The sequence below is a fragment of the Streptomyces sp. NPDC044984 genome, assembly GCF_040646935.1.
GTDB lineage: Bacteria > Actinomycetota > Actinomycetes > Streptomycetales > Streptomycetaceae > Streptomyces.
On the sequence record NZ_JBEZBE010000018.1, the window covers coordinates 115,344 to 169,886 of the forward strand.

The window sequence follows — 54,543 nt, forward strand, 5'->3', positions numbered from 1 at the left end:
GACGCGGGACGCTTCCCCCGCGAGCTGTTCACCCTGCTCTCCGAGTCCGGCCTGCTCGGCCTGCCCTACGACGCCGAGTACGGCGGCGGTGACCAGCCGTACGAGGTCTACCTCCAGGTCCTCGAAGAGCTCGCCGCGGCCCGCCTCACCGTCGGCCTCGGCGTCAGCGTGCACACCCTGGCCTCCTACGCGCTCGCCGCCTACGGCGCCAAGGAGCAGCGGGCCGGGCATCTGCCCGCGATGCTCGGCGGCGGCCTGCTCGGCGCCTACTGCCTCTCCGAGCCCGCCTCGGGCTCCGACGCGGCCTCCCTGCGCACCAAGGCGGTGCGCGACGGGGACGACTGGGTGATCACCGGCACCAAGGCGTGGATCACCCACGGTGGCATCGCCGACTTCTACACCGTCATGGCCCGTACCGGCGAGGAGGGCCCGCGCGGCATCACCGCGTTCCTGGTGCCCGGTGACGCCGAGGGGCTGAGCGCCGCCGTGCCGGAGAAGAAGATGGGGATGAAGGGCTCGCCGACCGCCCAGGTCCATCTCGACGGCGTCCGGGTCCCCGACGCGCGGCGGGTCGGTGAGGAGGGGCAGGGCTTCGCGATCGCCCTGTCCGCGCTGGACGGCGGCCGGCTCGGCATCGCCGCCTGTGCGATCGGCCTGGCCCAGGCGGCGCTGGACGAGGCGCTCGGCTACGCGGCCGAGCGGCGGCAGTTCGGCAGGCCGATCGCCGACTTCCAGGGACTGCGCTTCATGCTCGCCGACATGGCCACGCAGATCGAGGCGGGGCGCGCGCTGTACCTGGCGGCGGCCCGGCTGCGCGACGCGGGGCGGCCGTTCGCCAAGCAGGCCGCCATGGCCAAGCTGCACTGCACCGACACGGCGATGCGGGTCACCACCGACGCCGTGCAGATCCTCGGCGGCTACGGCTACACCGCGGACTTCCCCGCCGAGCGCTACATGCGTGAGGCCAAGGTCCTGCAGATCGTCGAGGGCACCAACCAGATCCAGCGCATGGTCATCGCCCGCCATCTCGTGGGCCCGGAGACCCGCTGAGCCGGCCGGGCCCCCACCAGGGCGCGACGAGCCGGGTCCACTCCGGATCCTGCCGCCCGGGCACCGTGCGGCCCCGGTCGGCCCAGGTCCGCACGAGATCGCGGTAGATCGGCGGATCCGGGAGCCGGGGCGGCGCGGGCGCGACCGCCTCCGCGGGCGGCGGCACGAAGACACGGCGTTGACGCCCGGTCGTCGAGTACGTGGGGGTCGTCATACCCGGGCAACGTGGAAGCGGCCCGACGGGTCACCGGCCCCCGGAACAGGACGTGCGTTCGCGGCCGTCCGGCGTGGACGGGGGGCGGCGGACCGCGCCGCCCCCGCACCGGTGTGCGCTCAGGCGGCGTGCCGCCGCATCGCCGGGACCCGGATCGGACGCGAGCCCGGACCGCCGACGTGCGAGAAGGGCTGGGTGCGCCAGTCGAGTCCCTGAGGGAGCGTCAACAGCAGGGCGGTGTCCTGCTCCTGGGGAGTGACGGACTCGTCGGCCGGCCGTGCCTCGGCGGCCCGGCGGCCGGTGCCGGCGCAGACCGTGAGCCCGAACGGGTTCCACGGCGAGGCGCACAGCGCGTGCTCCGGCAGGACGTCCTCGTCCGCGAGCAGGGCGATGGGCTGCGCGCAGTCCGGGCAGACGACCCGGTACATCTCGAAGGTGTCGTAGGCGTCGAGTTCCTCGTCCGGGGCGTCGGGTTCGACGTACTCCGGATCGAGCTCGACGACCGGCTGCTGCCGCTTGGACGTGGTACGACCAAGGCGCTTAAGACTCTGCATTGGGTTCTCCCCCTCGGGCTGGGCCGTGAAGGCACTGCGGCCTCGACCACAGCAAGCACTTCCCGTCCCCCCTCCGGGGTAATCACGGGAACATCACGGAGACCGCTCGAAAGGTGTGGTGTTCGTCACACGCCATGTGCGGATGCCCCGTGCGGGGGCTTTGTCCCCCCGGATCGCGCGCGGCGGTCCCCGGCGCGTCACGAACCGGGCATGACCTGGGCGGCTCAGGTATCCGAGGAGATCAAGCGCACTGTAGGTTCTTGCGCCATGGAGGAGCTGGACCGACAGATCGTGCAGCTGCTCGTCAAGGACGGGCGGATGAGCTACACAGACCTGGGCAAGGCCACGGGCCTGTCCACGTCGGCCGTGCACCAGCGGGTGCGCCGGCTGGAACAGCGTGGCGTCATCCGCGGCTATGCCGCGGTCGTCGACCCGGAGGCCGTCGGCCTGCCCATGACCGCCTTCATCTCGGTCAAACCCTTCGACCCCAGCGCCCCCGACGACATCGCGGACCGCCTCGCCGGCGTCCCCGAGATCGAGGCCTGCCACAGCGTCGCGGGCGACGAGAACTACATCCTGAAGGTGCGCGTCTCCACACCGCACGAACTGGAGGAACTGCTCGCCCGCGTGCGCTCACTGGCGGGCGTCTCCACCCGTACGACGGTGGTCCTCTCCACACCGTACGAAGCCCGCCCGCCGCGCATCTGACTCACAGCCCCTCCGGCGTTCGAGGAGCGGGAGTCCGGGGGCGGAGCCTCAGGGGGCGATGGGGGCCCCGCTCGAGCGAAGCCTGGAGTGGGGGAGGGAAGGGGCGGCGGGGTGATCACAGCGGGGCGGTGGAACGCACTGGGCCAGTGGCCCCCACGGTCCGTCTCCGCCGCGGTGGGACGGCCCTGCGTGCGGAGCACCCCGCGCGACGCGCGAAACTGTGGGGCATGAGTGAACGCACCGTCCCGTCCCGCACCGTCCTGCTCCGCCGCGGGGAGGTCCACAGCCCCGCCGACCCCTTCGCGACCGCGATGGTCGTCGAGCGCGGTCAGGTCGCCTGGGTCGGCTCCGAGGGTGCCGCCGACGCCTTCGCGGACGGGGTCGACGAGGTGATCGACCTCGACGGTGCGCTGGTCACCCCCGCCTTCACCGACGCGCACGTCCACACCACGGCCACCGGCCTCGCCCTCACCGGCCTCGACCTGTCCACCGCCCCTTCCCTCGAGGCCGCGCTGGCCCGCGTACGGGAGTTCGCCGCCGCCCGCCCGGACGACCGGGTCCTCCTCGGCCACGGCTGGGACGCCGCCCGCTGGCCCGGCGGCCGGCCCCCGACCCGCGCGGAACTCGACGAGGCCACCGGCGGCCGCCCCCTCTACCTCAGCCGGATCGACGTCCACTCCGCGGTCGTCACCACCGCGCTGCTCGACCTCCTCCCGGGCGCCGTCACCCGTGAGGACCGCCCGCTCACCGGGGACGCCCATCACGCCGTCCGCGCCGCCGCCCTGGCCGCCGTCACACCGGCCCAGCGCACCGAGGCCCAGCGCGCCGCCCTCGGCCACGCCGCCTCCCTCGGCATCGGCACGGTCCACGAGTGCGGCGGACCGGAGATCTCCTCCGAGGACGACTTCACCGGACTGCTGCGGCTCGCCGCCGAGGAGGACGGCCCGCGCGTCGTCGGCTACTGGGCCGAACAGGACGTCGCCAAGGCCCGCGAACTGGGCGCGATCGGCGCCGCGGGCGACCTGTTCGCCGACGGCGCCCTCGGCTCGCACACCGCGTGCCTGCACGAGCCGTACGCCGACGCCGCCCACACCGGCACCGCCCACCTGGACGCCGCCGCCGTCGCGGCCCACGTCGTCGCCTGCACCGAGGCCGGTCTCCAGGCCGGCTTCCACGCCATCGGCGACGCCGCCGTGAGCACCGTCGTCGACGGCGTGCGGGCCGCCGCCGGCACGCTCGGCCTCGCCCGCGTCCGCGCCGCCCGGCACCGCGTCGAGCACGCCGAGATGCTCACCCCCGAGACCGTCGCCGCCTTCGCCGAACTGGGCCTGACCGCCTCCGTCCAGCCCGCCTTCGACGCCCTGTGGGGCGGCGCGGACGGCATGTACGCGCGGCGCCTGGGAGCGGAGCGGGCCCGCTCCCTGAACCCCTTCGCGGCGCTGCTGCGGGCCGGCGTCCCGCTCGCCTTCGGCTCCGACAGCCCGGTCACCCCCCTCGACCCCTGGGGCACGGTCCGGGCCGCCGCCTTCCACCACACACCGGAGCACCGCGTCTCCGTGCGCGCCGCGTTCACCGCGCACACGCGCGGCGGCTGGCGGGCGGTCGGACGCGACGACGCGGGCGTCCTGGTGCCCGGCGCCCCCGCCGACTACGCCCTCTGGCGCACCGGTGAACTCGTCGTCCAGGCCCCCGACGACCGGGTGGCGCGCTGGTCCACCGACCCGCGCTCCGGCACCCCCGGCCTGCCCGACCTCGCCCCCGGCCGTGACCTGCCGGTCTGCCTGCGGACCGTGGTCGGCGGGCGCACGGTGTTCGTACGGCCGGGCGAGTGATCTACGGGGGTGGCACGGTGGCGATCATGCGCCGCGCCCCCGTCTCACGACCTGCGCATCCTCGCCTCTGACCAGGCGTTTGAACCACATTACGCAGGTCAAACGACTGTTGACAGGCAGCGGCGGAGGGCCGATAGGTTCGGCCGGGTCCACCACCGGACGCCCGGCCGGAGAACGTCCGGCCACTCGGGTCAGCGCCGCTGGGTCAGGGACGGCGCGCCGCACCGGAGCACCGTCACTGGGAGCCAGGCTCAGCGGCGGCGCGGTACCGAGGGACGTTCCAGCCGGCCGGGGAGGTGCGACCCAGGGTGGGGCCCGGGTGCTCAGTAGACAACGGCTTCAGGGCGATCCGCAGCCGGCGGGTCCCGGGCCGGCCCGAAGGGCGCCGGGCCCCCATCCGCTGCCCCTCTTCAAGCACGCCCAAAAAGTGTGTTCCTACCCGATCTTCGGTAAACGACACCACCATATGAACGTCCTGTCACGTCGGCGCAGGCCGTGCCCACTATGGTGGGATCCTCCGCACAGGACATGAAGGGGCAGCAGTGAACGACGGCGACGGGATCCTCGCGGCAGGATCCCAGGGGAGGAACTTCGGCCCGCTCGGCACGGCTTTGGTGATCATCCCGACCTACAACGAGGCGGAGAACATCAAGGCGATCGTCGGCCGGGTGCGCGAGGCCGTTCCCGAGGCGCACGTTCTCGTGGCCGACGACAACAGCCCCGACGGCACGGGCAAGCTCGCCGATGAACTGGCCGCCGGGGACGAACGCGTCCAGGTGCTGCACCGCAAGGGCAAGGAGGGCCTGGGCGCGGCCTATCTCGCGGGCTTCCGCTGGGGCATGGAGCACGGCTACGGCGTGCTCGTCGAGATGGACGCCGACGGTTCCCACCAGCCCGAGGAATTGCCTCGCCTGCTGACCGCCCTCAAGGGCGCCGACCTGGTGCTCGGTTCGCGCTGGGTACCCGGCGGCCGGGTGGTGAACTGGCCCAAGTCCCGTGAGTTCATCTCGCGCGGGGGCAGTCTCTACTCGCGCGTGGCGCTCGATCTGCCGCTGCGCGACATCACCGGCGGCTTCCGCGCCTTCCGCCGCGAGACGCTGGAGGGCCTCGGCCTCGAGGAAGTGGCCTCCCAGGGGTACTGCTTCCAGGTCGACCTGGCCCGCCGCGCGGTGAAGGCCGGTTACCACGTCGTCGAGGTCCCCATCACCTTCGTCGAGCGCGAACTCGGCGACTCCAAGATGAGCCGCGACATCCTCGTCGAAGCACTGTGGCGGGTCACGGCGTGGGGCGTGGGGGAGCGGGTCGGCAAGGTCCTCGGACGCGGTGACGACAAGCAGCAAGCGGAGCCGGACGTCAAGCAGTCCGAGCCGGACGCCAAGCAGCAAGTCGAGCCGGACGTCAAGCAGTCCGAGCCGGACGCCAAGCGGTCCGAACCGTAGGCGTACGACCGCCCGTTCGTCCCGGTGATCCCGCTTATCCCGTGCTGAGCCGGGCCCAGGCACACTGGGAGCATGACGACTGGCGCTCAGACCCCGTATCCCGCCCGGCCCCGGCGCTCCCGGCTGCGCACCTTCCTGCCGCTGGGTGTCGCCGCATGGCTCGTGCTGGAGATCTGGCTGCTCACCATGGTCGCCGGGGCGTCGAACGGACTGGTGGTCTTCCTGATCCTGGTGGCCGGCCTCGTCCTCGGCTCGGCCGTCATCAAGCGGGCCGGCCGGCGGGCCTTCAAGAACCTGACCGAGACGCTGCAACAGCAGCAGGGCGGGGTGCTGTCCGAAGCCCGGCCGAACAGCGAGGGCAACGGCCTGACGATGCTGGGCGGCCTGCTGCTGATCATCCCCGGTGTGATCTCGGACGCGGTGGGGCTGCTCCTGCTGGTGCCGCCGGTGCAGAAGGCCGTGAGCCGTCACGCCGAGCGCACCTTCGAGCGCAAGCTCCGCGAGGCCGCGCAGGGCTCCCTCGGGGACGCCTTCCAGCAGGCCCGTATGCGCAGGCCCGACGGCAAGGTCGTCCAGGGCGAGGTCGTCCGGGACGAACCCGGAGGCGCTCCGGGGGACACCCCGCAGGGGCCGCGCCCGCCGCTCACCCGCTGAGGGCGGGCCGGGTCCCCACGGCCGGTCCCCACACGCACACAGGACCGCGGGCGCCGTACGTCACGTACGGCGCCCGCGGTCCTGTGCCGCTGTGCGGGTGCGGCTTCGCTCAAGCCCCCGACGGGATCAAGCCGACTTTCGGCTGTCCCTGGGGTGAACCGCGATGTTCATCGCACCGGAGCGCAGAACGGCGAGACGCTCCTCGAGGACCTCTTCGAGTTCCTCTCGGGTACGCCGCTCCATCAGCATGTCCCAATGCGTACGCGCGGGCTTGGCCTTCTTCTCCTCAGGGCCGTCGCCGTCCACCAGGAGTGCCTGGGCACCGCAGACCTTGCACTCCCACTCCGGCGGGATCTCCGCCTCGACCGAGAAGGGCATCTCGAAGCGGTGCCCCTTCTCGCATGCGTACTCCACGGCCTGGCGCGGGGCCAGGTCGATGCCGCGGTCCGTCTCGTAGCTGGTCACCACGAGGCGCGTGCCGCGAAGAGCTCGCTCACTCATGAATCGTGCCTCCCGGGCTTGTCGCCCACAGGACAGGTGTCGCTGTCGTCGTCATCCGGTCAACGTCCGGGCGGCGGTAAAGATTCCCGTCCGGAGTCCCGATCCGGGTCATGTGTCGCCGTCGTAGCCGCAGCCTTGTCAACCAGTGCAGTACCCCCCGACGTCCGGTTTGTCACACCTATAAGGAGATGCGACTCAGCGTTCGGCATCTTTGACGCGCAGTAACGGTACGCCTGGCAGGCCAAACGCGTACACTACAGCCCTTTCGCGCCCAGCGCTAAATCCTTTTGGGAACCGGGTTGCCCGCTTCGGTGATCGCACGCCGCACCGGCACCCGCGCGAGCAGTACGAATCCCAGGACGAAGAAGCCCACCAGGGAGATGATGGCGTCCCGGTAGCTGCCCGTCAGCTGGTAGGTGAGACCGAACAGCAGCGGCCCGAGCCAGCTCGTCCCGCGGTCGCTCACCTCGTACGCGGAGAAGTACTCGGCCTCCTTGCCGGGCGGCACGAGGTGGGAGAAGAGCGAGCGGGACAGCGCCTGGCTGCCGCCGAGGACCAGACCGATACCGGCCGCCAGCACGAAGAACCACGCGGGGGCGCCTGCGGGCAGGAAGTACCCCGCGGCCAGGGTCAGGGTCCAGGCGACCAGGGAGCCGAGGATCGCGCGCTTCGCGCCGTACCGCCGGGCCAGCCGGCCCAGCGCCAGGGCGCCCGCCACCGCCAGCACCTGGACCAGCAGCACGGCCACGATGAGCGTCGACTGTCCGAGCCCCAGTTCCTTCGAGCCGTACACCGAGGCCTGGGTGATCACCGTCTGGATGCCGTCGTTGTAGACGAGGTACGCCAGCAGGAACGCCAGCGTCAGCGGGTGCCGGCGCATGTCGCGGACGGTCGCCGCCAGCTGCCGGAAGCCCGGCAGGGCCGCCTCCCGCGCGGGAGCACGACGGTCGCGCAGCCGGCGCAGCGGCACCAGCGCGAAGGCGCCCCACCACAGACCGGCCGACGCCAGGCAGATGCGCACCGCCATGCCCTCGGATATACCGAAGCCCTCGTGACCGGTGTAGAGGACGAGGTTCAGGACGAGGACCAGGGCCCCGGCCGCGTATCCGAAGGCCCACCCGCGCGAGGAGACCGCGTCGCGCTCCTCGGGCGTGGCGATCTGCGGGAGGTAGGAGTTGTAGAGCATCATCGCGACGGACTGTGCGGCGTTCGCCACCACCAGCAGCACGCCGCCGAGGAGATAGCGCTCGCCGCCGAGGAAGAACATGCCGGCGGTGGCCGCGGCCCCGGTGTAGGCGGCGGCCGCGAGCAGCGGCTTCTTGCGTCCGGTGCGGTCGGCGGCGGCCCCCACCAGTGGCATCACCAGCACGGCCACGATCACCGACAGGGAGACCGAGTAGGCGAAGAAGGACCCCGCGCGCACCGGTATGCCCAATGGGTGGACGAATCCGTCCGCGTCCGCCGCGGCCTCGGCGACCGACGTCAGATAGGGGCCGAGGAACACGGTGAGCACGCTCGTGGAGTACACGGAGCAGGCCCAGTCGTAGAAGTACCAGCCACGCTGCTCGCGCCGCCGGCCGGCGGCCTCGTCCGGCGCCGGTGACCGCACGGTGTCGGTGCCCACCCGTGCCCTCGCTTCCCCGTGAGCGCGCGGAGGCGGCCGGGCGCGGGGTCTCAGACCCAGATGCCGCGGTCCTCCATCACCTTGCGCAGTGTGTCGATGTGATCGGTCATGATGCCATCCACCCCGAGGTCCAGGAGCCGGTGCATCCGTTCCTCCTCGTTGATGGTCCACACGTGCACCTGCAGACCGTGCGCGTGGGCGGTCCGCACGAACCGGCGGTCGACCACCTGGATGCCCGACTGCTGTTCGGGGACCTGGGCGGCGACGGCCGACCGGCGCACCGCGGCCGGCAGTCCCCAGGACCGCAGCCGCAGGTTCAGCACGCCCCGGGTGCCGTACGAGGTGGCCAGCCGCGGGCCGGCCAGCCGCTGGGCGCGCACCACCCGGGCCTCGGAGAACGATCCGAGGCAGACCCGGTCCCAGGAGTCGGTGCGCCCGATCAGGTCCAGGATGGGCAGGAGGGCCGGTTCGGCCTTCACGTCGACGTTCCAGCGCACCTCGGGGAAGGTCTCCAGGAGCTCCTCGAACAGGGGGACCGGTTCCTCGCCCGCCACGCGCGCGTGCGCCACGTCCCGCCACGGCAGATCGGCGATCCGGCCCGCGCCGTCCGTCACCCGGTCGAGGGTCGCGTCGTGGAAGGCGACGAGCCGGCCGTCGCGCGTGGCGTGGACGTCGGTCTCGATGTACCGGTAACCCGCCTCGGCGGCGCGCCGGAACTGCCGGACGGTGTTCTCCAGGCCGTCCGCCGCACCACCCCGGTGGGCGAAGGCGATCGGGCCGGGATGGTCGAGGTAGGGGTGGCGTATCCGCGGGGTCACGGACGCAGTATCACGCGCCGTGGTGGACCTGCGGCAACGACCGTGCTGCCGCCGGATGCCGGGGGGACGGCGAAGACCCGCAGGAACAGCTGGGCGAGCGGACCGATCGTCACCGCGTACAGCAGGGTGCCGACGCCCACCGTGCCGCCGAGGAGGAAGCCGGTGACGACGACCGTGATCTCGATGGCCGTGCGGACCAGGCGGACCGACACCCCGGTGCGCCGGTTCAGTCCCGTCATCAGTCCGTCGCGCGGGCCCGGGCCGAAGCGCGCCGCGATGTACAGTCCGGTCGCCGCGCCGTTGAGCACGATGCCCGCCGCCATCAGCGGCACCCGTACGGCCATGGTGTGCGCGTCGGGGACCACGGCCAGGGCCGCGTCCATCGCCGCGCCGATCACCAGCACGTTGGAGACGGTGCCGAGGCCCGGCCGCTGGCGCAGCGGGATCCACAGCAGCAGCACCGCCGCGCCCACGAGTGTCAGCACCACGCCCATGGACAGCCCCGTCCGCTCGGACAGGCCCTGGTGCAGCACGTTCCACGGTTCGAGGCCGAGCCCCGACCGCACCAGCAGCGCCGAACTCGCGCCGTACAGCGCCAGACCCGCGTACAGCTGGAACAGCCGCCGCGCGAGATGCCCGCGACGGGACGAGTACCTGGCCAAAACGTGCCCCCTGTGGTGGAAGTGGACCGATGCGTGACACCATGTGGCTTGGTCGATGGCGTCATCCAGGGCCAATCCAGGGAAGGTGGACTGATTCTCGTGGTGCAGTGGACCTCCGCAGTGGGTGCGGCGCAGCTCGCCCGGCTGCTCAACTCCCAGCAGGACCGCCCAGCCGGTCCCGGGACCCGCCGCCCGCCCGCCTACCGCGCGCTCGCCGACGGCATCCGCCTGCTGGTGCTGGAAGGGCGCGTACCGGTGGCCGCGCGGCTGCCCGCCGAGCGGGAGCTGGCCCTCGCCCTCTCCGTCAGCCGTACCACCGTGGCCGCCGCCTACGAGGCGCTGCGCACCGAGGGGTTCCTGGAGTCACGGCGCGGCGCGGGCAGCTGGACCGCGGTCCCGGCCGGCAATCCGGTGCCCGCGCGGGGACTGGAACCGCTGCCGCCCGAGGCCCTCGGCTCGATGATCGACCTCGGCTGTGCCGCGCTGCCCGCGCCCGAGCCCTGGCTCACCCGGGCCGTCCAGGGCGCGTTGGAGGAGCTTCCGCCGTACGCGCACACCCATGGCGACTATCCCGCCGGGCTGCCCGCGCTGCGCTCGATGATCGCGGACCGCTACACCGCGCGGGGCATCCCGACCATGCCCGAGCAGATCATGGTGACGACCGGCGCCATGGGCGCCATCGACGCCATCTGTCACCTCTTCGGGGGGCGCGGCGAGCGCATCGCGGTCGAGTCGCCGTCCTACGCCAACATCCTCCAGCTGATGCGGGAGGCCGGCGCCCGGCTCGTCCCCGTCGCCATGGCCGAGGGACTGACCGGCTGGGACCTGGACCGCTGGCGCCAGGTGCTGCGCGAGGCGGCGCCCCGGATCGCGTACGTCGTCGCCGACTTCCACAATCCGACCGGCGCGCTCGCCGACGAGGACCAGCGGCGCCGCCTGGTCGACGCGGCGCGTTCCGCGGGCACGGTGCTGGTCGCCGACGAGACGATGAGCGAGCTGTGGCTCGACGCGGACGTGGAGATGCCGCGCCCGGTGTGCGCCTTCGACCCCGCCGGGTCCACGGTGATCACGGTTGGCTCGGCGAGCAAGGCCTTCTGGGCCGGCATGCGCATCGGCTGGGTGCGCGCGGCCCCCGACGTCGTCCGCAGCCTCGTCGCCGCACGCGCGTACGCCGATCTGGGCACGCCCGTACTGGAACAGCTGGCCGTGAACTGGCTGTTCGGCACCGGTGGCTGGGAACAGGCGGTGGAGGTACGGCGCGCCCAGGCCCGGCAGAACCGGGACGAGCTGGTGACCGCGGTACGGCGGGAGCTGCCCGGCTGGGAGTTCGAGGTGCCGCGCGGCGGGCTCACGCTGTGGGTGCGCACCGGCGGCCTCTCCGGCTCACGCCTGGCCGAGGCGGGCGAACGGGTCGGCGTACGGGTGCCGTCCGGCCCCCGCTTCGGCGTCGACGGAGCGTTCGAGGGCTACGTACGGCTGCCCTTCACGGTGGGCGGCGCGGTGGCGGAGGAGGCGGCGGCCCGCCTGTCCGCGGCGGCCCGCATCGTCGAAACGGGCGGCACCACCGGCACGGAACCCCCCCGCACGTTCGTGGCGTAGCCGGGGCACCGGTGCCCGTGGAACTGCGGGCAGTCGTGCCTCCCCAGTGCCTTGAAGGCCTGGGAGGCGCCCCCGGGGCGGCACGGGTGGGCGCGGCGGCACGTGCCACGAGGCACCCCTCCGACGGCGGAACCCGTGGGCACCGACGGTCGGCTAGGTGGTGGGCTCCGCCACCGCCGCCTCGGCGCCGACAGCCTCGGAGGGCGCCTCCGCCGGTCCCTCGGTCTCGGCGGAGGCCGCCGCGGCCACCTTCTCCACCCTCACCTTGTCGAGGCGCACAGCCCCCGCCACCCCCGCCTCCAGCCGCTCCGGCTCCTCGTCCGCGGGCGTCGTCCGCGGCGGCAGCAGATCCAGCACCGCCTGCCGCTCCGCGTCGCTGGTCGCGTCGTCGTACGGGTCCGGCGTCGCCGGAACCTGAAGGCGGTGGACCGGCCCCGAGCCCAGCCGGGCGTACCCGCGCCCCGGCGGGACCTGGTCGACCGGCGTGGTGTGCGGCGGCGCTCCCAGGACGGCCTCCAGCTGCTCCGCCGTCGCGGGCCCGAGGACGACCCGCGCGCGCGTGTGCTGCCGTACCGGGTCGCTGAGGCCCTCCAGGCCGTCGAGCTGCTCGGCGACGACCACGGTGACGTTCGCCGGGCGGCCGTGCCGCAGCGGAACCTGGAGCAGCGACTGGGGGTCCTTGTGACCGTCCGCGGCGGCCAGGTGCGTGAAGACGCTCGGCCGGTCCAGCAGCAGCCACAGGGGACGCCTGGTGTCCTCGGGCGGCGGATCACCCGCCTGATGCGCGCGGTTGGCCGCGATCAGCCGGCGCTCCGTCTCGTGCGCGGCCCACTCCAGGCTCGTCAGCGCCCCCGGCAGCCCGCACTCCACGGAGAGCACGCCGTCCCGGCCGGTCAGACAGGCGTACTCGCCGGTGCCGCCCCCGTCGACGATCACCACGTCGCCGTGGTGGAGGGCCTGCAGGGCGATGGAGCGCAGCAGCGTCGAGGTGCCGCTGCCCGGCTGGCCGGCCACGAGCAGATGGGGCTCGGTGGAACGGATGCCGGTGCGCCAGACGACGGGCGGGACGTCGCGCCGCTCCTCGCCGTGGACGCCGTGGGTGAGCGGCAGCGTCCGCTGCACCCCGGTGGGGTCGGTGAAGCCGAGCACCGTCTCGCCGGGGGCCGTGACGAAGGGCTGGGCGGCGATGTCGGTGGGCAGGGGGGCGAGGACACGGACCGTGAGCTGGTTGGCCTCCTCGTCCCACGCGAAGTGGTACTCGCGGCCGCGCCCCGACTTCGCGCCGAGCAGGTGCTCGATCCGCGCCCGTGACTCCGGCTCGCCGTCGGTGAAGTAGGCGGGGTAGCCGATCACCAGGTGCGCGATCCGGCCGGTGGCGTCGAACTCGTACTCGGAGAAGACCTTCTCCCAGTCGCCGCCGTGGGCGTAGAGCGGTTCGGGGTTCTCGGCGGCGGAGAAGTACGGCACCAGGGCCTCGTAGAGCGCCTTCAGGCGCTGGACCTGTGACGCGTCGGGCCCGGCGGGCGCCGACGGGGCGCGGTCCCGGCCCTGCCAGGCCGCCGCCGCCATCAGGGTGATGACGGCGAGCAGGGGACCGTACGGCGCGAGCGCCAGGACCAGCAGGACCGACGCCACCAGGAAGAGCAGCGCGCCGCGCCGGTCCTTGGGGGTGTCGGCCCACCTGCGCCGCCCGGCCGAGGCCAGTCGGCGCAGACCGCGCGTGATGGTGATCAGCGGGTGGAGGACGTCCGTGGCGCTGTCGGCCGCCGTCCTGGCCAGCTCCCGGCTCCGGGCGAGCTGCGCGCCGCCGTTGCTCAGGATGCGGGGGAGGGGGCGCCGGGCCACTGCTGTCTCCAGAGGGTGTGTACGGGCGGGCGGTGCGTGGTCGGGCGGATCAGAACTTGAATCCCCCCAGGAGGCCGGCCAGGCTCTCGCCGCCCGCCTTGATGCTGGGTGCGATGGCCGTACTGGCCAGGTAGAAGCCGAAGAGCATCGCCACCAGGGCGTGCGAGACCTTCAGTCCGTCCTTGCGGAGGAAGATGAAGACGACGATGCCGAGCAGCACTACGCATGAGATCGAGATGATCATGTGAGTTCTCCTGGTTCGCGGGGACAGTCACCATGAGTGCGTCCAGGATCACAGAATGTATCTATAGGATAAAAGGTGCAACTGGGTCGATTCTCGGCTTTTACCCCGGACGGGCCTGCCGTGATCATTGTCTCGGGCGCGACAGGTCATGTGCCCGGCGAGCCAGTACCCTGGCGATTCACCCGTACGGCTCTGCACCGCTCGCAGACGTACGTCCTGTCCCCGATGCGTGAAGCACGTGCAGTGAGAGGCGGTCCTGCGATGACTGAAGCCCCCGACCCCGAGGTCGTGGAGCTGGCGACCAAGATCTTCGATCTGGCCCGGCGCGGCCGGACCGAGGAGCTCGTGGCCTACGTCGACGCGGGCGTGCCGGCCGACCTGACCAACGATCGGGGCGACTCCCTCGTGATGCTCGCCGCGTACCACGGTCACGCCGGGGCGGTGCGCGCCCTGCTGGAGCGCGGCGCCGACGCCGACCGCGTCAACGACCGGGGCCAGACGCCACTCGCGGGAGCGGTCTTCAAGGGCGAGACCGAGGTGATCCAGGCCCTTCTGAAGGGTGGCGCGGACCCGTCCGCGGGCACCCCCTCGGCCGTCGACACGGCCCGGATGTTCGGCCGTACGGAGCTGCTCGAGCTGTTCGGCGAGCACTGAGCGACACGCTCTGACCAGCGACGACACGGAAAACGGGGGAGGCGGTACAGGGCCGCCGAAATTTCGGTCGCGGTAGATGTGACCGCCGGGTCATCATGACGACGTGATTCACGGACGCGATGGCTGGGCAGGTGTTGCCGCACCGCGCGGGCCGTGATGCGGTCCGCATGGGCCACCGACGAGAGGCAGAGAGATGGTCTACAGCGAGCAGGAAACGGCGGGCGCCCCGACGTGTTGTCACGCGGCCAGGTAATGCACGTCCCCGGTTGCGTCGACGCTTGATGTGAGGCTGTTTCCCATGTTCGATCCGGTCATAGCGCCCAGCGGTACGCTGCTCGGCCTGCTCCAGCGGGGCCGTGGCGACGGCACGCTGCACGCGCTCACCGCCCCGCGCTCCGAAGCGCTCACGGCGCTGAACCACTGTGTGCTGCACGACCCGCGCCACGACTGGCAGGTGGAGAACCGCTCCCTCTACTACGCCCGCCTCTACCTCGATCTGCACGGCGAACTGGACGCGATCGAGGCCCACCTCTTCGACCCCGAGGACGTCCTCGACACCGACGAGTCCCGCACCGGACTCGCCCTCGCGGTCCTCGGGCACCTCGCCTCCTACGGCAGGCGGGACGCCCTCGACCTGTTGCGCAGGTACGCCGCCCACGGCACCAACTGGGCCTGGGCCCTGGACGAGCTGGCGCTGAGGGACGACGACGCGGGCCTGCGCGCCCTCGCCGCCCCGGTCCTCGCGCGGTTCGCCACCGACGCCGAGGGCGAGGCGGAACTCGCCGCCACCGTCCGTGACGCCTTCGAACCACGGCCCTGGCGGCTGTGGGCCGACGATCCCCGCGAGGCCGTCGCCACGCGTGTGCGCGCCGCCCAGGAGGCCGGGTCCTTCGACCGCTGGCAGCGGCAGATGCGCCCCACCGGGCCCCGTCCCGGCTGGAGCGTGCGGGCCGTGTTCGAGTGGGCCCAGCAAGGCGTCGAGCGCGGCGCCGCGCTCCATGTCCCGGCCGCCCGCTGCCTCACCGCCGTGGCGGGCCCCGAGGACCGGCCCGAGATCGTCCGGGCCGCCCAGGACGGCACCGAGGGAGCCCGGTGCACCGCCCTGCGGTACCTCGCCGACAGCAACGATCCCGACGCCCTCGGCCTGATCGAGGGCGCCGTGGCCACCGGCTCGACGGCCGTCGTGGAAGCCGCCGTCGACGCCTTCGAACGCATGCGCAGTCTCGCCGCCGTCGACCGGGCGCGCGGCTGGGCCCGCCGGCCCGACCCGCTCGGCGCCGCCGCCAGCCGTGTCCTCGCCTGCCGGGGCGGTGTCCAGGACCGTGACCTGGTCCTCGCGGCGCTGCGGGAGGCGGTACGGGGCGAGGGCCCCGACGCGCCCACCCTGTGGACCCTCGTCGACGGCGCCGGACGCCTCGGCATCGCCTGCGCGGCCCCCGTGCTCCGCCACGTCTACCGCGAGACCGCCTCGTCCCATCTGCGGGGCCGCGCCGCCCGCGCCCTCGCCGCGACCGACCCCTCCTACGGCACCGGCTTCGCCGTCGAGTGCCTGTGGGACTGCGAGGAGTCCACCCGCGAGATCGCCGCCCGGCACGCCGAGACCGGGGACACCCGGGTCGTGGAGCGCCTGCGCAGGCTCGCCGCGGACCCGGCCGAGGAGGCCGAGGTGCAGACCGCCGTACGCAGCCGGATCGGTCCCGGGGAGCCCGCCGTGTGACCGCCTTCCGCGCGGCGGTGAACGGTGGATGGCCCGTGGGTCAGGCGCACGTGGATGCCGCCTGACCTGCACGGGGAAGGGAGGCAACGCTCACGGCGCGTTCCCCGCCAGGAAAGATCCACGTTGACGTGACCACGTCCGGCGCGGCGACAACACCGGTATGCGTGTCGTCATCGTGACCGAGTCCTTTCCCCCCGATGTGAACGGCGTGGCCCACTGCGCGCTCCAGACCGCCCGACACCTCGTCGACCGCGGCCACGCCCCCCTCGTCGTCGCCCCCGCCATCGCGGACGACGACCCCGACGGCGGGGCGCCCTGCCCCGTCGTCCGCGTCCCCTCCCTTCCGCTCCCCGGCTACCCCCAGGTCCGCGTCGCCCTCCCCAGCCGGCGCCTGGCCGCCGCGATCGCCGAACACCGGGCCGACGTCGTCCACCTGGCCAGCCCCTTCGTCCTCGGCGTGCGCGGCATGGCGGCCGCCGCCCGCCTGGGCCTGCCCGCCGTCGCCGTCTACCAGACCGACCTCGCCGGATACGCCCGTACGTACGTGGGCGCCGGAGAGGCGGCGGCCTGGCGGCGCATCCGCTCCGTGCACACGGCCGCGGACCTCACCCTGGCCCCGTCCGGCGCCGCCCTGCGCGACCTGGAAGCACACGGCGTGCCCCGGGTCCGGCTGTGGCCGCGCGGCGTGGACACCGCCCGCTTCCGGCCCGGCCTCCGCGACGAGGCACTGCGCCGCACCCTCGCCCCGGACGGCGAGCTCGTCGTCGGCTACGTGGGCCGGCTCGCCCCGGAGAAGCAGGTCGAACTGCTGTCGGGGGCCTGCGAGCTGCCCGGCGTGCGGGTCGTGGTCGTCGGCGACGGGCCCAGCCGGCCGGCGCTGGAACAGGCACTGCCCGGCGCGGCCTTCCTCGGCCGCCGCACCGGCGAGGACCTCGCGCGGATCTTCGCCTCGCTGGACGTCTTCGTGCACACCGGACCGTTCGAGACCTTCTGCCAGACCGTGCAGGAGGCGATGGCGAGCGGGGTGCCCGTGGTCGCGCCCGCCGCGGGCGGCCCGCTGGACCTGGTCGCGCACGGCCGCACCGGGCTGCTCGTCCCGCCGCGCGACGCCGCCGCCGTACGCGACGCGGTGTGGTCCATGGCCGCCGATCCCGTCCTGCGGGCCGCGTACGGGGCGGCCGGGCGCGCGACGGTCGAGGGACGCACCTGGGCGGCCGTCGGCGACCGGCTCATCGGGTACTACGCCGATGTGCTCGCCGGGCGCAGGACGGCGGTGGCGGCGTGAACGGGTCGCTGCGCATCGTGCGGCTGGCGAACTTCGTGGCACCCGCGTCCGGCGGGCTGCGCACCGCGCTGCGGGAACTCGGCAAGGGCTACCTGGGGGCGGGGCACCGGCCCGTGCTCGTCGTCCCCGGCGAGCGGGAGAGCGACCGCGAGACCGAGCAGGGGCGGGTGATCACCCTGCCGGGCCCGCTGCTGCCCGGCACCGGCGGCTACCGCGTCCTCACCGACAGACAGCGGGTCGCCGGCCTGCTCCAGGACCTGGCCCCCGACCGGCTCGAGGTGTCCGACCGTACGACCCTGCGCTGGACCGGCCGATGGGCCCGGCGGGCCCGCATTCCGGCGGTCATGGTCTCCCACGAGACCGCCGACGGGGTGCTGCGCACCTGGGGACTGCCGGAGCGGGTCGCCCGGCGCACCGCCGACGCCCTCAACACGCGTACCGCGCACACGTACGCGCGCGTGGTGTGCACCACCGAGTTCGCCGAGCGGGAGTTCGTGCGCATCGGGGCCCGCAACGTCGTACGGGCCCCGCTGGGCGTCGACCTGGTGGAACGGCACCCCGCGCTGCGCGACCCGGGACTGCGCGCCCGGTACGCGCGCGTGCCGGAGACGTTGCTCGTGATGTGCTCCAGGCTGTCCCTGGAGAAACGGCCGGGGACCGCGCTGGACGCGCTGGAGGCACTGCTGCGGCGCGGGCGGCGGACGGTGCTGGTCGTCGCCGGGGACGGCCCGCTGCGGGCGCGGCTCGAACAGCGCGCGCGGGAGCGCGGGCTGCCGGTCGTCTTCCTCGGGCACGTGCGCGACCGGAGGCTGCTGGGCGCGCTCCAGGCGTCCGCCGACGTGTGTCTGGCACCGGGGCCCGCCGAGACCTTCGGGCTCGCCGCGCTGGAGGCGATGGCGTGCGGCACGCCCGTGGTGGCGAGCGCGTCGTCGGCGCTCCCGGAGGTGATCGGCGCGGCCGGCGCGGTCGCCGAGGACCGCGGGGAGGCCTTCGCGGACGCCGTCGAGCTGCTGCTGGAGCGCGCGGAGACGGACCGGCGCGAGGCGGCACGCGCGCGTGCGGAGCGTTTCGGCTGGGGGACGGCGGTGGCGGCGTTCCTCGCGGCGCACGACGCGCCGGTGACGGTGCCGGAGGCGGCGGCCGAGGACGCCGCCCCGGTACGGCCGGTCGTGTCCCGGGGGCTCTCGTGAGACCGCTGCGGTTCGTGGCCCTCGGGGACTCGCTGACCGAGGGGGTCGGGGACCGGACCGGCGGCGGATGGCGCGGCTGGGCCGCACTGCTCGCGCCGTCGCTGGGCGTTGGGCCCGTGCGGTTCACCAACCTCGCGGTGAGCGGGGCACAGACGCGCGACGTGCTCGAGCGGCAGCTGCCCGCCGCGCTGGAGCAGCGGCCCGACCTCGTCTCCGTCGTCGTCGGCGTCAACGACACCCTGCGCCGCACCTTCGACATCCGTGACGTGGTGGCCCGGCTGGACCGGGTGTACGCGGCCTGCGTCGGCCAGGGCGCCGTGCTGCTGACCGCGTGCCTGCCCGATCCCGGCGGGATGCTGGGACTGCCGGGGGCGTTGGCGCGCCCGCTCGCCCGGCGGCAACGGGCGGTGAACACCGTGGTCCACGCCCTGTCCGACCGGTACGGCGCGGTGCACCTGCACGCCTGCGAGGGCGACTGGATCACCGACCGCGCGATGTGGAGCGCGGACCGGCTGCACCCCGGTGAGCCGGGACACCGCCAACTGGCCCTGCGCTTCCACGCGCTGCTGACGGAACGCGGTCTCGCGACCGGGCCCGCTCCGTCACCGGAGCCGGACTCCCCGGCTCCCACCAGGTGGGCGAGCCTGCGGTGGCTGGCCACGGCCGGCACCGGCTGGGTGGCCCGCCGGTGCACCGACCTGCTGCCGCAACTGCTCTCCCTGGCCGCCGACGACCTGCGCCACCACGCGCGGGGCACCGGCGTCCGCCTGGACCTGCGCACCTCCGCCGCCGTCTCGGCGGCCCTGGCCGCGTTGTCGACGGGGGAACAACGCCCCGGCGCCGCCTAGGAGCACCGGCGGCGTACGGCGACGAAGCGGACCGGCGTGCCGGGGCGTGCCTGTGCGGCGGCCGGGAGGTCGGCGGGGCGGACGACCGCGATCACCGGGTAGCCCCCGGTGGTCGGATGGTCGGCGAGGAAGACCACCGGCGCGCCGTCGGGCGGCACCTGGACCGCGCCCAGCGCCATGCCCTCGCTGGGGAGTTCGTCCCGCCGGGCCCGTTCCAGGGCCGGGCCGGCCGTGCGCAGCCCGATGCGGTTGCTCGCCGGCGACACGTGGTACGTGCGGGACGTGAGGAGCCGTACGGCGGCCGGGGTGAACCAGTCGTCGCGCGGGCCCGGTGTCACCCGCAGCACGAGCTCGTCCGGGGGCGCCGGCTGCGGGGCGACGTCCACGCGCGCGTGGACCTCCCGGGGGGCGCCGAGGGGGAGCACGGCGCCGTCCGTGAGGGGGGCCGGGCCGAGACCGGAGAGCAGGTCCGTGGAGCGGCTGCCGAGCACCGGTTCGACGGCGATCCCGCCGGAGACGGCCACATAGGCGCGTACTCCGGAGACCGCCGCGCCGACGTCCAGCACGGATCCGGCACGCACGCGCACCGGCGCGCCCCAGGCGGCCGGCCGGCCGTCCACGGTGATCGGGCAGGGAGCCCCGGTGACCGCCACGGTGACCGTCGAGCGGGGCCGCAGGGAGCAGCCGTCGAGGGTCGTCTCCAGGACGGCCGCGTCCGGCGGGTTGCCGGTCAGCCGGTTGGCGAGCGCCGCCGCGGGCCCGTCCAGCGCCCCGGAGCGGGGCACCCCGAGGTGGGCGTGCCCCGGGCGGCCCCGGTCCTGCACGGTGGTGAGGGCTCCCGCGCGCACGACGGCGAGCGCACGGTCCGTCATGTCGCGGACCCCGCCGCGGCCACCGGGACGAAGCGCACCCGCGTACCGGGGGAGAGCAGCGCCGCGGGCACGCGCGCGTGGTCCCACAGCACGAGGTCGGTCGTACCGATCAGCTGCCAGCCGCCCGGCGAGGACCGCGGGTACACGCCCGTGTAGGGACCCGCCAGCGCCACCGAACCGGCCGGGACGGCGGTGCGCGGAGTGGTCCGGCGGGGCACGTCGTAACGGGTCGGCAGACCGGTGAGGTAGCCGAAGCCGGGCGCGAACCCGCAGAAGGCGACACGGAACTCGGTGCCCGCGTGGACGCGGGCCACCTCCCGCGCGGGGACACCCCAGTGCGCGGCGACGTCCGCGAGGTCCGGGCCGTCGTAGCGCACCGGGATCTCGACCGTCTCCCGCGCACGAGGGGGCACGGGCGGCAGACGGAGGGCGGTCAGCTCGGCGGCCAGCCGGGCCGGATCGGACAGGCCGTCGAGCAGCACCGTGCGCGCCGCCGGGACGATCTCGCCGACCGGCAGCGAGCCCTCCGCGCGGCGCCGCAGCAGCTCCGCGTGGAGCGCCTGGGCCTCGTCGCCCGAGGAGACCTCGACGAGCAGGGCGTCCTCGCCGACGGGCAGCACCCTCATACGAAGGCCTCCACCCGCACCCCGGACGCCTCCAGCGCGTCACGCACCCGTCGCGCCAGGTCCACCGCGCCGGGCGTGTCACCGTGCAGGCACAGGGAGCGCGCCCGCACCTCGATGCGCCGTCCCGAGTGCGCGTCGACCTCCCCGTGGCGGGCCAGGTCCACCGAGCGGGCCACCACCGACTCCGGGTCGGTGACCACGGCACCCTCCTGCCGGCGCGGCACCAGCGTGCCCCCGTCGGTGTACGCCCGGTCGGCGAACGCCTCCGTGACCACCGGCAGCCCCGCCTTCCGGGCCAGTTCCAGCAGCCGGGAGCCGGGCAGGCCGAGCACGGGCAGCGTGGCGTCCGCCAGGAGCACCCCGTCGACGACCGCGCCGGCCTGCTCCTCGTCGCGCACCACCCGGTTGTACAGCGCCCCGTGCGGTTTGACGTACGCCACGCGGGCGCCCGCCGCGCGGGCGAACACCTCCAGGGCGCCGATCTGGTAGGCGACCTCGGCCGCCAGTTCGGCGGGTGGCACGTCCATCGCGCGCCGCCCGAACCCGGCGAGGTCCCGGTAGGAGACCTGGGCGCCGATCCGCACCCCGCGCCCGGCCGCGAGCTCGCACACCCGGCGCATGGTGGGCGCGTCCCCGGCGTGGAAACCGCACGCCACGTTGGCGCTGGTCACCACGGACAGCAGCCGCTCGTCGTCGGTGAGCCGCCAGCGGCCGAACCCCTCACCGAGGTCGGCGTTCAGATCGATCGACGTCATGGGTCCTTCGTCTCTCCTGCCTCGTGCCGCGCAGGTCGGTCAGGCCACGCGGAACTGCTCGTCGCGGGCGTCGCTGAGGAACATCTGTCCCGGTGCGTGGGTGAGGGCGAACGGCGGGCGGGAGGCCATGACCGCGGCCTGCGGGGTCACCCCGCAGGCCCAGAACACCGGGATGTCGTCCGGCTCGAGGTCCACCGGGTCGCCGAAGTCCGGGCGGCCGAGGTCGTCGACGCCCAGCCCGGAGGGGTCGCCGCAGTGCACGGGCCCGCCGTGCACCGCCGGCAGCAGACTGCTCTCCCGGATCGCCGCGGAGAGGTGCGCCGGCGGCACCGGCCGCATGGACACCACCATCGGCCCGCGCAGCCGCCCCGCCGGACGGCACTGCCAACTCGTCACGTACATGGGAACGTTGCGGCCCTGCTCGACGTGCCGGACCGGAACGCCCGCCGCCGTAAGCGCCCACTCGAACGTGAAGCTGCAGCCGATCAGGAACGACACCAGGTCACCGCGCCAGTGCGCCCGCACGTCCGTCGGCTCGTCCACCAGCTCGCCGTGTTCCCACACGCGGTAGCGCGGCAGATCGGTGCGCAGGTCCGCGTCCGGGGCGAGGACGGTGGTCGTGGACCCGGCGTCGGTGACGTCCAGGACCGGACAGGGCTTGGGGTTGCGCTGGCAGAACAGCAGCATGTCGTACGCCCAGTCGGCGGGCACCGAGATCAGGTTGGCCTGCGTGTGCCCCGCGGCCACGCCGGCCGTGGGGCCCGCCAGCCCCTCCCGGAAGCGGGCGCGCGCCGATCGCGGGCTCCACGCGTGTGCCTGCCCGTCGACCAGCGCCACGGGGCGGTCGTCCACGGCGGTCGGCGTGCGGTCGTCGGTGTGGCTCACTCCAGTTCCTTCCCGCGGGTCTCCGGCAGCCCCAGCAGCGCCAGCGCCGCGATGCCGTAACCGATCGCGCCGAAGACCAGCGCCCCGCCCACGCCCCAGCTGTCGGCGAGGAAGCCGACCGTCGTGGGGAAGACGGCGCCCACGGCGCGTCCGGTGTTGTACGTGAAGCCCTGCCCCGTACCGCGCACCGCCGTCGGGTACAGCTCGCTCAGGTAGGAGCCGAAGCCGCTGAAGATCGCCGACATGCAGAACCCGAGCGGGAAACCGAGCACGAGGATCACGGTGTTGGCGCCGTTCGGGATGTTCGTGTACGCCAGGATGCAGATCGCGGACAGCAGCGCGAACAGCCAGATGTTGCGCCGCCGGCCCAGCCGGTCGGTGAGGTAGCCGCCGGTGAGGTAGCCGACGAAGGCACCCGAGATCAGGAACGTCAGATAGCCGCCGGTGCCGACGACCGACAGGTCGCGCTCGGTCTTCAGATAGGTCGGCACCCAGGTGGCGAGGGTGTAGTAGCCGCCCTGGACGCCCGTGGAGAGCAGCACGGCGAAGAGCGTGGTGCGCAGCAGGCCCGGCGATCCCGGCCGGTCCGGCCGGAAGATCGCCGCGAACGAGCCCTTCTGCGCGCTCTTCTCCCGCGCGGCGGCCGCCCCGGGCGCGTCCCGCACGCTGCGCCGCACCCACACCACGAGCAGCGCCGGCAGCGCGCCGGTCCAGAACATCACGCGCCAGGCCAGGTCGTCGTCGGCCAGCGAGAAGATCATCGTGTACACGATCACCGCCAGCGCCCAGCCCACGGCCCAGGAGCTCTGGACCGCGCCGAGGGTGCGGCCGCGGTGCCGGGCGCTCGCGTACTCGGCGACCAGGATCGCGCCGACCGCCCACTCACCGCCGAAGCCGAGGCCCTGCAGCGCGCGGAACACCAGCAGCGTCTCGTAGTTGGGCGCGAAGCCGCAGGCCACGGTGAACACCGCGTACGTGATCACGGTCAGCAGCAGCGCCCTGACCCGGCCGACGCGGTCCGCCAGCACGCCGGCGAGGGCGCCGCCGACCGCGGAGACCACCAGGGTGACGGTCGTGAGCAGGCCGGTCTGACCGCTGTTCAGACCGAAGTACGCCGACAGCGCGACCATCGTCAGCGGCAGCGTGAAGTAGTCGTACGAGTCCAGGGCATAGCCGCCGAACGCGCCGCCGAAGGCGCGTCGGCCGCGCGGTCCCAGCGTGTGCAGCCAGCCGAACGCCCCGTCGTCGGGGGCGCGTTCGGGCGGTGCGGGGCGTGGGGTGTCGGTCAGGGTCCGCGGTGGAGGGGGCGTGCTCATGGGCACCTCGCAGAAGGAGGACGAAGGGTGCGGGAAGGAGTGAGCCGTGCCACTGCCCAGCAAGGTAGGGGATCGTTGAACGATCCTTCAATACCCGTGTTGTCTCGTTCTTCCGCGTGCGATTGAATTCCGGCATGGCAGAGCAGATGGGCGGACTGGCCGGCGACCGTGCCCTGTTGGGCCGTACCAGCACCGCCGAGCGAGTCGCGGACATCCTCAGGAGCCGTATCGCCGAGGGCTACTTCCCGCCCGGGACGCGGCTGTCGGAGGACAGCATCGGCGGTGCGCTCGGCGTCTCCCGCAACACGCTGCGCGAGGCGTTCCGGCTGCTCACGCACGAACGGCTGCTCGTCCACGAGCTGAACCGGGGCGTGTTCGTCCGGGTGCTGACCGTCGAGGACGTCGAGGACATCTACCGCACCCGCCGGCTCGTCGAGTGCGCCGTCGTGCGCGGGCTCGGCGACCCGCCCTACGCGCTCGACGCGCTCGCCGAGGTGGTGGAACAGGGGCGCGCGGCGGCGCGCGAAGGTGACTGGAAAGGAGTGGGTACGGCCAATATCCACTTCCACCGGGAGCTGGTGGCCCTCGCCGCCAGCGAGCGCACGGACGAGCTGATGCGCAGCGTCTTCGCCGAACTGCGGCTCGCCTTCCACGTCGTGGACGAGCCGCAACGACTGCATGAACCGTACATCGCCCGTAATGTCGGGATTCTTCAGGCGCTTCAGGACGGGGATCGCGACAAGGCCGAGACACTGCTGGCGGCCTACCTCGAGGTCTCGCTGGAGCGGGTCGTCGAGGTGTACCGGCGGCGCGTCGGCGAGGACGGCCAGGAGGGCCGGCCGGTGGTGTGACGACCGTCGCGCCGGGGCGCAACACGGTCGTTTGGGTCGTTGTCAGACCGAGGACCTAGTCTGTGCACCGTGACTTCGCCTGCATCGACGGACAGCGTTCCGCCCCAGCTCAGCGCGGGGCCGCGGCCCGCGCCGGGCCCGGCCGCCGACGAGGGCCTGGCGCGGCGGCTGCGCGCGCTCGCGTGCACCGCGCCGCTGCACGACCTCGACGCGCGCAAGGCCAACCTCGCCGGTGAGTACTCGGTGTACGGCATGGCGGAGATCGCCCTCGCGGCCATCGACCTCGTCACCCTGAACATGGACTTCGACACGGGCGCCGACCACGACCAGATAGTCGCCCGGATCGTCCCGCGCATCGCCGCCCAGGCCCCGCGCCGCCCCGCCGCCGAGCACGAGCGGGTGGCCCGCTGGGTCCTGGAGAACCTGATCAACGTCGGCAGCGTCGACCGCGGCTTCCGCGCGGTGTACGGCGTGTTCGGCGCGGACGGCACCTATGTGCGCCGCGACTACGACTTCAAGCTGATCGAGGAGGTCCCCGGCCCCGGCGGCACGGTGTACCTGCGAACCACCGACGAGGCCGTCAACGTCCTGGTCGGCGCCCTGGACACCGACGTCACCAGCGCGCAGATCGCCGCCGAGGTCAAGCTGGAGGTGCTGATCAGCCGGGGCAGGCTCGCCGACGCCCAGCTCGCCGCCGAGCAGGCCCGCTACCGGACCGTGCAGTACTCCGAGACCCTGCGCCGGGCCCTGGACGCCACCCGCCGCAACGTCCGCGCGGTGGACTGGCTGAGGGCCGTGCCCGACATGATCGCCGAGGCCCTCGACCACGTGGCGGACCGCTACCGCCACGAGAACGCGATCCTCACCAACATCCGCAAGGCCCGCGACGAGTCCGAGGACCCCGAGCACAAGCGCCGGGCGGCCGAGCTGGTGGACATCGTCAAGGACTGCATCCGGCGCCACACGCAGCTGCAGTCCCGGCTGCTGGAGGCCGGCCCGCTGTTCCGCGCCGAACAGGACCGGCAGGCCTTCGCCACCCCCACGTCGGCCTCGGGCACCGACCTCTACGGCCACCTCCTCGCGCCCCTGCTGCCGCTGCCCGTGGAGCGGGCGGCCCGGGTCACCGACGCCTTCTTCGCCCACGGCACCGGACTGCGCACCCCGGTCTCCGTCCGGGTCGCCGACCTCGTCGAGATCCTGCTGACACCACCCGTGGAGCGGGAACACCTCGGCGCCGAGATGCCCGAGCCCGACCTGATCGCCACGCCCGACGACAGCCGCTTCAGCGAGGAGCAGCTGGCGGCCGCCACGGAACTGCTGGACCTGCCGGCCGACGCACCGCGCCGGCTGTCGGGGCTGCTCGCCGAGGCCCGCCGCAAGGACCCCGAACTGCCCTACCTGGTCGCCCTGCTGGCCATCCACGCCGCCAGCCCCCCGGTCGGCACCGCCTACCGCCAGGGCGAGCGGAAGCTGCTGTTCGCCGTGGACGACGGAACCGACCTCGACGACCCCGAGTTCGGCGGCGCCGACCTCATCGTCGGCACGGCCCTGCTGGACGCGGCGGGGATGGCCGCGGACCGGTCGGAGGCGGCATGACGGAGCAAGCAGTCCGTACCGAGGTGTCCCAGAACAAGGAGTCCCGACCGTGACCGAGCACGTCGAGTGGAGTGAGCCGGAGGCCGTGGCCGCACCGGCGGGCGCCCCCGTCACACCCGCCGACGCCGCCGACGCCGCGCGGCTCGTCGCCTTCGGCCTCCAGCCCAAGCTCCAGCCCGCCCGCGACCAGGAGTACGCCGACCTGCTGCGCCGCTACCGCGAGGACCCGCCGTTCGCGCGGCTCGCCGACGCCGTGGCCACCGGCCTCGGACTGATCGTGCTGGAGGTCTCCCCGCGCGCCGGCATGGCCGTCACCGCCGCCGAGGACTCCGTCTTCGCCGTCCGCATGGGCGACTACGCGCGCCGCACCTCCGCCGACGGCGGCGACCGGTTCCTGCACGGACTCGCCCACCTCGCCGTCGCCGCCATGGCCTTCCCGCGCCCCGAGGACCTCGCCGACGACGGCTACATCGGGCGCGTCACGGTCAACGGCGTCGACGCCTTCGTCCGCCAGGCCTGCCACCGGCTGGAGGAGCGGGCCGCGGAGCAGGGCGAGAACACCGACCCGGCCAGCGACGCCCCCGGCCTGGAGGCCGCGTGGCGGATCTGGGCCAGGCGCAGCTCGACCGGCGCCACCAAGGACGCACGCCGGCTCGCGGGCTCCACCACGGGCATCGTCGCCAAGGCCGTCGGCTTCCTCACCGACTCCGGCTTCCTGCAGCGCACCGGTGACGACAACGGCGGCACGTACCGCACCACGGCCCGCTACCAGCTCCAGGTCCGCGACATGGCGGGTGCCGCCGCCATGGCCGAGCTGCTGGAGCTGGGCGTCGTCCCGGTCACCGACGGCACGCCCACCCTGCTGCCGCCCGAGGACGGCGACGACCTGGAGCTGGTCGCCGATGCCGGCCTGCCGTTCCACTCCGCCTGAACCCCCGTTTCACGAAGCCTCACGAGAGTCCGCCATGTACGAGCTGTCCCGGGTCCGCCTCTACTCCATCGGGCCGGCCGGTGCGCGCTACGCCGACACCGTGCTCGACCTGCGCGGTGTCGGCGGGGTCGTGCCGGACCCCGCTCCGACGCAGGCGGAGTTCTTCGAGGAGGAGCCCGTCGGCCCGCCGCGCAGGCCCGCCCCCGCCGGGGTGCTCTTCCTGGAGAACGGCGGCGGCAAGTCGGTCCTGCTGAAGCTGATCTTCTCCGTGATGCTCCCGGGCCACCGCAACACCCTCGGCGGCGCCAGCTCCGGCGTGCTGCGCAAGTTCCTGCTCGCCGACGACTGCGGCCACGTGGCTCTGGAGTGGCAGCACGTGCAGACCGGCGAGTGCGTCGTCGTCGGCAAGGTCAGCGAGTGGCGGGGCCGCCAGGTCTCCAACGACCCGAGGAAGTTCGCCGAGGCCTGGTACTCCTTCCGTCCCGGCCCCGGCCTCAGCCTGGACAACCTCCCCGTCGCCGAGTCCACGGCCGTACGGCCGCCCGTCGAGGGCCAGTCGGGCGCGCGGGGACGCCGCCGCACCATGAAGGGCTTCCGGGACGCCCTCACGGAGGCCGGCAAGAACTACCCGCACCTGGAAGTGCACTGGGAGGAGATCCACGAGCGCTGGACCGAACACCTCGGCGACCTGGGACTCGACCCCGAACTCTTCCGCTACCAGCGGGAGATGAACGCCGACGAGGGCGAGGCCGCCGGTCTCTTCGCGGTCAAGAAGGACTCCGACTTCACCGACCTGCTGCTGCGCGCCGTCACCGACACCCGGGACACCGACGGACTCGCCGACCTGGTCGGCGGCTTCGGCAACAAGCTGGGCCGGCGCGCCGAGCTGATCGCCGAACGGGACTTCACCGCCGGGTCCGTCGACCTGCTGGGCCGGATCGTCGAGGCCGCCGAGGCCCGCACCCGCGCGCGGGAGATCCACACCGCCGCCGAGCGCCGCACCCGCACCCTGGCCCGCCGGCTCTCCGCGCGCGGCGCCCGGGAACGCGTCCGCGCGGCCGACCTGGCCGGGCGGGTCACCGCCGCCGCGTACGCCGTCACCCACGCCGAGACGGCACGCGAGCACAGCGCGCTGATCTCCGCCGAACTCGCCTACCGGCACGCCTCCCTGGCGCTCGCCGCCGCCGAGAAGTCCGCCGCCGCCCAGAAACGCGAGCTCGCCGACGCGCGTACCCTGTACTCCGCCTGGCAGGCCGCCGAGGCCGTACTGCGCCACCGCGCCGCAGCCGACCGCGTCGCCCGTGTCTCCGCCGCGATCCAGGAGGCCGAGCGGGACGCCGCCCCCGCGCTGGCCGCGCGCGCCAAGGCCGCCGTCGACCTGGTACGCGCCCTGCACGCGGCCGCGCAGAACGCCGAGGACCTCGCCAACGAGGAGGAGGAGCGGTCCGCCGCCCTCCAGGAGGTCAGCGACGGCGCCTACCGCGACTCCACCGCCGCCGCCACCGAGGCGCAGCGGGCCCGCAGCGAGGTCGGGCACCTGCGGCAGCGGCTCACCGAGGTCGAGCAGGAGACCGCCGAGGCCGTGCGGGCGGGCTGGCTCGACGACAGCGCCCCGGACGCCGACCCCGCCAGGGCCGCCCTCGCGGCCAGTGACGCCGAGAAGACGGCGGTCGCCGCCTGGGACACCGCCCGCGAGGCGGCCCGCCGGGCCACCGAGCACGCGCGGGAGGCGGCCGCCGCCGAGAGCCGCGCGGAACTCACCGCGGCCCGCGCGGCGGACGCGGCCACGGCGGCCGAGCGCGCCCACGAGGGCGAGCGCCGCACGGCCGAAGCCCTCGCCGCCGAACAACGGCTGGCGGAACTGCTGAGCCTGCCGGGAGCCGCCGGCCGGCGGCGGGCCGGTGTGCCGGGACAGCGCACGGACACGGACCGCGCCGCGGGCGCTTCCGAGGCCGGGCCTTCCTCCGGCGAAGGCGCCCTGACCGCCGAGGAACTCGACCGGTTCGCCGACGAGCTGCGCGAACTGCTCGACGACGCCGTCTCCTCCGCCGAACGGCAGCTGTTCGACCTGCGGACCGCCGCCGCGGACGACGCCCGCATCCTCGGTGCCCTCGGCGACGGCGGGCTGCTGCCGCCCGGCCCGGACGTGCTGGCGACGGTCGAGTTCCTCGGCGAGCACGGCATCCCGGCACTCCCGGGGTGGCGCTACCTCGCCCAGGCCGTCGACCCCGCCGACCACGCGCGCGTGCTGGCCGCCCGCCCCGAGCTGGTCGACGGCGTCATCATCACCGACCCGGACTCCCACCTCCGCGCCCGCGAGGCGCTGAGCGACGCCGCCCTGCTGCCCCGCTCCACCGTCGCCGTCGGCACCGCCGCCGCCCTGCTCGCCCCCACCCCCGCGCCGGACGCGGACACCGGGGACGTCTTCCTCGTACCGCCGAACCCGGCCATGCACGACGAGCACGCCGCCGACGAGGAACGGCAGGCACTGCGCGCGCGGGCGACCGAGCGGGACGAGGAGATCCGCGCGCTCGCCGCCCGGCTCGGCAAGGACCGGGAGCTGGCCGCGCGGCTCGCCTCCTGGCGCACCGGTTGCCCCGCCGGGCGGCTCACGGAGCTGGCCGGTACGGCCCACGAGGCGCGGGCGTTCGCCGAGGAGTCCGAGGCCGAGCTGACCGAGGCGCGCACCGTGCGGGCGGAGGCCGAGGAGGCCGCCGCCGAAGCCGTCGGTGTCCGTGACGAGCGGCAGGAAGCCGCGCAGAAGGCCCGGCGCGCGGCCGACGCCCTCGCCGGACTCGCCTTCCGGCTGCGTGAACGGGCCGGCTGGCAGGTCAAGCTGCGCGAACTCGCCGACGACGCGACCGAGGCGGAGGCCCGCGCCCAGACCTGCCTGGAACGGGCGCGCGCCGCCGACGAGGACCGGCGCGGCGCCCAGCGGGCCGCCGACGACGCCCGGCGCACCGCACGTGCGCTGCGCGCCGAGCGCGCCGAGATCGCGGGCGCCCCCGACGACGTGCCCGAGGACGGCACCGGAGCGCCGCAGGCGTCCCTGCCCGCCCTGCGCGAGGCCTACCGCGCCGCGTCCCAGGTGTACGAGAAGGTCGGCGTCGGCGCCGATCTGCGCGCCGAACAGGCCCGCGCGGAGAGCGACGAGAGCGCCGCCCGGGCCGAACTGGACCGGCTCAGCAACAAGGTCCGCACCCGCGCCGAGCAGCTGCTCCAGTCGCCCGACGGCTCCGACGGACCCAGCCGGCAGGCCGCCGCCGCCCGTGCGGAGGAGCTGGTGCAGCTCCTGGAGACCCGCATGTCCAGCGCGAGCGAGCAGCTCGGACGACTGCGCGGCGAGGCCGAACGGCTCGCGCCCGAGGACGGCGAGGCGCACACCGAACTCCCCGAGGAACTGGTGCCGCGCGACGCCGAGCACGCACAGACCCTCCTGCGCACCGCGACCACCGAACTCGCCTCCCGCAGCGAGGCCTTGAGCCAGGCACGGGAGGCCCACGCCGAACTGCTCGACGCACACCGCGCCGCCGAGGACGCGGCCGGCGGCTTCGACGAGATCTCCGCCATGCTCCGCGACCTGCTCCGCGAACACGCCCCCGAGGAGGAGCAGGAGCAGCCCGAGCCCTACCCGGGCGGTCTGGACGAGGCCCGGCAGTCCGCCGCCGAGTCCCGCCGCTCGCTGCGCGGCTGCGCCGCCGACCTGTCCGCCGCCGAGTCCGCCGTGCGCGAAGCGAGTGACATCCTCGTCCGGCACGCCAACTCCACGCGCTACGAGCAGGTCCGCACGCCCGCGCGCCAGCAGATCCGCGAGCTGCCCGCCTCCGCGCTGCCCGAGCACGCCCAGAAGTGGGCGGACGCCTTCGCGCCCCGGCTGCGGGTCCTCACCGACGAGCTGGAGCAGCTGGAACGCAACCGCGATTCGATCGTGGACCGGCTGCGGGGCCTGGTCGAGTCCGCCCTCGCCACCCTCCGCTCCGCCCAGCGGCTGTCCCGGCTGCCGGAAGGCCTCGGCGAGTGGTCCGGACAGGAGTTCCTGCGCATCCGCTTCGAGGAACCCGACCAGGCCACCCTCACCGAGCGGCTCGGCGAGGTCGTCGACGAGGCGACCCGGGCGGCCGTGAAGAAGAACTCCGACCTGCGGCGCGACGGCATGTCCCTGCTGTTGCGCGGGGTCGCCGCCGCGCTCCAGCCGAAGGGGGTCGCCGTCGAGATCCTCAAGCCCGACGCGGTACTGCGCGCCGAACGCGTACCCGTCGGTCAGATGGGTGACGTGTTCTCCGGCGGCCAGTTGCTCACCGCGGCCATCGCCCTGTACTGCACGATGGCCGCGCTGCGCTCCAACGACCGCGGCCGGGACAAGCACCGCCACGCCGGCACGCTGTTCCTGGACAACCCCATCGGCCGCGCCAACGCGACCTACCTCTTGGAGCTCCAGCGCGCGGTCGCCGACGCGCTCGGCGTCCAGCTCCTGTACACCACCGGTCTGTTCGACACGACGGCGCTCGCGGAGTTCCCGCTGGTCATCCGGCTGCGGAACGACGCCGACCTGCGGGCCGGCCTGAAGTACATCAGTGTGGAGGAACACCTCCGGCCGGGACTTCCCCAGCAGGACCCGGCCGAGGAGGCGCACAGCGAGATCACGGCGACCCGCATGTTCAAGCGGCCGGCGACGACGAGCGGCTGATCAGGCGTCACCCCGGACGAGGCTCAGAAGCCGTAGCCCATGCGCCGGGACAGCCCGGCCGCCGCCGTCGCGGTCCGGCTGCCCAGCTCGGGCAGCAGGTCCGCACGCAGCCGGTACACCGGCCCCGAGACGCTGATCGCCGCGATCACCGTGCCGTCGTGCGAGCGGACCGGTGCCGCGACGGCCGCGAGTCCCAGCTCCAGCTCCTCGAGCGTGGCGGCGTATCCGTGCTCGACCACCGTCTCCAGCTCACCGCGCAGCTCCGCCGCCGTGGTGATCGTCCGCTCCGTGAACCGGCGCAGCGGGCGTGCGAGGTGGCCCTCACGGACCGCGGGTGGCAGGTGGGCCAGGAACACCTTGCCACCGGCGGTGGCGTGCAGCGGGGTGCGCCTGCCGAGCCAGTTCTGCGCGGTGACCGACGCCGTGCCCCGGGCCTGCATGATGTTGACGGCGGCGTCGTCGTCCAGCACCGCTACGTTCACCGTCTCGCCCAGCTCGTCGGCGAGCTCCCGGCACACCGGAACGCCCTCCTGCGAGATGTCCAACCGCACGGCGGCCGCCCCCGCGAGGCGCAGCACGCCGGCACCCAGGTGGTACTTGCCGCGGTCCTTCGTCTGGGTCACAAGACCGCGGTTCTCCAGGACGCCGAGCAGCCGGAAGGCTGTGGACTTGTGCACGCCCAGTTCGTCGGCGATCTCCGTGACACCCGCCTCGCCGTGCCGCGCCAGGATCTCCAGCACGCTCACCGCACGGTCCACCGACTGCACGGCACTCGTCGTGCCCCTTCCGTGCCCCCCGGGCTGTTTCCGCTCGCCGGTCATGGCTCGGCTCTCACCATCTGTCGGCCCGGTGCGGGCCGATGCCGGCCGCCCTCGCTGCGATGGTCACCCGCCCGGGAACTGTTGCGCGTAGCGCCTGCACATGTGGCACACGCAACATCAGCCTACCGAGAGTCCGTGTTCCGGTGGGTGTGCCGTCAGGGGTGCGACAGCTGCCCGGCTCCCCGCCGGCGTATTCGAGCCTGCGCCCGCTGGGCGGTCCGCTGCTGACGGCGAGCGCGGCGCCGCTCGCGCCGCAGGGCCCGCGCGGTGCTGCTGGGCGCGGACACCACGCCATTGCGCTGATTCCAGACCTGGCGGGTCACCCAGACGTCCAGGACCCCCCAGGTCGCGAGGATCGTGCTGACGACGCTGCTGATGACCATGGGGAATGCCAGCCAGGACCCGGCCAGCGTGCACAGGAAGGCCACCATGGCCTGAATCAACGTCACCGCGATGACGAGCACTGCCCGCACGGCCGACGTCCGTACCGGGTCCGGCAACCGGCGCCGCCGGGCCGGCTCCTCGACCCACAGCGGCCGGTAGGAGGTCCTACCGCTGAAGCCGCCGGACTCGCCGTTCCCCCCTCCGGTCTCCCGCGCCGCAGCGCCGTCGCGGCCCTCGTGCGCCGCTCCGCGCACGGTCGACGCGGCGCCGCGTCCGCCGGCCGTCCCGTGCCCGGACGCGGCTGTACCGGGTCCGGGAGCCCCGGCCTCCGGCCGCGTCGTCACCTGCGCCGCCGCGCCCTCCTCGGGCGCCTCGCGCCGCTCCGCCGTGCCCATCAACGTGTCACTCCCCACCGCCAGCAGACCGCTCAGCCATGTTCGAAGACCTGGTTCTCCAGTGGCTGCCCGGCTTGCGCTGTTCTACGCCGCCCAGGTGCGGGACACGGCTCTTGCGGCCGATTCCGCCCCCATTTCCCACAGAGAAGGACGAACGGCACGTCGCGAAGATTCCCGACCGGGAAAGAAATCGGCCAACCATCCCCGCGCGTCCGGGGGATCGGTCCGGGGGCCGCACCCCCGATTCCGGGAGGCAATCTCCCCCAATGCCCGGACAACTCGCCATCTCCCGCCCCCGGCGCGGAACTACAGCTTCCGGACGGCTCTTCGAGTTCACCCCGGGGCGGTAGTAGGCTCGCGCCGTTTGTTGACGCACATGTGTACCCCCGGCCGACCGGGGGGCCGAGCTGGGGGAGGCCATGCGCTTTCGCGGGAAGTCCGTCCGCCGGAAGATCGTGGCGCTGCTTCTCGTGCCGCTGTTGTCCCTGACGACGATCTGGGCCTTCACCACGGTGCTCACGGGCCGCGAGGCAAGCCATCTGTTCGACGTGTCGTCGGTGATGGAGGAGGTCGGCTACCCCGTCGAGGACACCGTCCGCGTCCTCCAGCAGGAGCGCCGGCAGACCCTCGTCCACCTCGCGGACCCCCGCGCCGCCGAAGGGCTTGCCGCACTCCGGCGCAGTCGCGCCGCCACCGACGAGGCCATCGACAGCGTCCGCAGGAACGCGGCGAACACCGATGTGCGCGAGGCCATGCACGGGGACTCCGGTGAACTGAGCGCGGTCCTGGACTCCTTCGAAGGCATCGAGTCCCTGCGCCGCAGCGTCGAGGACGGCACCGTCGACCGCTCCCAGGCCCTCGACCTCTACAACCGGCTGATCGACCCGTGCTACGTCCTGCTGGCCAATCTGCACGTGGTCGAAGACGTCGAACTCGACAAGCAGTACCGCGCCCTCGTCAGCCTCGCCCGCGCCCGCGAACTCCTCTCCCGCGAGGACGCCCTGCTCGGCTCCGCCCTGATCGTCGGCGAACTGTCCCGTGCCGAAGTGCGGCAGATCTCCGACCTCGTGGCCCAGCGCACGCTGATGTACGACGCCGGCCTGCCGCAGCTGCCCGCGTCCGAGCGCGACCGCTACGAGACCTTCTGGAAGAACGCGGCGTCCGCCCCGCTGCGCGTGGGCGAGGAGGCGGCCGTCTCCTCCGGCAGCGGGGAGCCCCGCGGGATCACGGCCAAGAGCTGGGACATCGCCGCCGGCAACGTGCTCTCCGAACTCGGCACCCTCAACGACCAGGCCGCCGACCGCTACCAGGACCGCGTCCGCCCCGTCGCCGTGGGCGTCATCACCCAGGCCGTCATCGCCGGTGTCCTCGGACTGGTCGCCCTCCTGGTCTCCCTCGTCCTCTCCGTACGCGTGGGCCGCGGACTCATCCGGGACCTCCGGCAGCTGCGCCTGGAGGCCCACGAGGCGTCCGGTGTACGGCTGCCCAGCGTGATGCGCCGCCTCTCGGCGGGCGAACAGGTCGACGTCGAGACCGAGGTCCCGCACCTGGAATACGACAAGAACGAGATGGGAGAGGTCGGCCAGGCCCTCAACACCCTCCAGCGCGCCGCCGTGGAGGCCGCCGTCAAGCAGGCCGAACTGCGCGCCGGTGTCTCCGAGGTGTTCGTCAACCTCGCCCGCCGCAGCCAGGTCCTGCTGCACAAACAGCTCACCCTGCTGGACACCATGGAACGCCGGACCGAGGACACCGAGGAACTCGCCGACCTGTTCCGGCTGGACCACCTCACCACCCGTATGCGCCGGCACGCCGAGGGCCTGGTGATCCTCTCCGGCGCCGCGCCCTCCCGGCAATGGCGCAAGCCCGTCCAGCTCATGGACGTCGTACGCGCCTCCGTCGCCGAGGTCGAGGACTACGAGCGCATCGAGGTCCGCCGGCTGCCCAGGGTCGCCGTCACCGGTCCGGCCGTCGCCGACCTCACCCACCTCGTGGCCGAACTGCTGGAGAACGCCACGGTGTTCTCCCCGCCGCACACCGCCGTCCAGGTCCTCGGCGAGCGGGTGGCCAACGGATTCACCCTGGAGATCCACGACCGCGGGCTCGGCATGGCGGCCGACGCCCTGCTGGACGCCAACCTCAGACTCGCCGAGACCCCCGAGTTCGAGCTCTCCGACACCGACCGGCTCGGACTGTTCGTGGTCAGCCGCCTCGCCCAGCGACAGAACGTCCGGGTCTCCCTGCAGCCCTCCCCGTACGGCGGCACCACGGCGGTCGTCTTCATCCCCGACGCACTGCTGACGGACGACGTTCCGGACACCAACGGCGTCGGCTTCCGCCTCGACCGCCCCCAGCGCGCCAAGGACCGCGAACCGGAGGAGACCCGCCGCGCCGCGCTCTCCCAGGTGCCCGTACAACTGCCCAGGCTCCCCGCCTCGCTGCTGGACGGACCGGTCGAACTGGAAGCCCCCGTCGACCTGGACGCACTCGACGGCTTCCCCGGCGCCCTGGAGGACGAGGACAGCCGGCGCGGCGGCCTCTTCCGCCCCCGCCGCTCCCTCACCGGCCCCCAGGAGGAGCGGCCCGGCCGCGCACACCATCAGCAGACCCCCGACACGCCCGGAAGCGCGGACCCGGGCGGGGACGACCGGAGCGCCCCGGTACCGCCGGCCCGCAGGGGAGCACCCAAGCTGGTCAGCTCCCACGGACGCCCGGTCCGCGACGCCCGCGCCCGTGCGGAGCGCACGGACGAGGAGGGCACGCCCGCCGCGTCCACCCGGCCCGAGCTGGAAGCAGCGCCTCCGCTGCCCGCCCGCCGCCGCGGTGAGAATCCCGCGGGACGCCGGGGTACCGGCCGCCCGGATGCGGATGCACTGTCCCCGCTCCCCGCACGCCGCCGCACCGAACGGCTCCCCTCCGACGTCGAGCGCGCACAACCGGGCGCGGAGTCACTGCCCCCGCTGCCTGCCCGCCGACGGGGCCCCGCCCCCTCCCGCCCCAGGACCGGAACCGGGGACCAGAGCGACACTCCGGAGCCCTCCGGCCCCGTGCGCCAGGACCGGCCGGAGCCCTCTGCCGGCCATCCCCGGCGCACCCGCCCCGCCGTCGCGGTGAGCGGTCCCGACGACTCCGTGCCGGGCGCGGGCGGCACGGACGCCGACGCCGCACGACCCGGCGGCGGAGCGCTGCCCCGGCGCATACGGCAGGCCAGCCTCGCCCCGCAGCTCAAGCACAGTGCCGAACCGCGGAACGAGGACAGGGCACGGCCCGTTGAACGGGATGCCGACGAAGTCCGCAGCCGCATGGCCTCGCTCCAGCGGGGCTGGCAGCGCGGCCGCGAGGAGAACGCCGCCGGCGACGAAGCCGACAGCGGCACAGCACCACGACGAACGACAAAGGGGGACGGTCGATGACCGCACCGAGGGCCACCGGCCACACCACGACCGACAAGGGGGAGCTGAACTGGCTCCTCGACGACCTGGTGGACCGAGTCGCCAGCATCCGCAAGGCGATCGTGCTCTCCGGCGACGGCCTGCCGACAGGCGCGTCGAAGGACCTCACCCGGGAGGACAGCGAGCACCTGGCAGCCGTCGCCTCCGGCTTCCACAGCCTCGCCAAGGGCGTGGGCCGTCACTTCGAGGCCGGAGACGTCCGTCAGACCGTCGTCGAACTCGACGAGGCGTTCCTCTTCGTCACCGCCGCCGGCGACGGCAGCTGCCTCGCCGTCCTCGCGGACGCGGATTCGGACGTCGGACAGGTCGCCTACGAGATGACGCTCCTCGTGAAGCGGGTCGGTGTGCATCTGGGCGCCGCACCGCGCACCGATCTGCCCTCGGGCGGGTAGTGGGATGACATGAGCGCTGACGGTCAGGGTAGGAGCCACTGGTTCGACGACGAGGCCGGACCGGTCGTCCGTCCGTACGCCATGACGCGGGGCCGCACCACCAGTGCGGTCCAGCACCGCCTCGACCTGATCGCGGTGGTCGTCACGGAGCCGCACGCGGACGATCCGGAGGCTGATCCCACGCTCTCCCCGGAACACGTGGACATCGTCGAACTGTGCCGCGACAGCTCGCAGACGGTCGCCGAACTCTCCGCCGAGCTCGATCTGCCGATCGGGGTGGTCCGGGTCCTCGTCGGAGATCTCGTGGAATCCGAATGGGTCCATGTGAACCGGCCGGTACCCCCGGCCGAGCTGCCGGACGAGAGTATTCTGCGCGACGTGATCAACGGCCTCCGGGCGCTGTGACCGGCGCGGAAGCGGGATACTGACGTGACAGGCTGGCAGTTCTGGGTCGACCGAGGCGGCACCTTCACCGACATCGTCGCGAGGCGCCCCGACGGCCGACTGCTGACGCACAAGGTGCTGTCCGACAACCCGGCTCCGGAACACACCCGGAACCGCGGGAGCCGGGGGACACGCGGCACCGACGCGGCGGTCGTGGGCGTCCGCGAACTGCTGGCCGGATCCGACGGCCCCGTCGACGCCGTGCGCATGGGGACCACCGTCGCCACCAACGCCCTCCTCGAGCGCAAGGGCGAACGGACCCTGCTGGTCGTCACCCGCGGCTTCCGCGACGCGCTGCGCATCGCCTACCAGAACCGCCCGCACATCTTCGCCCGCCGTATCGACCTGCCCGAGCTGCTGCACGAACGGGTCGTCGAGGTGGACGAACGCATCGCCGCCGACGGCACCGTCCTGCGCACCCCCGACCTGGACGCCCTCACCGGACCGCTGCGACGGGCGTACGACGACGGCATCCGGGCCGTCGCCGTGGTCTGCGTGCACAGCCACCTCCACCCCGCCCACGAACAAGCGGTCGGGGAACTCGCCGCCCGGATCGGCTTCCCGCAGATCTCGCTGTCCAGCGAGGTCAGCCCCCTGATGAAACTCGTCCCACGCGGGGACACCGCCGTCGTGGACGCCTACCTCTCGCCCGTGCTGCGCCGCTACGTCCGCCATGTCGCCGACGAACTCGACGGCGTACGGCTGATGTTCATGCAGTCCAACGGCGGCCTCACCGAAGCCGGCCGGTTCCGGGGCAAGGACGCCGTCCTCTCCGGGCCCGCCGGCGGCATCGTCGGCATGGCCCGCATGTCGCAGCTCGCCGGCTTCGACCGCGTCATCGGCTTCGACATGGGCGGCACCTCCACCGACGTCTCGCACTTCGCGGGCGAGTACGAACGCGTCTTCACCACGCAGATCGCCGGGGTCCGGCTGCGCGCGCCCATGCTGGACATCCACACCGTCGCCGCCGGCGGCGGCTCGGTCCTCCACTTCGACGGCTCCCGCTACCGCGTGGGGCCGGACTCGGCGGGCGCCGACCCGGGCCCCGCCTGTTACCGGCGCGGCGGCCCGCTCACGGTCACCGACGCCAACGTCATGCTCGGCCGTATCCAGCCCGCCCACTTCCCCACGGTGTTCGGCCCGGACGGCGACCAGCCCCTCGACGACGCGCTCGTCCGTGACCGCTTCACCGCCCTCGCCGGCGAGATCCGCGAGCAGACCGGCGACGACCGCACCCCCGAGCAGGTCGCCGAGGGCTACCTGCGGATCGCCGTCGCCAACATCGCCAGCGCGGTGAAGCGGATCTCCGTGCAAAAGGGCCACGACATCACCCGGTACGCCCTCACCACCTTCGGCGGAGCGGGCGGACAGCACGCTTGCATGGTCGCCGACTCCCTCGGTATCCGCACCGTCCTCGTCCCGCCCATGGCCGGCGTCCTGTCGGCGCTCGGCATCGGCCTCGCCGACACCACGGCCATGCGGGAACGGTCCGTCGAGGCCCCCCTGGAACCGGCCGCCATGCCCGGCGTCCGCAAGACCGCCGACGACCTCGAATCGGCGGCCCGCGCCGAACTCCTCGCCGAGGGCGTCCCCGAGGAGCGGATCGAGGTCACCCGCCGCGCCCAGCTCCGCTACGACGGCACCGACACCACCCTGACCGTGAAGCTGACCGACCCCGGCACGATGCGGCACACCTTCGAAGAACGTCATCGCGCCACGTACTCCTTCACGCTCGACCGCCCGATCGTCGTCGAAGCCCTCTCCGTCGAAGCCACCGGCATCACCGAACCCCCCGATCTCTCCGCCCTCGCTCCCTACGAAGGCACCCCGCGACACCCCGCCGTCCCCCCGCGGACCGTCCGCCTCCACACCGGCGGCACCTGGTGCGACGTACTCCTTCACCGCCGTGAGGACCTTCCTCCCGGCGAAGCCGTCACCGGCCCGGCGATCATCACCGAGTCCGGGGCGACGACCGTCGTCGACGACGGCTGGCGGGCCGCGGCGACCCACGACGGGCATCTGGTCATGGAACGCGTCGCGGTTACGCAGAGTTCCCAAGCCGACACAAAAGCCGATCCTGTGCTGCTCGAGGTCTTCAACAACCTCTTCATGTCCATCGCCGAACAGATGGGCGCCCGCCTCGAGTCCACCGCCCAGTCCGTCAACATCAAGGAACGCCTGGACTTCTCCTGCGCCCTCTTCGACCCCGACGGGAACCTGGTGGCCAACGCCCCCCACATCCCCGTCCACCTGGGCTCGATGGGCACCAGCGTCAAGGAGGTCATCCGGCGGCGCGGCCCGGCCATGCGCCCCGGCGACACCTACGCCGTCAACGACCCGTCCCACGGCGGCACCCACCTTCCCGACGTCACCGTCATCACCCCGGTCTTCGGCACCGGGCCCACCGACGGCACGGAGAGTGACCGGAAGGTCCTCTTCTACGTCGCCTCACGCGGCCACCACGCCGAGATCGGCGGCATCGCCCCGGGCTCCATGCCGGCCGACAGCCGCACCATCGACGAGGAGGGCGTCCTCTTCGACAACTGGCTGCTCACCGAGAACGGCCGCTTCCGCGAGGAGGAGACCCTCCGCCTCCTCACCGAGGCACCCCACCCCTCCCGCAACCCGAAGACCAACCTCGCCGACCTGCGCGCCCAGATCGCCGCCAACCACAAGGGCGTCGACGAGGTCGGCCGCATGATCGGGAACTTCGGCCTCGACGTCGTCCAGGCCTACATGAAGCACGTCCAGGACAATGCCGAAGAGGCCGTGCGCCGCGTCATCGACGCCCTCGACGACGGCGCGTACGCCTACGAGACCGACTCGGGCGCCGTCATCCGCGTACGCGTCCGCGTGGACCGCGAGAACCGCCGCGCGACCATCGACTTCACCGGTACGTCCGCCCAGCTGCCCACCAACTTCAACGCCCCCTTCTCCGTCGTCAACGCGGCCGTCCTGTACGTCTTCCGCACCCTGGTCGCCGACGACATCCCGCTCAACGACGGCTGTCTGCGCCCGCTGGACATCATCGTGCCGCCGGGCTGCATGCTGGCCCCCGAGCCGCCGGCCGCCGTCGTCGCGGGCAACGTGGAGACCTCCCAGGCCGTCACCGGCGCCCTGTACGCGGCCCTCGGCGTCCAGGCGGAGGGCTCCGGCACCATGAACAACGTCACCTTCGGCAACGCCCGCCACCAGTACTACGAAACCGTCGCCTCCGGCTCGGGCGCCGGAGACGGCTTCCCCGGGGCATCCGTCGTACAGACGCACATGACCAACTCCCGGCTCACCGACCCCGAGATCCTGGAATGGCGACTGCCCGTCCGCCTCGAGGAGTTCGCGGTGCGCCGCGGCAGCGGCGGCGCCGGACGGTGGCGCGGCGGGGACGGAGCCGTGCGCCGTATCCGCTTCCTGGAGCCCATGACGGTCTCCACGCTGTCCCAGCACCGCAGGGTCCCCCCGTACGGCATGGCCGGAGGCGAACCCGGCGCACCGGGCGCCCACCGGATCGAACGGGCGGACGGCACGGTCACCCGGCTCGCCGGAAGCGACTCGGCGGACGTCGGCCCCGGCGACGTACTCGTCGTCGAAACCCCCGGCGGCGGAGGATACGGCCCGCCGCCCGACCCCCATCAAGCAGGAGAAGAGAACGATGATCTTCGGGCGCTCTGAGCGCGGCAAGCCCCCGGTCGAGCCCGTCACGCTCAAGATCCTGGTGGCCGGCGGCTTCGGCGTGGGCAAGACCACGCTCGTCGGCGCGGTCAGCGAGATCAGGCCGCTGCGCACCGAGGAACTCCTCACCGAGGCCGGGCGCCCGGTCGACGACACCTCCGGTGTGGAAACCAAGAACACCACCACCGTGGCCATGGACTTCGGCCGCATCACCCTCCGCGAGGACTTGGTGCTGTACCTCTTCGGCACGCCCGGTCAGGAGCGGTTCTGGTTCATGTGGGACGAACTGTCCGAGGGCGCCCTCGGCGCCGTGGTCCTCGCCGACACCCGGCGCCTGGAGGACTGTTTCGCGGCCATCGACTACTTCGAGCGGCGCGCCATCCCGTTCCTCGTCGGCGTCAACTGCTTCGACGGAGCGGCGCGCTACCCGGCCGACGACGTCCGCCGCGCCCTCGACCTCGACGACCACGTGCCGCTGCTGATGTGCGACGCGCGGGACCGCGAGTCGGTCAAGGAGACCCTCATCGGCGTCGTCCAGCACGCCATGGCCCAGGCCGCACAGCGACGCCAGACGGTCGGCACCTGAGACGTCGGCAGGACCGCGGCCCGTGCTCCCCCCGACCGGAGCCCGGGCCGCGAACCCGGAGAACGACACACCACGCGCGCGTGGTCAGCCGTCACCCTCCGCCACCCAGCCGAAGATTCTCTCCATCGCCTTGCGCCAGTCGCGGTGCTTCCGGTCCCGTGCCGGCGCCTCCATGGCCGGCGTCCACTCGGCGTCCTTCTGCCAGGGGGACCTCAGCTCGTCCAGGCCGTTCCACACCCCCGTGGCGAGCCCCGCCGCACAGGCGACGCCCGGGCAGGTCGTCTCGGAGACCCCGGGCCGGATCACCGGCATCCCGAGCACATCCGCCCGGTGCCGCATCAGCAGGTGGTTCTTCGTCGTGCCTCCGTCGACCTTCAGGGTGGTGATCCGCACCCCGGAGTCCTGGTGCACGGCGTCCACGACCTCGCGCGTCTGCCGGCTGGTCGCCTCGAGCACCGCCCGCGCGAGAGGTGCCTTCGTCACGTAGCGGGTGAGCCCGGTGACCACGCCGCGCGTCGGAGCGCTGGTACGGCGCGAACAGGCCGGAGAAGGCGGGCACGGCATAGGCGCTGCCGCCGGTGAGGTTCCGGATCAGCCAGGAGTCGATGGTGCCGTCCGCGATCTCGCCGTTCTCCGCGCGGGTCCTGAGCCCGGACACGTCGTCGAGCAGCCAGGCCGCCTTCGGCCCGGAGAAGCAGCCGGCCGGCGGCAGTCCGGTCTGCCCGCGGAAACGGTCCTGCCCGTCCGGTCCGCACAGCTGACCACAGAGCGCGGCGGTCCGGGTGCCCTGATCGATCCCGCGATGTGCCGAGATGTACGGCGATGTCGACCGGCACCGGGAAGTGTTCACCGACACCCAGGGGGCGCCAAGGTCGCCGACCGCAACGGCTGTCGGCCACCCGGCCGGAAGCACGCCCTTCCTGGCGGTACGGGCGCTGGGCCGCCCGCCTCACCCGTCAGCCCGCGGGCGCCGGTGTCCGCTCGCTTCCCCGCCGGATCTCGTGCCCGCCCGCTCCCGCCCGGCCCAGCACCCAGCTCGTCCCCTGCAACGCCTTCGCCGCCTTCTTGAGCGGTGCCAGACAGGCGGCGGCCTGCCGGTGGTCCGTCACGCTGCCGGGCGGGCACAGGACCGTGGCCAGCGACAGCGTGACCGGGCGGCCGCCGGCCGACCAGAGCGCGTCGAGCACCAGGGACGCCAGCGGATCCAGCGCCTCCTGATCGGCGAGCACCAGGAAGTCGTCCCCGCCGATGTGGCCCACGCGTGCGGTGTCCGGCGACGCCTCGTGCAGTGCCCGCCCCACCGCGCGGATGAGCTCGTCGCCCGCCGCGAAGCCGGCCCCGTCGTTCACCTGCTTGAAGTGGTCGACGTCCAGCCAGCTGAGCGTGAACGCGCGGCCGCCCGCGATCCGCCGGTCCACCTCGGCGGTGATCGCGTCCGAACCGGGCAACCGGGTCAGCGGATTGAGCCCTGCCGCCTCCTCCACCCGGTTCTCGGCCAGCGCGCACCAGATCCGCCAGCCGTACCACCCCCACGCACCGGCCGTGCGCGTCGACCACGGCCACGTCGTCCGACGTACGGCCCCGGTCCCCGACCGCCACCACCTCCAGCACCTCCCAGGCCGTGGCGTCGGCGCCCACCGTCCGCGGCGGGTCCCCGAGCTTGGCGGCGGGCCGGTCGGCGTACAGGGCGTGCCCGTAGCGGCCGGACATCGACAGCAGGAAGCGGGAGCGGTGCACCGACCGCACCGGCACCCCGGCCCGGTCCACGAGCAGCACCCCGGACACGTCGGGGGACCCGGTCAGCAGGGCCCGCACCTGACCGGCCGACGCTGTGGCGGGCAGCAGTGCGGCCGGCCGTACGAACTCCCGCACCGACGGCCCGGTCCGGGGCACCGACACCACGCCGGGGGAGTGCGGCGGAACGTACACGTCCGCGACCGGCAGCCGGGCCGGCGGGGCGAACAGTTCGCCCTGGGCCAACTGGGCCCCGGCCGCCAGTGCCGTCGCGCACTGTCCCTCGGTCTCGACGCCCTCGACGCACAGCAGCGCCCCGAGCTCCTCGCACAGGGTCCGCATCGCCCGTACGGCCGCGGGCCGCGCCAGCAGCGACGCGTCCAGCTTGACCAGGTCGGGCGCGAGATCCACGAGCAGCCGCAGCGGGATGTCCCCGTCCCCGACACCGTCCGCGCAGACACGGAAGCCCTGCCCGCGCAGCTCGGCGACCGCGCCCAGCAGCGCCCGCCACGGCACGTGCGTGCAGGGAGGGCCGATGTCGATCGTCACTTCCCACGGCAGCCGTCCCGCCTCACGCACGGCGTCGTGCAGCGTCGCGAGGTCGCCGAGATCGGCGAGGGTGCCCGCGAACACGTTGACGTACAGCGGGAGCAGCGTCTCCTTGCGGACCGCGGCCCGTACCGCCGACACGGCCAGCCGCAGGTCCACCTCAGGATCCCGACGGGCTTCGGCCAGGATGTCGCCGGCCTCGGGGCGGGCCAGTATCTCCAGACCCGTCACCCCGCCGGTCGTCAGGTTGATCACCGGTTGGAAGGCGAAGCGGAGACTGTCCGACCAGGAGCTCACGGGAGCATGATGGCGCCGCCCGAGGCCGCCCGAGCGCAGTTCACGAGACGTTCACGCAGGATTTCCGAGCGCTCACTCCGCGTATGCGGGGGCATCGGAGGCGCGCCCCGCGCGGCCCGGGGAGGGCCGGGGCTTCCCCGGCGGAGCCCCCTCCTGATAAATGCAGGGGACATGACACGACTCTCCACCGCGGTACGCGGTCTCGTCACCGCCGTCGCCGCCCTGCTCGCCGCGACCACCGCCTCCGCCACCGCCCAGGCGAGGCCCGAACCCAAGGCGCCCCGCGACTTCGTGGCACTGAACAGCGTGGACCCGACGATCCTCCAGGAGATCCGTTACTTCACCCCGCACAACTTCGTCGGCGAGCCCATCGACGGCTACCGGCAGCCGTTGTGCATCCTCACCCGCCCCGCCGCCGAGGCCCTCCACGCGGCGCAGCGGAAACTGCTGCGCCAGGGCTACTCCCTGAAGGTGTACGACTGCTACCGGCCGCAGCGCGCGGTGGACCACTTCGTGCGCTGGGCCGAGGACCTCGACGACCAGAGGATGAAGGCCGAGTTCTATCCGAACGTCGACAAGACCCGGTTGTTCGCCGACGGCTACATCGCGGAGAAATCCGGCCACAGCCGTGGCTCGACCGTGGACCTCACCCTCGTGGAACTCCCCACGAAGCCGACGACGCCCTACCGTCCCGGACAGCCCCTCACCCCCTGCTTCGCCCCCGAGGACGAGCGGTTCCCCGACACCTCCGTCGACATGGGCACCGGCTACGACTGCTTCGACACCCTCAGCCACACCCTCGACCCGCGTGTCCAGGGCGACCAGCGCGCCAACCGGCTGCTCCTCAAGAGCACCCTGGAGGACCTCGGCTTCGTGAACCTCGCCGAGGAGTGGTGGCACTACACCTTCAAGCCGGAGGCCCACCCGGACACCTACTTCGACTTCCCGGTGTCCCGGAGGTCACTCACCGGCCACAACTGACCGGCCCCCGGAGACGCCCCACCGTGATCGGATACAGTCCGCGCGTGTCCGAAACTCATGCCATGACCCCCAACTCCGCGCACGGATCACACTGTTCGAGCTGCGGCACGCCCTTCGGAGAGGGCGTCTCCGGATGGCCCCGGACCTGCCCGGCCTGCGGCACCGTCGCCTACCGCAACCCGCTGCCGGTCGCGGTCGCCCTCCAGCCCGTGTACGACACGCAGGGCACCGGCCTCGTCGTCATCACCCGCACCATCGCGCCCGCGCGCGGGCGTACGGCCCTGCCCGGCGGCTACATCGACGACCGGGAGGACTGGCGCCAGGCCGTCGTCCGTGAACTCGAGGAGGAGACCGGCATCGTCGCGGCGAGCCGAGACGTAAGGCTCGCCGACGCCATGAGCTCGCCCGACGGACACCTGCTGCTGTTCGGGCTCCTCCCCGAACGTCCCGCGGAAGACCTGCCGCCCTTCACCGCCACCGACGAGACCGAGGAGCGCGACCTGCTGCGCCGTCCGGAGGAACTCGCGTTCCCCCTGCACACCCTGGCCGCACGGGCCTGGTTCGAGGGCCGCTACATCTGACCCCCGCCGGTGCCCGTCCCACGGACGCGCACCGGGCAGGACGGCTCCACGCCGCCGTCCCCGCCCTCCCGCTCGACGACGACCCGCGGACCCGACCACCGCACCGTGTAACGCTCGGTCTCCGGCTCCTCCCACCCCTCGCCGGCGTCCGGTACGACCAGCCCGCCCCCGGTCCGCCCCCGGGCCGGTGCCCACACCTCCAGCTCCAGACCGCCGTCCTCCCCCAGCACCGGAAGAACGGCGCCCCCGCGCGCGAACACCGGGATCCGCCCCAGCGGCGCGTCGGCCCACACCCGGACCGGCCCGTCGTACGCCCGTTCCGTCGCCGTGTCGTACCATCGCCCGCGCGGCAGCTGCACGGCCCGCCGGTCCATCCCCGGAGCGAGCACCGGCGCCACCAGCAGACAGTCGCCGAGCAGGAAGGCGTCCTCGCAGTCGCGCAACGCGCGGTCCTCGGGCGCCGACCACCACAACGGCCGCACATACGGCGCCCCGGTACGCCGGGCCAGATGCGCCAGCGTCATGAAGTACGGCAGCAGCCGCCGGCGTTCGACGAGCGCCACGCGCGCGTGCCCGAGGACGTCCGCGCCGAACCCCCACGGCCCGCCCCGGCCCGCACGCGCACCGTCACGGGTGCGGAAGAACGGAAGATAGGCCCCCAACTGGAGCCCGCGCAGATACAGCTCGGGCGACACCTCCCCGGCGGAGCCTCCGACGTCCGGACCCGCGTAGGGAACACCGCACAGGCCCAGCCCCAGCACCAGCGACAACGCCGCCCGCAACCCGGGCCACCCCGCCGTCACCCCGCCCGACCACACCCCGCCGTGACGCTGCATACCGGCCCACCCGGCACGCGAGAACACGAACGGCCGCTCCCGGGGAGCCTGCTCCCGCAGCCCCTCGTACGCCGCCCGGGCCATGCACAGCCCGTACACGTTGTGCGCCTCGCGATGGTCACCCCCGCGCCCGTCCAGCGCGTGGCGCGCCGACCGCGGCAGCGTCGGCTCGCCGAAGGCCGTGAAGGACGTCGGCTCGTCCAGGCTGTGCCAGAAACCCGCGAACCCCTGTGCCAGCCGCTCCGTGTACAAACCGCCCCACCATGCACGCACGCGCGTGTGCGTGAAGTCCGGAAAGACCACCTCTCCGACGCTCCCGGCCCCTTCCACGACCTCCCCGGAGGCGTTCCGCACGAACGCGTCCCGCTCCACCCCCTCGTCGTACACGGTGGTGCCGGGTGCCGCGCCGACCGCCGGACCGACGACCGACACCAGCCTGACCCCCTCGCGCCGCAGCTCGTCCGCGAGAACCGGCAGCCCGGGGAACCGCTCCCGGTCCACGGTGAACACCTGACGGGCATCGAAGTGATCGATGCCGAGGTGCACGGCGTCGAGCGGCAGCCCGTGCTCCCGGTGCCCCGCGACGGTCCGCCGCACCTCCTCCTCACCGCCGGAAGCCCTTCGCGCGTGATGGTGACCGAGCGCCCACGCGGGCGGTAGCGCCGGCGCACCGGTGAGCGAGACCCAGGCGAGCAGCACCCGCGCGGGAGCACCCACCATCACCCAACAGCGCAGCGGACCACCGTCCACGCACACCTCACTCGTCCCGGCCCGGTCGTGTCCGGAACCGGCACCCTCCTCGCCCTCCCGCAGCGTCACGGTGCCGTCCCACGAGTTGTCGTAGAACATCAGATGCGTGCCCGCGTCGGCCACCACCATCTGCACCGGCATCGTGACGGACAGCGGATCGTCACCGGGACCGACAGCACGGCCGGGCGCGGCGTTCCACAGCCGGTACGTGCCGTCCCGCAGCCGGGGACCCGACGCACGCCCCCCGAGCCCGAAGAAACGCGCGTCGGCCGGCACCTCGGACCGCTGCATCCAGCGCGCGGCACCACCGCCCACCGGCTCCCACCACCGCGGCGGCAGATCGCGCCGCAGCATCACACCCCCCGGGGTGAGCACCTCCACCGCGCCGTGCCGCGAGACCACCACCGTCACCCGCTCGGCCACCACCCGCCAGCCACCGTCCTTGTCCGGCTCCAGCGCGGCCCGCGGATCCGGATCGGGACAGCGGCCCGCCAGCGCGTACGACGGTTCCGGAGCAGCCCCGTCCCAGCCCCAGAAGACCGCCCCGTTCACCGCCACGAAGATCCGCAACTCCGAGCGGCCGAACCTGACCAGCCCACCACCGAGCCCCGGCTCCACCTCCCGCACGGTCCCGGGCACCCGCGCACGCACCGGCCCCCGCGGCGGCAGCCCGGTGGCGTCGGCCCGCCGCCTGCGCCACGCTGCTCGTACGGTACGCAACCCCTGAGCCGCCCCCACCGAACCGACCGACTTCACCGAACGCACCAGGTCACGACCGTCCATGCTGCTCACCCTGCCATTGACCGGGTCCACCATGAGGGTCGTTCAACTGCCGTTCACCTGTGATCGGACCACATCTTCACGACACGGACTATGTAGGAGACGCCCTGGTGCGGAAGTCGATCACATGGCATCGTCCCTGTCAGCCGTGTCACGCGCACACCCCAGCCCGTGCGCGGAGGACGCACACGACGCGCACAGTCCGGGAGCCGCCCCATGTCGACCGTGAACCCCCAGCCGCTCTGGCAGCCGAGCCGGGACCAGATCGCCCAGGCACGGATCACCACGTTCCAGGCGTGGGCCGCCGAACACCACGGCGCCCCCGCCGAGGGCGGCTACGCGGCGCTCCACCGCTGGTCCGTGGACGAGCTGGACACCTTCTGGAAAGCGGTCACGGAGTGGTTCGACGTCCGCTTCACGACTCCCTACACGCGCGTGCTGGGCGACCGCTCGATGCCCGGCGCCCAGTGGTTCCCCGGAGCCACGCTGAACTACGCCGAACACGCACTGCGCGCGACCGCCTCCCGCGCGGACGAAGCCGCGCTCCTGTACGTCGACGAAACCCATGACCCGCGCCCCGTCACCTGGGCCGAGCTGCGCCGCCAGGTCGGCTCCCTGGCGGCCGAGCTGCGCTCCCTCGGCGTACGCCCCGGAGACCGCGTCAGCGGATACCTCCCGAACATCCCGCAGGCCGTCGTCGCCCTCCTCGCCACGGCGGCCGTGGGCGGCGTGTGGACCTCCTGCGCCCCCGACTTCGGCGCCCGCAGCGTCCTCGACCGCTTCCAGCAGGTCGAACCCGTCGTCCTGTTCACCGTCGACGGCTACCGCTACGGCGGCAAGGAACACGACCGACGTGACGTCGTCGCCGAACTCCGCCGCGAACTGCCCACCCTGCGCGCCGTCGTGCACATCCCCCTGCTCGGCACCGAGGCCCCCGACGGGGCCCTGGACTGGTCCGCCCTCACCGCCGCGGACACCGAACCGGACTTCGAGCAGGTGCCCTTCGACCACCCGCTGTGGGTGCTCTACTCCTCCGGCACCACCGGACTGCCCAAGGCGATCGTCCAGTCCCAGGGCGGCATCCTCGTCGAACACCTCAAGCAACTCGGACTCCACTGCGACCTGGGCCCCGAGGACCGCTTCTTCTGGTACACCTCGACCGGCTGGATGATGTGGAACTTCCTCGTCTCCGGTCTCCTGACCGGAACGACGATCGTCCTGTACGACGGCAGCCCCGGCCACCCGGACACAGGCGCCCAGTGGCGCATCGCCGAACGCACCGGCGCCACCCTCTACGGCACCTCCGCCGCCTACGTCATGGCATGCCGCAAGGCCGGCGTGCACCCCTCGCGCGACTTCGACCTCTCCGCGGTGAAGTGCGTCGCGACCACCGGCTCCCCCCTGCCCCCCGACGGCTTCCGCTGGCTGCACGACGAGTTCGCCGACAGCGGGGCCGACCTGTGGATCGCCTCCGTCAGCGGCGGCACGGACGTCTGCTCCTGCTTCGCCGGAGCCGTGCCGACCCTCCCCGTCCACATCGGCGAGCTCCAGGCCCCCGGCCTGGGCACGGACCTGCAGTCCTGGGACGCCGGAGGCAAGCCCCTGACCGACGAGGTCGGCGAACTCGTCGTCACCAACCCGATGCCCTCCATGCCGATCCACTTCTGGAACGACCCCGAGGGCACCCGCTACCGCGACAGCTACTTCGACACCTACCCCGGCGTCTGGCGGCACGGCGACTGGATCACCATCACCTCCCGGGGCTCCGTCGTCATCCACGGCCGCTCCGACTCCACGCTCAACCGCCAAGGCGTCCGCATGGGCTCCGCCGACATCTACGAAGCCGTGGAGCGCCTCCCGGAGATCAGGGAATCCCTCGTCATCGGCGTCGAACAGCCCGACGGCGGCTACTGGATGCCCCTGTTCGTCCACCTGGCACCCGGAGCCACCCTCGACGAGGACCTGCGCAGCCGCATCAAGCGGACCATCCGCGAACACCTCTCACCGCGTCACGTCCCCGACGAGATCATCGAGGTCCCCGGCGTCCCGCACACCCTCACCGGCAAACGCATCGAGGTCCCGGTCAAGCGCCTCCTCCAGGGCACCCCGCTGGAGAAGGCGGTCAACCCGGGCTCCATCGACGACCTCGGCCTGCTCGCCTTCTACGAGGAACTCGCCCGCAAGCGCGCCTGACCGTCCCGGGGACAGGACCGGCTCCCCCTCGGCCCACGCCGTTGTCAGTGCCGCCGATTACTGTGAGTGAGCATTGATCGACTGTGCACAGGGGGAGACATGGCCCACACCGACCACCGGACCTTGCGACGCGTCCTGCACCGCGAAGTCGCGGGCACCATCGGCCTGCTGGCCGACGAGCACGACTTCCGCGCCATGCGGCGCTACGACAGCTTCGTCTTCGACGACCACACCACCTACCTCAAACACATGGAAGCCGTCCTCAGGACGCGTGCGCTGCAGGGCAGCCACACCACGGTGGCCCTCTTCGACCCCGAGGACTACGCCGAGTACTGCGCGGAAACGGGCCTCGACCCCGACAGCCACACCAGCCGCACACGGTTCACGGCCGCACTCGCGTCCACCGGTCCCACGATCCCCTACGACGGCCGCCCACTGGCCGACCTCCTGCCCACCCTCGTCGACGAGGCCGTACGCCACGCCACCTGGGAGTACGCGGCCGCGCTCCTCGCCCGCCTCGGCGCCTGCGCCTCGTGCGGCGAGGACCTGGGCCGCGCCGCCTTCACCCGCGCCTCACACCTCCTCGTCCGCATCCTCGACACGGCCCCACCCGGCGAGCGGCACCTCGTGTGCAGCGTCTCCGGACCACCCGAAACGCTCGTCGCCGTCCTACACGCCGACGACATCGCCGGCCGCATGGAACTCGACGAGTCCGAAGCCTTCGAATTCACCACCGTCCTGGCCGTCGGCCTCGCCACCGAGAGCCCCGGCGGACTCGTCATGCGGACCACCAAACCCGGCAGCCCCGACCGCATCCACGGCTGGCGACTGCGCGCCCACGGCCTCGAACCTCTCACCGCCGGCGAGGTCTTCGACGCCTACTGCACCGACGCCGAGTCCGGAGAGCTCATCTCCCCGGAGTCCAACGTCGACTACTGCGAGCCGCCCGACCTCGGCGAGGGACGGGATCCGGCCCACTGCCATTGAGCCGGAAACGCCAGAGGGGCGCCTCACCTCCAGGTGGAGCGCCCCCTGGGGACACCGATCGCCGGCCGGCCCCGTCCGGTTACTCGCCCGACAGCACCGCCTGAGCGGCGGCACGGGCATCCGCGGCACTGTCCGCCGCCCGGGCCGCCGCCGCGGCCCGCTCGCACTGCGCCAGCGTGAACTTCGCCAGCGACGCCCGCACATACGGAATGGACGCCGCACCCATGGAGAGAGAGGTGACACCCAGACCGGTCAGCACACACGCGAGCAGAGGGTCGGAAGCGGCCTCACCGCAGACACCACAGCTCTTGCTCTCGGCCTTCGCCGCCTCGGCGGACAGCGCCACCAGGTCGAGCAGTGCGGGTTGCCACGGATCCTGCAGCCGGGAGACCGCACCCACCTGACGGTCCGCGGCGAACGTGTACTGCGCGAGGTCGTTCGTGCCCAGCGACAGGAACTCCACCTCCTGCAGCACCGAGCGCGCCCGCAGCGCGGCCGACGGAATCTCGACCATCGCGCCGAACTTAGCCCGCAGCCCCGCCTCCCGGCAGGCGTCCGCGAAAGCCTTGGCATCGGTCCGGTCCGCCACCATCGGGGCCATGACCTCGAGGTGGACGGGCAGCCCCTCGGCGGCCTTGGCCAGCGCCGTCAGCTGCGTACGCAGCACCCCGGGGTGGTCGAGCAGCGCCCGCAGGCCACGCACGCCCAGCGCCGGGTTCGGCTCGTCCGCCGGAGTGAGGAAGTCCAGCGGCTTGTCCGCGCCCGCGTCCAGCACCCGCACCACGACACGGCCCTCGGGGAACGCCTCGAGTACCTGACGGTAGGCCGCGACCTGCTTCTCCTCGGAAGGAGCCTTCTTGTTGTCGTCCAGGAACAGGAACTCGGTACGGAAGAGACCGACACCCTCCGCGCCGGCCTCCACGGCGGCCGCCACATCCGCCGGGCCGCCGATGTTGGCCAGCAGCGGCACCTTGTGACCGTCGGCGGTCGCACCGGGCCCGGTCGACGCCGCCAGCGTCGCCTTGCGCTCGGCCGCCGCCGCCTCGAGCCGGGCCTTCTTCTCGTCGCTCGGGTTCACGAAGATCTCGCCGGTGCTGCCGTCGACCGCTATCAGGGTGCCCTCGGCGAGTTCACTGGCACCCGGCAGGGCGACGACGGCCGGGACACCGAGAGCGCGGGCCAGGATCGCGCTGTGGCTGGTGGGGCCGCCCTCCTCGGTCACGAAGCCGAGCACCAGCGTCGGGTCGAGCAGCGCCGTGTCCGCCGGCGCGAGGTCACGGGCCACGAGGACATACGGTTCGTCGCTGTCCGGCACGCCCGGCATCGGCACCCCGAGCAGCCGCGCGACGATACGGTTCCGCACGTCGTCGAGGTCGGCCACGCGGCCCGCCAGGTACTCACCGGCGTTCGCGAGCAACTCGCGGTACGCGGCGAACGCGTCGTACACCGCACGCTCAGCGGTGCTGCCGACGGCGATGCGCCGCTCCACGTCAGCCATCAGCTCAGGGTCCTGGGCCATCATCGCCTGCGCCTCGAGTACCGCCTGGGCCTCGCCCCCGGCAAGGTTGCCGCGCGCCACCAGATCGGCCGCGACCGCCTCCACTGCCTTACGGGCGCGCCCCTGCTCACGCTCCGCCTCGTCGGCCGGGATCTGCTTGGCCGGAGGTTCGAGCACCGCCGTGCCCATGTGCCGTACCTCGCCGATCGCCACACCGTGGCTGACTCCGACGCCTCGCAGCGTTGTCTCCATCTCACCCGTCTCCGATAGAGCGGCGGGCTCCGCCGCCGCGTTGGTTGTCCTGATGGCCGTCACCGGACGGCGCCGCGTCACTTCCAGAGGAAGAGGGTGTCGCCGGCCTTCACATCGCCGTCGTCGCGAAGCTCGGAGAGAGCGTCCGACGTGGCCTCCAGGGCGACGACCGGGCACACCGGGGACTTGCCGGCGGCTTCGACGGCGGCCGGGTTCCAACGCACGATGCTCTGCCCGCGCGTCACGGTGTCGCCCTTGTTGACGAGCAGCTCGAAGCCCTCGCCGTTGAGCTGCACGGTGTCGATACCGAGGTGGGTGAGCACGCCGTGTCCGTTCTCGTCCACGACGACGAACGCGTGCGGGTGCAGAGAGACGATCACACCGTCGACGGGGGAGACGGCCTCGGAGGGCTCCCGCGTGGGGTCGATCGCCGTACCCGGGCCGACCATGGCTCCGGAGAAGACCGGGTCGGGCACGGACGCCAGTCCGATGGCCCGTCCTGCAAGCGGGGACGTCACGGTGGTCATGGGAAGCCTCCCAGGCGTGGAGATCTGTACGTACGCCGCCGTCACTGCCTGCCTCCGGCGCGCTGTTCAGCAGCGTATGTCATGTGACATACCGGTTTCGGGGGACAGATCCGGATCGATGGTCTAGACGAGAGGTCTAGACCACGCACTCTAATCGATTTGCACGTGGTCCGCGACCCCGTGTAGGGTTGTACTCCTGCTCGGGGATGAGCGGCGTGAACAGACGCTCTCCACTCGACAGCAATCCAATTCGATCAGATCCTAACTTTGGATCATCCTCTGCGTGCCTGCAGGGCGGTGGTCAGGGGGCCGGAAAAACGCTGGTAGAGTTGGAAACGCAAGACCGAAGGGAAGCGCCCGGAGGAAAGCCCGCGAGGGTGAGTACGAAGGAAGCGTCCGTTCCTTGAGAACTCAACAGCGTGCCAAAAGTCAACGCCAGATATGTTGATACCCCGACCTGATCGGTTCGATCGGGTTGAGG

Annotated in this window: 41 protein-coding genes and 2 pseudogenes (1 of these 43 cut by a window edge); 24 read left to right on the plus strand and 19 right to left on the minus strand. The window is 73.2% G+C overall.

What is annotated here, in order from left to right; genetic code table 11:
- Window positions 1–1,050, plus strand: the 3' portion of a protein-coding gene (locus AB0A94_RS20900) for an acyl-CoA dehydrogenase family protein (RefSeq protein WP_361746310.1). 123 nt of this gene lie to the left of the window's left edge; 1,050 of the gene's 1,173 nt are visible here — the last part of the coding sequence; its start codon lies off the left edge, out of view; the stop codon is at window positions 1,048–1,050.
- A gap of 333 nt (window positions 1,051–1,383) precedes the next feature.
- Here AB0A94_RS20900 and AB0A94_RS20905 read toward each other — a convergent pair whose 3' ends face one another.
- Window positions 1,384–1,818 (minus strand): hypothetical protein, encoded by a 435-nt coding sequence (locus tag AB0A94_RS20905; protein ID WP_217129943.1) that lies wholly within the window; start codon window positions 1,816–1,818, stop codon window positions 1,384–1,386.
- Window positions 1,819–2,085: 267 nt separating this feature from the next.
- Between AB0A94_RS20905 and AB0A94_RS20910 the strand changes: the two genes are divergently transcribed.
- The 4 genes from AB0A94_RS20910 (at window position 2,086) to fxsA (ending at window position 6,451) form a co-directional block, all read left to right on the plus strand.
- Window positions 2,086–2,526: an Lrp/AsnC family transcriptional regulator gene (locus AB0A94_RS20910; RefSeq protein WP_030867874.1), complete on the plus strand. Its 441-nt coding sequence runs from the start codon at window positions 2,086–2,088 to the stop codon at window positions 2,524–2,526.
- A gap of 227 nt (window positions 2,527–2,753) precedes the next feature.
- Window positions 2,754–4,358: an amidohydrolase gene (locus AB0A94_RS20915; RefSeq protein ID WP_361746313.1), complete on the plus strand. Its 1,605-nt coding sequence runs from the start codon at window positions 2,754–2,756 to the stop codon at window positions 4,356–4,358.
- Window positions 4,359–4,900: 542 nt separating this feature from the next.
- Complete coding sequence (locus AB0A94_RS20920) at window positions 4,901–5,797, plus strand: polyprenol monophosphomannose synthase (protein WP_361746315.1); 897 nt, start codon at window positions 4,901–4,903, stop codon at window positions 5,795–5,797.
- 72 nt (window positions 5,798–5,869) lie between these two features.
- Entirely contained in the window at window positions 5,870–6,451 is a 582-nt protein-coding gene (fxsA, locus tag AB0A94_RS20925) for an FxsA family membrane protein (protein WP_361746316.1), read from the plus strand.
- Between the two features lie 126 nt (window positions 6,452–6,577).
- On the opposite strand, the gene AB0A94_RS20930 is transcribed toward fxsA, so the two are convergent.
- The 4 genes from AB0A94_RS20930 to AB0A94_RS20945 form a co-directional block, all read right to left on the minus strand.
- Complete coding sequence (locus AB0A94_RS20930) at window positions 6,578–6,952, minus strand: RNA polymerase-binding protein RbpA (RefSeq protein WP_003977404.1); 375 nt, start codon at window positions 6,950–6,952, stop codon at window positions 6,578–6,580.
- A gap of 277 nt (window positions 6,953–7,229) precedes the next feature.
- Window positions 7,230–8,576 carry an MFS transporter gene (locus AB0A94_RS20935; protein WP_361746318.1) on the minus strand — a complete coding sequence of 449 codons (1,347 nt, stop codon included), beginning with the start codon at window positions 8,574–8,576 and terminating at the stop codon, window positions 7,230–7,232.
- Window positions 8,577–8,626: 50 nt separating this feature from the next.
- Window positions 8,627–9,394, minus strand: a complete 768-nt coding sequence (locus AB0A94_RS20940; RefSeq protein WP_361746320.1) for a glycerophosphodiester phosphodiesterase — start codon at window positions 9,392–9,394, stop codon at window positions 8,627–8,629.
- Window positions 9,391–10,056 carry a hypothetical protein gene (locus AB0A94_RS20945; RefSeq protein ID WP_361746322.1) on the minus strand — a complete coding sequence of 222 codons (666 nt, stop codon included), beginning with the start codon at window positions 10,054–10,056 and terminating at the stop codon, window positions 9,391–9,393. The genes AB0A94_RS20940 and AB0A94_RS20945 overlap by 4 nt, the downstream gene beginning before the upstream one ends.
- Window positions 10,057–10,155: 99 nt before the next feature.
- On the opposite strand from AB0A94_RS20945, the gene AB0A94_RS20950 reads away from it, so the two are divergent.
- Window positions 10,156–11,655 (plus strand): PLP-dependent aminotransferase family protein, encoded by a 1,500-nt coding sequence (locus AB0A94_RS20950; protein ID WP_361746324.1) that lies wholly within the window; start codon window positions 10,156–10,158, stop codon window positions 11,653–11,655.
- Window positions 11,656–11,808: 153 nt separating this feature from the next.
- On the opposite strand, the gene AB0A94_RS20955 is transcribed toward AB0A94_RS20950, so the two are convergent.
- Entirely contained in the window at window positions 11,809–13,500 is a 1,692-nt protein-coding gene (locus AB0A94_RS20955; RefSeq protein ID WP_361746326.1) for a hypothetical protein, read from the minus strand.
- 49 nt (window positions 13,501–13,549) lie between these two features.
- On the minus strand, window positions 13,550–13,744 hold the full coding sequence (locus tag AB0A94_RS20960; protein WP_361746328.1) for a hypothetical protein: 195 nt from the start codon (window positions 13,742–13,744) through the stop codon (window positions 13,550–13,552).
- A 261-nt stretch (window positions 13,745–14,005) separates the two neighbouring features.
- On the opposite strand from AB0A94_RS20960, the gene AB0A94_RS20965 reads away from it, so the two are divergent.
- The 5 genes from AB0A94_RS20965 (at window position 14,006) to AB0A94_RS20985 (ending at window position 19,438) form a co-directional block, all read left to right on the plus strand.
- Window positions 14,006–14,398 (plus strand): ankyrin repeat domain-containing protein, encoded by a 393-nt coding sequence (locus tag AB0A94_RS20965; RefSeq protein ID WP_361746330.1) that lies wholly within the window; start codon window positions 14,006–14,008, stop codon window positions 14,396–14,398.
- A gap of 298 nt (window positions 14,399–14,696) precedes the next feature.
- Window positions 14,697–16,115: a HEAT repeat domain-containing protein gene (locus AB0A94_RS20970; protein WP_361746332.1), complete on the plus strand. Its 1,419-nt coding sequence runs from the start codon at window positions 14,697–14,699 to the stop codon at window positions 16,113–16,115.
- A gap of 160 nt (window positions 16,116–16,275) precedes the next feature.
- Complete coding sequence (locus AB0A94_RS20975) at window positions 16,276–17,400, plus strand: glycosyltransferase family 1 protein (RefSeq protein WP_361746334.1); 1,125 nt, start codon at window positions 16,276–16,278, stop codon at window positions 17,398–17,400.
- Window positions 17,397–18,590 carry a glycosyltransferase gene (locus AB0A94_RS20980; protein ID WP_361746336.1) on the plus strand — a complete coding sequence of 398 codons (1,194 nt, stop codon included), beginning with the start codon at window positions 17,397–17,399 and terminating at the stop codon, window positions 18,588–18,590. Before AB0A94_RS20975 ends, AB0A94_RS20980 begins: the two co-directional genes overlap by 4 nt.
- Window positions 18,587–19,438 (plus strand): SGNH/GDSL hydrolase family protein, encoded by an 852-nt coding sequence (locus AB0A94_RS20985; protein WP_361746338.1) that lies wholly within the window; start codon window positions 18,587–18,589, stop codon window positions 19,436–19,438. Before AB0A94_RS20980 ends, AB0A94_RS20985 begins: the two co-directional genes overlap by 4 nt.
- On the opposite strand, the gene AB0A94_RS20990 is transcribed toward AB0A94_RS20985, so the two are convergent.
- From AB0A94_RS20990 to AB0A94_RS21010, 5 genes are read right to left on the minus strand one after another with little or no spacing between them, the layout of a single operon-like run.
- A complete protein-coding gene (locus tag AB0A94_RS20990) occupies window positions 19,435–20,310 on the minus strand; it encodes a biotin-dependent carboxyltransferase family protein (protein ID WP_361746340.1) in 876 nt (291 codons plus the stop codon). The genes AB0A94_RS20985 and AB0A94_RS20990 overlap by 4 nt on opposite strands.
- On the minus strand, window positions 20,307–20,936 hold the full coding sequence (locus tag AB0A94_RS20995) for an allophanate hydrolase subunit 1 (RefSeq protein WP_361746342.1): 630 nt from the start codon (window positions 20,934–20,936) through the stop codon (window positions 20,307–20,309). Before AB0A94_RS20995 ends, AB0A94_RS20990 begins: the two co-directional genes overlap by 4 nt.
- Window positions 20,933–21,691, minus strand: a complete 759-nt coding sequence (locus tag AB0A94_RS21000; protein ID WP_361746343.1) for a 5-oxoprolinase subunit PxpA — start codon at window positions 21,689–21,691, stop codon at window positions 20,933–20,935. The genes AB0A94_RS20995 and AB0A94_RS21000 overlap by 4 nt, the downstream gene beginning before the upstream one ends.
- A gap of 39 nt (window positions 21,692–21,730) precedes the next feature.
- The gene (locus AB0A94_RS21005) at window positions 21,731–22,576 is read right to left on the minus strand and encodes a putative hydro-lyase (RefSeq protein ID WP_361746345.1); all 846 of its coding nucleotides are present in this window, start codon (window positions 22,574–22,576) and stop codon (window positions 21,731–21,733) included.
- Window positions 22,573–23,892, minus strand: a complete 1,320-nt coding sequence (locus tag AB0A94_RS21010) for an MFS transporter (protein ID WP_361746347.1) — start codon at window positions 23,890–23,892, stop codon at window positions 22,573–22,575. Before AB0A94_RS21010 ends, AB0A94_RS21005 begins: the two co-directional genes overlap by 4 nt.
- Window positions 23,893–24,026: 134 nt before the next feature.
- On the opposite strand from AB0A94_RS21010, the gene AB0A94_RS21015 reads away from it, so the two are divergent.
- From AB0A94_RS21015 to AB0A94_RS21030, 4 genes are all read left to right on the plus strand, one after another.
- Complete coding sequence (locus AB0A94_RS21015; RefSeq protein ID WP_361746349.1) at window positions 24,027–24,743, plus strand: GntR family transcriptional regulator; 717 nt, start codon at window positions 24,027–24,029, stop codon at window positions 24,741–24,743.
- A 69-nt stretch (window positions 24,744–24,812) separates the two neighbouring features.
- Window positions 24,813–26,339 carry a hypothetical protein gene (locus tag AB0A94_RS21020; RefSeq protein WP_361746351.1) on the plus strand — a complete coding sequence of 509 codons (1,527 nt, stop codon included), beginning with the start codon at window positions 24,813–24,815 and terminating at the stop codon, window positions 26,337–26,339.
- Between the two features lie 49 nt (window positions 26,340–26,388).
- The gene (locus tag AB0A94_RS21025; RefSeq protein WP_361746353.1) at window positions 26,389–27,270 is read left to right on the plus strand and encodes a hypothetical protein; all 882 of its coding nucleotides are present in this window, start codon (window positions 26,389–26,391) and stop codon (window positions 27,268–27,270) included.
- Window positions 27,271–27,304: 34 nt separating this feature from the next.
- On the plus strand, window positions 27,305–31,957 hold the full coding sequence (locus AB0A94_RS21030; RefSeq protein WP_361746355.1) for a hypothetical protein: 4,653 nt from the start codon (window positions 27,305–27,307) through the stop codon (window positions 31,955–31,957).
- A gap of 23 nt (window positions 31,958–31,980) precedes the next feature.
- Here AB0A94_RS21030 and AB0A94_RS21035 read toward each other — a convergent pair whose 3' ends face one another.
- Together AB0A94_RS21035 and AB0A94_RS21040 are read right to left on the minus strand one after the other, a co-directional pair.
- The gene (locus AB0A94_RS21035) at window positions 31,981–32,724 is read right to left on the minus strand and encodes an IclR family transcriptional regulator (RefSeq protein WP_361746358.1); all 744 of its coding nucleotides are present in this window, start codon (window positions 32,722–32,724) and stop codon (window positions 31,981–31,983) included.
- A gap of 209 nt (window positions 32,725–32,933) precedes the next feature.
- Window positions 32,934–33,557 (minus strand): hypothetical protein, encoded by a 624-nt coding sequence (locus AB0A94_RS21040; RefSeq protein WP_361746360.1) that lies wholly within the window; start codon window positions 33,555–33,557, stop codon window positions 32,934–32,936.
- A gap of 419 nt (window positions 33,558–33,976) precedes the next feature.
- On the opposite strand from AB0A94_RS21040, the gene AB0A94_RS21045 reads away from it, so the two are divergent.
- The 5 genes from AB0A94_RS21045 to AB0A94_RS21065 are packed head-to-tail and all read left to right on the plus strand — an operon-like array spanning window position 33,977 to window position 42,097.
- Complete coding sequence (locus AB0A94_RS21045) at window positions 33,977–36,967, plus strand: nitrate- and nitrite sensing domain-containing protein (protein ID WP_361746362.1); 2,991 nt, start codon at window positions 33,977–33,979, stop codon at window positions 36,965–36,967.
- Entirely contained in the window at window positions 36,964–37,398 is a 435-nt protein-coding gene (locus AB0A94_RS21050) for a roadblock/LC7 domain-containing protein (RefSeq protein WP_217129918.1), read from the plus strand. The genes AB0A94_RS21045 and AB0A94_RS21050 overlap by 4 nt, the downstream gene beginning before the upstream one ends.
- Window positions 37,399–37,407: 9 nt before the next feature.
- Window positions 37,408–37,803 (plus strand): DUF742 domain-containing protein, encoded by a 396-nt coding sequence (locus AB0A94_RS21055; RefSeq protein ID WP_361746364.1) that lies wholly within the window; start codon window positions 37,408–37,410, stop codon window positions 37,801–37,803.
- A gap of 24 nt (window positions 37,804–37,827) precedes the next feature.
- Window positions 37,828–41,511, plus strand: coding sequence for a hydantoinase B/oxoprolinase family protein (locus AB0A94_RS21060; protein ID WP_361746365.1), 3,684 nt, complete (start codon window positions 37,828–37,830; stop codon window positions 41,509–41,511).
- The gene (locus tag AB0A94_RS21065) at window positions 41,492–42,097 is read left to right on the plus strand and encodes an ATP/GTP-binding protein (protein ID WP_361746367.1); all 606 of its coding nucleotides are present in this window, start codon (window positions 41,492–41,494) and stop codon (window positions 42,095–42,097) included. Before AB0A94_RS21060 ends, AB0A94_RS21065 begins: the two co-directional genes overlap by 20 nt.
- 84 nt (window positions 42,098–42,181) lie before the next feature.
- Here the strand turns inward: AB0A94_RS21065 and AB0A94_RS21070 are convergent.
- Both AB0A94_RS21070 and AB0A94_RS21075 read right to left on the minus strand, forming a co-directional pair.
- A pseudogene (locus AB0A94_RS21070) lies at window positions 42,182–42,893 on the minus strand (FGGY-family carbohydrate kinase); the annotation flags it as partial.
- A gap of 160 nt (window positions 42,894–43,053) precedes the next feature.
- Window positions 43,054–44,677 (minus strand): annotated as a pseudogene (locus AB0A94_RS21075) (GGDEF domain-containing protein).
- Between the two features lie 171 nt (window positions 44,678–44,848).
- Here AB0A94_RS21075 and AB0A94_RS21080 point away from each other — a divergent pair.
- Together AB0A94_RS21080 and AB0A94_RS21085 are read left to right on the plus strand one after the other, a co-directional pair.
- On the plus strand, window positions 44,849–45,658 hold the full coding sequence (locus AB0A94_RS21080) for a M15 family metallopeptidase (protein ID WP_361746369.1): 810 nt from the start codon (window positions 44,849–44,851) through the stop codon (window positions 45,656–45,658).
- A 44-nt stretch (window positions 45,659–45,702) separates the two neighbouring features.
- Complete coding sequence (locus tag AB0A94_RS21085) at window positions 45,703–46,239, plus strand: NUDIX domain-containing protein (RefSeq protein ID WP_361746371.1); 537 nt, start codon at window positions 45,703–45,705, stop codon at window positions 46,237–46,239.
- On the opposite strand, the gene AB0A94_RS21090 is transcribed toward AB0A94_RS21085, so the two are convergent.
- Entirely contained in the window at window positions 46,230–48,608 is a 2,379-nt protein-coding gene (locus AB0A94_RS21090) for a glycoside hydrolase family 31 protein (RefSeq protein ID WP_361746373.1), read from the minus strand. The genes AB0A94_RS21085 and AB0A94_RS21090 overlap by 10 nt on opposite strands.
- A 213-nt stretch (window positions 48,609–48,821) precedes the next feature.
- Between AB0A94_RS21090 and AB0A94_RS21095 the strand changes: the two genes are divergently transcribed.
- Both AB0A94_RS21095 and AB0A94_RS21100 read left to right on the plus strand, forming a co-directional pair.
- Window positions 48,822–50,798 (plus strand): acetoacetate--CoA ligase, encoded by a 1,977-nt coding sequence (locus tag AB0A94_RS21095; RefSeq protein WP_361746375.1) that lies wholly within the window; start codon window positions 48,822–48,824, stop codon window positions 50,796–50,798.
- Window positions 50,799–50,897: 99 nt separating this feature from the next.
- The gene (locus tag AB0A94_RS21100) at window positions 50,898–51,785 is read left to right on the plus strand and encodes a hypothetical protein (protein WP_361746377.1); all 888 of its coding nucleotides are present in this window, start codon (window positions 50,898–50,900) and stop codon (window positions 51,783–51,785) included.
- A 79-nt stretch (window positions 51,786–51,864) separates the two neighbouring features.
- On the opposite strand, the gene ptsP is transcribed toward AB0A94_RS21100, so the two are convergent.
- Window positions 51,865–53,535 (minus strand): phosphoenolpyruvate--protein phosphotransferase, encoded by a 1,671-nt coding sequence (gene ptsP, locus AB0A94_RS21105; protein WP_361746378.1) that lies wholly within the window; start codon window positions 53,533–53,535, stop codon window positions 51,865–51,867.
- A gap of 77 nt (window positions 53,536–53,612) precedes the next feature.
- On the minus strand, window positions 53,613–54,062 hold the full coding sequence (locus AB0A94_RS21110) for a PTS glucose transporter subunit IIA (protein WP_217129906.1): 450 nt from the start codon (window positions 54,060–54,062) through the stop codon (window positions 53,613–53,615).
- Between the last annotated feature and the right edge of the window lie 481 nt (window positions 54,063–54,543).

What these genes read in the sequence shown, in the direction of transcription:
- AB0A94_RS21110 (WP_217129906.1), bottom strand. Translation starts at nt 54,062, where the DNA reads ATGACCACCGTGACGTCCCCGCTTGCAGGACGGGCCATCGGACTGGCG.
- AB0A94_RS21030 (WP_361746355.1), top strand. Translation starts at nt 27,305, where the DNA reads ATGTACGAGCTGTCCCGGGTCCGCCTCTACTCCATCGGGCCGGCCGGT.
- AB0A94_RS20970 (WP_361746332.1), top strand. Translation starts at nt 14,697, where the DNA reads ATGTTCGATCCGGTCATAGCGCCCAGCGGTACGCTGCTCGGCCTGCTC.
- AB0A94_RS20905 (WP_217129943.1), bottom strand. Translation starts at nt 1,818, where the DNA reads ATGCAGAGTCTTAAGCGCCTTGGTCGTACCACGTCCAAGCGGCAGCAG.
- AB0A94_RS20965 (WP_361746330.1), top strand. Translation starts at nt 14,006, where the DNA reads ATGACTGAAGCCCCCGACCCCGAGGTCGTGGAGCTGGCGACCAAGATC.
- AB0A94_RS21010 (WP_361746347.1), bottom strand. Translation starts at nt 23,892, where the DNA reads ATGAGCACGCCCCCTCCACCGCGGACCCTGACCGACACCCCACGCCCC.
- AB0A94_RS21050 (WP_217129918.1), top strand. Translation starts at nt 36,964, where the DNA reads ATGACCGCACCGAGGGCCACCGGCCACACCACGACCGACAAGGGGGAG.
- AB0A94_RS21055 (WP_361746364.1), top strand. Translation starts at nt 37,408, where the DNA reads ATGAGCGCTGACGGTCAGGGTAGGAGCCACTGGTTCGACGACGAGGCC.
- ptsP (WP_361746378.1), bottom strand. Translation starts at nt 53,535, where the DNA reads ATGGAGACAACGCTGCGAGGCGTCGGAGTCAGCCACGGTGTGGCGATC.
- AB0A94_RS21065 (WP_361746367.1), top strand. Translation starts at nt 41,492, where the DNA reads ATGATCTTCGGGCGCTCTGAGCGCGGCAAGCCCCCGGTCGAGCCCGTC.
- AB0A94_RS20995 (WP_361746342.1), bottom strand. Translation starts at nt 20,936, where the DNA reads ATGAGGGTGCTGCCCGTCGGCGAGGACGCCCTGCTCGTCGAGGTCTCC.
- AB0A94_RS21000 (WP_361746343.1), bottom strand. Translation starts at nt 21,691, where the DNA reads ATGACGTCGATCGATCTGAACGCCGACCTCGGTGAGGGGTTCGGCCGC.
- AB0A94_RS20960 (WP_361746328.1), bottom strand. Translation starts at nt 13,744, where the DNA reads ATGATCATCTCGATCTCATGCGTAGTGCTGCTCGGCATCGTCGTCTTC.
- AB0A94_RS20990 (WP_361746340.1), bottom strand. Translation starts at nt 20,310, where the DNA reads ATGACGGACCGTGCGCTCGCCGTCGTGCGCGCGGGAGCCCTCACCACC.
- AB0A94_RS21015 (WP_361746349.1), top strand. Translation starts at nt 24,027, where the DNA reads ATGGCAGAGCAGATGGGCGGACTGGCCGGCGACCGTGCCCTGTTGGGC.
- AB0A94_RS20930 (WP_003977404.1), bottom strand. Translation starts at nt 6,952, where the DNA reads ATGAGTGAGCGAGCTCTTCGCGGCACGCGCCTCGTGGTGACCAGCTAC.
- fxsA (WP_361746316.1), top strand. Translation starts at nt 5,870, where the DNA reads ATGACGACTGGCGCTCAGACCCCGTATCCCGCCCGGCCCCGGCGCTCC.
- AB0A94_RS20975 (WP_361746334.1), top strand. Translation starts at nt 16,276, where the DNA reads ATGCGTGTCGTCATCGTGACCGAGTCCTTTCCCCCCGATGTGAACGGC.
- AB0A94_RS20915 (WP_361746313.1), top strand. Translation starts at nt 2,754, where the DNA reads ATGAGTGAACGCACCGTCCCGTCCCGCACCGTCCTGCTCCGCCGCGGG.
- AB0A94_RS20910 (WP_030867874.1), top strand. Translation starts at nt 2,086, where the DNA reads ATGGAGGAGCTGGACCGACAGATCGTGCAGCTGCTCGTCAAGGACGGG.
- AB0A94_RS21100 (WP_361746377.1), top strand. Translation starts at nt 50,898, where the DNA reads ATGGCCCACACCGACCACCGGACCTTGCGACGCGTCCTGCACCGCGAA.
- AB0A94_RS21040 (WP_361746360.1), bottom strand. Translation starts at nt 33,557, where the DNA reads ATGGGCACGGCGGAGCGGCGCGAGGCGCCCGAGGAGGGCGCGGCGGCG.
- AB0A94_RS21080 (WP_361746369.1), top strand. Translation starts at nt 44,849, where the DNA reads ATGACACGACTCTCCACCGCGGTACGCGGTCTCGTCACCGCCGTCGCC.
- AB0A94_RS21090 (WP_361746373.1), bottom strand. Translation starts at nt 48,608, where the DNA reads ATGGACGGTCGTGACCTGGTGCGTTCGGTGAAGTCGGTCGGTTCGGTG.
- AB0A94_RS21095 (WP_361746375.1), top strand. Translation starts at nt 48,822, where the DNA reads ATGTCGACCGTGAACCCCCAGCCGCTCTGGCAGCCGAGCCGGGACCAG.
- AB0A94_RS21045 (WP_361746362.1), top strand. Translation starts at nt 33,977, where the DNA reads ATGCGCTTTCGCGGGAAGTCCGTCCGCCGGAAGATCGTGGCGCTGCTT.